The sequence below is a fragment of the Candidatus Neomarinimicrobiota bacterium genome (assembly GCA_016784545.1).
GTDB lineage: Bacteria > Fidelibacterota > UBA8477 > UBA8477 > JABMPR01 > JABMPR01.
Genome location: JADHUM010000006.1, coordinates 1 through 57671, shown reverse-complemented (window position 1 = coordinate 57671; position 57671 = coordinate 1). Strand labels below are relative to the sequence as shown.

At 43.7% G+C, this 57671-nt stretch carries 50 protein-coding genes and 1 tRNA gene (1 of these 51 running past the window's edge); 42 read left to right on the top strand and 9 right to left on the bottom strand.

The annotated features are described in order from the left end of the window. From ISR87_02655 to ISR87_02610, 10 genes are all read left to right on the top strand, one after another. Positions 1-1538, top strand: the 3' portion of a protein-coding gene (locus ISR87_02655; protein MBL7024331.1) for a tetratricopeptide repeat protein. Its footprint begins 34 nt before the window's first position; 1538 of the gene's 1572 nt are visible here — the last part of the coding sequence; its start codon lies off the left edge, out of view; it ends in the stop codon at positions 1536-1538. A 73-nt stretch (positions 1539-1611) separates the two neighbouring features. Next, a complete protein-coding gene (locus ISR87_02650; protein ID MBL7024330.1) occupies positions 1612-2550 on the top strand; it encodes a glycosyltransferase family 2 protein in 939 nt (312 codons plus the stop codon). Between the two features lie 90 nt (positions 2551-2640). Next, positions 2641-3687 carry a glycosyltransferase gene (locus ISR87_02645; protein MBL7024329.1) on the top strand — a complete coding sequence of 349 codons (1047 nt, stop codon included), beginning with the start codon at positions 2641-2643 and terminating at the stop codon, positions 3685-3687. Next, positions 3680-4543, top strand: coding sequence for a glycosyltransferase family 2 protein (locus ISR87_02640; GenBank protein MBL7024328.1), 864 nt, complete (start codon positions 3680-3682; stop codon positions 4541-4543). Before ISR87_02645 ends, ISR87_02640 begins: the two co-directional genes overlap by 8 nt. Beyond that, entirely contained in the window at positions 4530-5681 is a 1152-nt protein-coding gene (locus ISR87_02635) for a glycosyltransferase (protein ID MBL7024327.1), read from the top strand. The genes ISR87_02640 and ISR87_02635 overlap by 14 nt, the downstream gene beginning before the upstream one ends. Continuing rightward, a complete protein-coding gene (locus ISR87_02630; GenBank protein ID MBL7024326.1) occupies positions 5678-6940 on the top strand; it encodes an oligosaccharide flippase family protein in 1263 nt (420 codons plus the stop codon). Before ISR87_02635 ends, ISR87_02630 begins: the two co-directional genes overlap by 4 nt. A 128-nt stretch (positions 6941-7068) precedes the next feature. Then, positions 7069-8256, top strand: coding sequence for a Coenzyme F420 hydrogenase/dehydrogenase, beta subunit C-terminal domain (locus ISR87_02625; GenBank protein ID MBL7024325.1), 1188 nt, complete (start codon positions 7069-7071; stop codon positions 8254-8256). A 22-nt stretch (positions 8257-8278) separates the two neighbouring features. Next, positions 8279-9472 carry a polysaccharide pyruvyl transferase family protein gene (locus tag ISR87_02620; protein ID MBL7024324.1) on the top strand — a complete coding sequence of 398 codons (1194 nt, stop codon included), beginning with the start codon at positions 8279-8281 and terminating at the stop codon, positions 9470-9472. Between the two features lie 61 nt (positions 9473-9533). Next, the gene (locus ISR87_02615) at positions 9534-10526 is read left to right on the top strand and encodes a ketoacyl-ACP synthase III (GenBank protein ID MBL7024323.1); all 993 of its coding nucleotides are present in this window, start codon (positions 9534-9536) and stop codon (positions 10524-10526) included. 22 nt (positions 10527-10548) lie between these two features. After that, positions 10549-11232 (top strand): SDR family oxidoreductase, encoded by a 684-nt coding sequence (locus ISR87_02610; GenBank protein ID MBL7024322.1) that lies wholly within the window; start codon positions 10549-10551, stop codon positions 11230-11232. A 29-nt stretch (positions 11233-11261) separates the two neighbouring features. Here the strand turns inward: ISR87_02610 and ISR87_02605 are convergent, their stop codons facing one another. Further along, positions 11262-12218 (bottom strand): AAC(3) family N-acetyltransferase, encoded by a 957-nt coding sequence (locus tag ISR87_02605; protein ID MBL7024321.1) that lies wholly within the window; start codon positions 12216-12218, stop codon positions 11262-11264. Between the two features lie 6 nt (positions 12219-12224). Continuing rightward, the gene (locus tag ISR87_02600; protein MBL7024320.1) at positions 12225-13349 is read right to left on the bottom strand and encodes a hypothetical protein; all 1125 of its coding nucleotides are present in this window, start codon (positions 13347-13349) and stop codon (positions 12225-12227) included. Between the two features lie 295 nt (positions 13350-13644). Between ISR87_02600 and ISR87_02595 the strand changes: the two genes are divergently transcribed. The 9 genes from ISR87_02595 (at position 13645) to frr (ending at position 23100) form a co-directional block, all read left to right on the top strand. Continuing rightward, the gene (locus ISR87_02595) at positions 13645-15249 is read left to right on the top strand and encodes a hypothetical protein (GenBank protein MBL7024319.1); all 1605 of its coding nucleotides are present in this window, start codon (positions 13645-13647) and stop codon (positions 15247-15249) included. Positions 15250-15487: 238 nt separating this feature from the next. Next, on the top strand, positions 15488-17941 hold the full coding sequence (locus ISR87_02590; protein ID MBL7024318.1) for a hypothetical protein: 2454 nt from the start codon (positions 15488-15490) through the stop codon (positions 17939-17941). Further along, positions 17941-19467, top strand: a complete 1527-nt coding sequence (locus tag ISR87_02585; GenBank protein ID MBL7024317.1) for a HAMP domain-containing histidine kinase — start codon at positions 17941-17943, stop codon at positions 19465-19467. The genes ISR87_02590 and ISR87_02585 overlap by 1 nt, the downstream gene beginning before the upstream one ends. A gap of 117 nt (positions 19468-19584) precedes the next feature. Beyond that, complete coding sequence (gene rplM, locus ISR87_02580; protein ID MBL7024316.1) at positions 19585-20016, top strand: 50S ribosomal protein L13; 432 nt, start codon at positions 19585-19587, stop codon at positions 20014-20016. A 3-nt stretch (positions 20017-20019) separates the two neighbouring features. Continuing rightward, entirely contained in the window at positions 20020-20415 is a 396-nt protein-coding gene (rpsI, locus tag ISR87_02575) for a 30S ribosomal protein S9 (protein MBL7024315.1), read from the top strand. Positions 20416-20436: 21 nt separating this feature from the next. Next, positions 20437-21153, top strand: coding sequence for a 30S ribosomal protein S2 (rpsB, locus tag ISR87_02570; GenBank protein ID MBL7024314.1), 717 nt, complete (start codon positions 20437-20439; stop codon positions 21151-21153). Positions 21154-21186: 33 nt separating this feature from the next. Next, entirely contained in the window at positions 21187-21798 is a 612-nt protein-coding gene (gene tsf, locus ISR87_02565; protein MBL7024313.1) for a translation elongation factor Ts, read from the top strand. A gap of 23 nt (positions 21799-21821) precedes the next feature. Further along, positions 21822-22553 carry a UMP kinase gene (locus ISR87_02560; protein MBL7024312.1) on the top strand — a complete coding sequence of 244 codons (732 nt, stop codon included), beginning with the start codon at positions 21822-21824 and terminating at the stop codon, positions 22551-22553. Continuing rightward, positions 22543-23100 carry a ribosome recycling factor gene (gene frr, locus ISR87_02555; protein MBL7024311.1) on the top strand — a complete coding sequence of 186 codons (558 nt, stop codon included), beginning with the start codon at positions 22543-22545 and terminating at the stop codon, positions 23098-23100. Before ISR87_02560 ends, frr begins: the two co-directional genes overlap by 11 nt. A 427-nt stretch (positions 23101-23527) precedes the next feature. Here frr and ISR87_02550 read toward each other — a convergent pair whose 3' ends face one another. Beyond that, on the bottom strand, positions 23528-24172 hold the full coding sequence (locus ISR87_02550) for a peroxiredoxin (GenBank protein ID MBL7024310.1): 645 nt from the start codon (positions 24170-24172) through the stop codon (positions 23528-23530). A gap of 258 nt (positions 24173-24430) precedes the next feature. Here ISR87_02550 and ISR87_02545 point away from each other — a divergent pair, with 258 nt between their 5' ends. From ISR87_02545 to ISR87_02460, 18 genes are all read left to right on the top strand, one after another. After that, entirely contained in the window at positions 24431-24856 is a 426-nt protein-coding gene (locus ISR87_02545; protein ID MBL7024309.1) for a hypothetical protein, read from the top strand. A gap of 158 nt (positions 24857-25014) precedes the next feature. Next, complete coding sequence (yajC, locus tag ISR87_02540) at positions 25015-25326, top strand: preprotein translocase subunit YajC (GenBank protein ID MBL7024308.1); 312 nt, start codon at positions 25015-25017, stop codon at positions 25324-25326. A gap of 5 nt (positions 25327-25331) precedes the next feature. Continuing rightward, on the top strand, positions 25332-25871 hold the full coding sequence (def, locus tag ISR87_02535) for a peptide deformylase (protein MBL7024307.1): 540 nt from the start codon (positions 25332-25334) through the stop codon (positions 25869-25871). Between the two features lie 103 nt (positions 25872-25974). Beyond that, entirely contained in the window at positions 25975-26913 is a 939-nt protein-coding gene (locus tag ISR87_02530; GenBank protein ID MBL7024306.1) for a methionyl-tRNA formyltransferase, read from the top strand. Next, positions 26906-28234, top strand: a complete 1329-nt coding sequence (rsmB, locus tag ISR87_02525; protein ID MBL7024305.1) for a 16S rRNA (cytosine(967)-C(5))-methyltransferase RsmB — start codon at positions 26906-26908, stop codon at positions 28232-28234. The genes ISR87_02530 and rsmB overlap by 8 nt, the downstream gene beginning before the upstream one ends. Beyond that, the gene (locus tag ISR87_02520) at positions 28231-28959 is read left to right on the top strand and encodes a PASTA domain-containing protein (protein ID MBL7024304.1); all 729 of its coding nucleotides are present in this window, start codon (positions 28231-28233) and stop codon (positions 28957-28959) included. Before rsmB ends, ISR87_02520 begins: the two co-directional genes overlap by 4 nt. Before the next feature lie 11 nt (positions 28960-28970). Then, positions 28971-29633 carry a ribulose-phosphate 3-epimerase gene (gene rpe, locus ISR87_02515; GenBank protein ID MBL7024303.1) on the top strand — a complete coding sequence of 221 codons (663 nt, stop codon included), beginning with the start codon at positions 28971-28973 and terminating at the stop codon, positions 29631-29633. Then, positions 29630-30217, top strand: coding sequence for a phosphatidate cytidylyltransferase (locus ISR87_02510; protein MBL7024302.1), 588 nt, complete (start codon positions 29630-29632; stop codon positions 30215-30217). The genes rpe and ISR87_02510 overlap by 4 nt, the downstream gene beginning before the upstream one ends. A gap of 19 nt (positions 30218-30236) precedes the next feature. Further along, a complete protein-coding gene (locus ISR87_02505) occupies positions 30237-32192 on the top strand; it encodes a BatA domain-containing protein (GenBank protein MBL7024301.1) in 1956 nt (651 codons plus the stop codon). After that, positions 32185-33459, top strand: a complete 1275-nt coding sequence (gene hflX / locus ISR87_02500) for a GTPase HflX (GenBank protein ID MBL7024300.1) — start codon at positions 32185-32187, stop codon at positions 33457-33459. The genes ISR87_02505 and hflX overlap by 8 nt, the downstream gene beginning before the upstream one ends. After that, positions 33459-34409, top strand: coding sequence for a patatin-like phospholipase family protein (locus tag ISR87_02495; GenBank protein MBL7024299.1), 951 nt, complete (start codon positions 33459-33461; stop codon positions 34407-34409). Before hflX ends, ISR87_02495 begins: the two co-directional genes overlap by 1 nt. A 146-nt stretch (positions 34410-34555) precedes the next feature. Further along, the gene (locus ISR87_02490) at positions 34556-36460 is read left to right on the top strand and encodes a GNAT family N-acetyltransferase (protein MBL7024298.1); all 1905 of its coding nucleotides are present in this window, start codon (positions 34556-34558) and stop codon (positions 36458-36460) included. Then, entirely contained in the window at positions 36457-38592 is a 2136-nt protein-coding gene (locus ISR87_02485) for an acetate--CoA ligase family protein (protein ID MBL7024297.1), read from the top strand. The genes ISR87_02490 and ISR87_02485 overlap by 4 nt, the downstream gene beginning before the upstream one ends. Beyond that, positions 38589-39623 carry an AAA family ATPase gene (locus ISR87_02480; GenBank protein MBL7024296.1) on the top strand — a complete coding sequence of 345 codons (1035 nt, stop codon included), beginning with the start codon at positions 38589-38591 and terminating at the stop codon, positions 39621-39623. Before ISR87_02485 ends, ISR87_02480 begins: the two co-directional genes overlap by 4 nt. A gap of 474 nt (positions 39624-40097) precedes the next feature. Then, positions 40098-41489, top strand: coding sequence for an aspartate kinase (locus ISR87_02475; protein ID MBL7024295.1), 1392 nt, complete (start codon positions 40098-40100; stop codon positions 41487-41489). Continuing rightward, complete coding sequence (gene asd, locus ISR87_02470; protein MBL7024294.1) at positions 41486-42574, top strand: aspartate-semialdehyde dehydrogenase; 1089 nt, start codon at positions 41486-41488, stop codon at positions 42572-42574. The genes ISR87_02475 and asd overlap by 4 nt, the downstream gene beginning before the upstream one ends. A gap of 416 nt (positions 42575-42990) precedes the next feature. Continuing rightward, a complete protein-coding gene (locus ISR87_02465) occupies positions 42991-44322 on the top strand; it encodes a HAMP domain-containing histidine kinase (GenBank protein MBL7024293.1) in 1332 nt (443 codons plus the stop codon). A 402-nt stretch (positions 44323-44724) separates the two neighbouring features. Then, the gene (locus tag ISR87_02460; GenBank protein MBL7024292.1) at positions 44725-45879 is read left to right on the top strand and encodes a Fic family protein; all 1155 of its coding nucleotides are present in this window, start codon (positions 44725-44727) and stop codon (positions 45877-45879) included. A gap of 120 nt (positions 45880-45999) precedes the next feature. Here the strand turns inward: ISR87_02460 and ISR87_02455 are convergent. The 6 genes from ISR87_02455 to ISR87_02430 form a co-directional block, all read right to left on the bottom strand. Further along, a tRNA-Ser gene (locus ISR87_02455) sits at positions 46000-46086 on the bottom strand. Between the two features lie 187 nt (positions 46087-46273). After that, positions 46274-46714 (bottom strand): nucleoside deaminase, encoded by a 441-nt coding sequence (locus ISR87_02450; GenBank protein ID MBL7024291.1) that lies wholly within the window; start codon positions 46712-46714, stop codon positions 46274-46276. Between the two features lie 73 nt (positions 46715-46787). After that, entirely contained in the window at positions 46788-47420 is a 633-nt protein-coding gene (locus ISR87_02445; protein ID MBL7024290.1) for a YigZ family protein, read from the bottom strand. After that, entirely contained in the window at positions 47417-48991 is a 1575-nt protein-coding gene (locus tag ISR87_02440) for a T9SS type A sorting domain-containing protein (protein MBL7024289.1), read from the bottom strand. Before ISR87_02440 ends, ISR87_02445 begins: the two co-directional genes overlap by 4 nt. Positions 48992-48994: 3 nt before the next feature. Then, complete coding sequence (gene der, locus ISR87_02435; GenBank protein ID MBL7024288.1) at positions 48995-50314, bottom strand: ribosome biogenesis GTPase Der; 1320 nt, start codon at positions 50312-50314, stop codon at positions 48995-48997. Then, positions 50305-51588: a DUF512 domain-containing protein gene (locus ISR87_02430; protein ID MBL7024287.1), complete on the bottom strand. Its 1284-nt coding sequence runs from the start codon at positions 51586-51588 to the stop codon at positions 50305-50307. The genes der and ISR87_02430 overlap by 10 nt, the downstream gene beginning before the upstream one ends. Before the next feature lie 390 nt (positions 51589-51978). Between ISR87_02430 and ISR87_02425 the strand changes: the two genes are divergently transcribed. The 5 genes from ISR87_02425 to ISR87_02405 all read left to right on the top strand — a co-directional run bounded on the left by ISR87_02425 (position 51979) and on the right by ISR87_02405 (position 57486). Next, positions 51979-53262, top strand: coding sequence for a DUF1015 domain-containing protein (locus tag ISR87_02425; protein ID MBL7024286.1), 1284 nt, complete (start codon positions 51979-51981; stop codon positions 53260-53262). Positions 53263-53268: 6 nt separating this feature from the next. Then, the gene (locus ISR87_02420) at positions 53269-54342 is read left to right on the top strand and encodes an alanine--glyoxylate aminotransferase family protein (protein ID MBL7024285.1); all 1074 of its coding nucleotides are present in this window, start codon (positions 53269-53271) and stop codon (positions 54340-54342) included. Continuing rightward, complete coding sequence (locus ISR87_02415) at positions 54339-55913, top strand: phosphoglycerate dehydrogenase (GenBank protein MBL7024284.1); 1575 nt, start codon at positions 54339-54341, stop codon at positions 55911-55913. Before ISR87_02420 ends, ISR87_02415 begins: the two co-directional genes overlap by 4 nt. Before the next feature lie 79 nt (positions 55914-55992). Next, positions 55993-56403, top strand: a complete 411-nt coding sequence (locus ISR87_02410; protein ID MBL7024283.1) for a hypothetical protein — start codon at positions 55993-55995, stop codon at positions 56401-56403. Positions 56404-56556: 153 nt separating this feature from the next. Then, positions 56557-57486, top strand: coding sequence for a M23 family metallopeptidase (locus ISR87_02405; protein MBL7024282.1), 930 nt, complete (start codon positions 56557-56559; stop codon positions 57484-57486). The last annotated feature ends 185 nt before the right edge of the window (positions 57487-57671 follow it).

Genomic DNA, 57671 nt, shown 5'->3' with positions numbered 1-57671 from the left:
TGGGCAGAATCGTAACGATAATCGTATTTATGCTGATTTCATCTCTCTTCGGTGATGATTCTCCCAAGACCTATGATACTCGTGCCATTGATGCCTTCATGGACGGAATTGATCTGGAAGCTGCTGGAAAATATGATCAGGCTATCATGGCATATAAAAGAGCCATCAGCTATGATCCCAGAGCGGTTGATATTCATTTTTCACTGGCCAAGCTTTATCTCCAGACCAAACAGAAGGAATTAGCCCATGCCTCTCTACTTAACGTAATTAAATATGATCCTCGAAATCTTGAAGCCCTGGAATTATTGGGGGAGATATCCCAGCTGAACAAGGAGCATGATCTGGCACTGGGTTACTTTGAACGTATCCTCGACATTGAGTACAACAATGATTATGCAATTCTTCAATCAGCTCAGATTTATCATGTGCTAGGTGATTCCATCCGTGAGGCAGAATTTCTCATCCGCCTCTGGGAATTGGATACGGATCGTATTGCTGCCTTGCAACGAGCCGAATCCATTTTCCTTGCGGCTAATGACTATGGCAAAATCACTGAGTTATACAGCAAACTGATAAAACGGATGCCGACAAAAACGGATCTGGTGGGTCGACAAATCAGATTATTCCTGGGTATGAATCAATTCTTTGAGGCTGAAGCCCTCATGGATTCGCTCATAGACGTCGCTCCCTATTCAATGGACCTGCAAAGCATGAAAACCGATTTGGTTAAGGTCATGCATGGTGAAATGGCAGCCATTGATTATCTCACCGATGTCGTAGATGAGTATCCTGACGCCTGGGAATTGAAATTGAAACTGAGCCAACTATTAATCGATGCAGGGGAGTCTACAACTGCTCGTTCACTGCTTTCCGAAATTATTGAAATCAAACCTGAATTGGCAAATGCAGTGTCCATGTTGGTATGGACCTATCTGGATGTGGATGATGTTCAACAAGCTCGTGAAGTTTTGGCCAATTACCTCCCGGCTTTTCCAGAAGATTTCTTTTTGCACCGACTTATGGGAAGCATCATGCATGACATAGCAGTAACTTATGGTGATTCTGTAAACTACCAGGCTGCCCTCGATGCACAGAGAGCTGCGTTAAAGCTTAGACCTGGCGATCAGCAAACCCTCCACTTAATTGCCAATACACTTGAGCTTTTCGGTCGTCGAGAAGAGGTGCTCCAGACCTATCTTCAACTGATCGAAATCAATCCGGAGGATGATCTAGCCCTGAACAATTATGCATATTTGATAACAGAGGGGGAGGTCGGTGAAGACACCTTGAGGCATGCTGCTGAATTTGTCGAACGGGCACTCGTGCTCCAACCCGATAATGCTCCCTACCTGGATACAGCAGGCTGGATCTATTTTAAACTGGGCCACGTTCAACTTGCCCGCGAATTCATTGATCGGTCCCTCACCATCAACCCTGACAATGCAGAGGTTTTAATGCATATGGGAGACGTTTTAGAGTATCTTGGAAAGTCGAATGAGGCTTATATCTACTATATGCGTGCCGATAAGCTAAAATGAGTGAGAGTCGGGAACTTAAACACAAAAATGATGTTCCAAATATTGAAGAAATGATTACCAGAAGGAAAGCACATTGAGTTTAATCAGCCTGGTTATTCCCGTTTACAATGAAGAAGAATCACTCGTTGAACTGTATAAGCAAATCAGGGAAGCGCTGGAACCATCAACTCATGAATTTGAGATATTGTTTATTGATGATGGCAGTCAGGACAAATCGCTCCAAATCATGCACGAACTTAGCAGTCAAGACCCCAGAGTAAAAACTATTGGATTTCAGCGAAATCATGGAAAAGCCACGGCTTTAAACACGGGGTTTCAAAAATGTGAAGGTGATTATGTGATTACCATGGATGCTGACCTGCAAGACGATCCAAACGAAGTTCTGGAGCTCATCGCCATCCTCGATTCTGGTTGGGATATGGTGTCCGGTTGGAAAAAAGTCCGTCACGATCCCATTGGAAAGAGGTGGCCCTCCAAACTATATAATTTTACAGTTTCAACCCTCTCGGGTATCCCCATTCACGACTTTAATTGTGGGCTTAAGGCTTATACCCGCAAAGTGGTTAAAAATATTGAACTCTATGGAGAGATGCATCGCTACATTCCAGTTCTGGCAAAGCAAAAAGGTTTCACTTGCACAGAAAAAGTGGTTTCCCACAGGGCTAGAAAATACGGTGAATCCAAATACGGAATAAAACGGCTATTTACCGGGTATCTGGATTTGTTTACAGTCATGTTCCTGGGTACATACATGCGTAAACCCATGCATTTCTTTGGATTGGCAGGAATGTTATTGCTTGTCCTGGGAATGGCGATTCTTGCTTTCCTGAGTTTTCAGTGGTTTCGCCAGTATTTATTCGGGACTGGGCAATGGATTGGAGGTCGTCCAATTTTTTACATTGGCATGCTACTCTCCATTATCGGAGGCCAGTTTATTTCCATGGGGCTCTTGGGTGAGCTCATAACCAGCTCACTCCATAAGGAGAATCCTGTCATCCGCGGTGATGACTGATCTTAATTTTCTGTGCGACTCTCTTTAATCAGCGTTGGTCCGCCGTATCGCGGGGGTATATCCGATCTAAGTGCACTAATTTACGAGGAATTGAGTAAAGACCACCAGGTCCAGTTCATCAATTTCAAGCGTCAATATCCTTCAATTCTTTTCCCCGGGAAAACAGAATATAAAATTGGAGATCGGGCTTCAGATTTTCAGTCAAAACGAATCATCGATTCCATTAACCCGCTTACTTGGATTAAGGCAGTTAAGCAGATAAGGGAATTCGATTCTGAATGGGCGATCTTCCGCTACTGGAATCCGTTTTTTGCCCCCCTCATTGGCTACATCGCAGGAAAGTTGCGCAAAAAATCTATTAAAGTTGCCGTTCTTATCGACAATTTGGTTCCCCACGAGGAATCCTTTCTGGATTCTTGGATGGCCTGCAGAATTTTAGGCCGGGTAGACCATGTAATCACCATGTCCAAATCGGTTTCACAGGATGTCCAGACACATCATCCGGGAATGAAGACATCGACCCTCTTTCATCCCCTCTATGAAATATATCGATCCAGCCATACCAAAGCTGAAGCAAGGGCAAAACTAAACTTGCCCCAACATCCCATCGTGCTCTACTTTGGTCTCATCCGTCCCTATAAGGGCCTGGATATAATGATAAAAGCCCTGGGGGCCATTAAACACGAATTTGATGATTATACCGCTCTCATTCTAGGTGAAGCCTATGAGGATTCACAAAAATATGTGGACCTGATTAAATCTGAGGGGATTTCATCATATACCATATTTCGCAATGAATTTATTTCCGATAGTGAGCTTCCACTTTATTTCACAGCAGCTGATGTCCTGGTTTTACCATATCGTTCTGCAACCCAAAGTGGAATTGTTGGAATCGCGCTCCAGATGGATCGCCCCGTCATCGCCACAAAAGTTGGAGGGTTGGGAGAATATATACAGGAGGGAGAGACAGGATATCTGGTGGAACCAGAGAATCCTGAAGCTCTGGGCCAGACTATTTTGAGATTTTTCCTTCAGGAGGATCAGGATAGAATGACTGAAAATATCAAAGCCACAAAATCTCAATATTCTACTCAAAGTTTTTGTTCTCGGCTAATACAGGATCTACAAAATGCCTGAACCAAGGATTTGTATTCTCGTCCTGAATTGGAATGGGGCAGATGACACCATAGGGTGTGTTCAATCACTACAAAAGGTGACCTATTCCAATGCTGAAATCGTCGTTATTGACAATGGATCCACTGATGATTCAGTCCCACGCATTCAGAAGCAGTTTAGTGACGTTAAAATCATTGAGCTTGAGTCAAATTTGTTCTATGGAGGCGGAAATAATGCTGGCCTTGAATGGGCTCAAAAACATGGTTTTGAGTACGTCATCTTTTTGAATAATGACACGACGGTGGAACCCGATTTTCTTGAACCGTTGCTGGCAGGATTTGATTATTCAAAAGCAGTTGGTATGGTGGCACCGCTTATGTGCTATTCTGCGGTACCAGATATCATTTGGTATGGTGGGGGAAACATCAACTTGTGGACGGGAGTTGTAGAGCATCGATATATTAGAAAAAATGTGTCAACTCTTGAGGGTAATCCTAAGATAACAGATTACATCACGGGTTGCTGTCTGATGATGCCAACCAAATTAGCTGTTGAACTGGGTGGATTTGATCTATCATTCAAGATGTATGGGGAGGACGTGGATCTTTCACTGCGAACCAGAGCAGCCGGATATGAGCTATTGTTTGTACCTGAGAGCAAAATATATCATAAGGTTTCAGCATCTATCGGTGGTGAATTTGCATTCTCTAAATTGAAAAGAAAACTTGATGGTTTATTAAGAATTATTGCTACGCATGCAAAATGGTACCAGTGGGCTACGATCCTAGTCTCTCAAATTCTTCTCAGCTTTAAATATGCGTTCATTTATCTAAAAAATCGAACAGCTAATGGAAACAGTACCAGTGCAGAAAGTTGATGCTCCCATGAAACGCTTGATCTGGTTCTCTGAAATCAAGTGGGACTATCTGGTCACCAGGAAACAACAGATTCTAAATCGTTTCCCTGCGGATATAAAAATTCTGTTCATTGAACCCTTCGTTTTAGGGAAGCGTCAACACTGGTTTCCCAAACGACATGGAAACATTACTGTAATAACCGTACCATTTTTAAAAACCATTCCTCAACCCCTTATATCAAGTCTTTTAAATTTCAGACCTGTGCGGTGGGTATTCGGGATAGCAGGAGCTCTCTATTTTAAGTTCATCTCAGGCTTACTGGGATTCTCTGGCCGTAACCGCGTCATTGGTCTCAGTTCTGTTTTCTGGGGTAAGGTTGCAGCCAGGCAAAGAGCAACTCTGCATTTCTATGATGCCAATGATGCCCATCTTGATTTCCCAGGAAATCCAAGCTGGTTAGAAGAATATCTGAAGACCTATCTTAGTGTAGCTGATCTCTGCTTCTCTGTGAGTCCCGAAATCAGTAATAGCATTGAGAGTTTGGGAGCCCAAAATATTCACTTGCTGGGGAATGGGGTGGACTTTGAGCATTTCTCTACATTGCAACCTCGACCAGATCGCCTCAAAAGTATTACCAAACCCATTCTTGGGTATGCCGGAGCCATGGATTGGCTGGACTCGGAATTAATTCGAGAGGTTTGCAGAGCATATACCGATCATGAAATTATCCTCATTGGGCCTGAAATCCGACCGGGATGGTTTGAAAATCAGCCAGCATTTAAAGGACTGGACAACCTATCCTATCTGGGGAAGGTCAGTTATCAGGATTTACCCGCCTATGTACAGACATTTAATATTGCCCTCATCCCATTTGTGGTTGATGAATTAACCAGACCGTTGAATCCGAATAAACTTTATGAGTACAGTGCTGCTGGAAAAGCAGTGGTTTCCATGAATTATTCATCCACAATTGAGGCCTTACGTGAGATCATCTTTGTAGGGAGATCACATGCTGAATTTGTTTCGCAGATACGATCTGCCTCTGAGAACCATCAACCAGAACTATCGCTAGATTTGGCCAGGGGAAATAGTTGGGATGAGATTTCTCTGAATATGCAAAGGACCATTCAAAGAGAACTGTCGAGGAAACAGGCGTGAAATCAAGTTTTAACAAAAATGTCCTGACCCTTGCAACTGGGGTCAGTATCGGGCAAGCAATCCCACTTTTAATCAGCCCTATTTTAACCCGGATATACAGCCCTGAAGATTTCGGTATTCTGGCACTTTTCCTTTCTATTGCAACCTTGATATCTGTCATATCTAGCGGCAGATATGAGCAAGCCATAATGTTGCCCGATACAGATGAAGAGGCCATGCATCTGACTGTTATATCATGGACATTAGCGGCGATTAGTAGTGTCCTTATGCTACTGGCTATTATTCTCTTTCATCCTATAATAATGAATACCATTAACAATCAGGCATTGACTACCTATATCTATTTTACGCCACTTCTGACCTTTATTCTGGCAACATTTAATATCTTAAACATCCTGGCCACCCGACTTAATGCGTTTTCCCTTCTATCAAAAGTCTCAGTTATTAAATCAATGGTCAATGGTAGTGTTCAGCTGATTGCAGGTACCTTGAAGGGCGATGCGTTGGGCCTAATTCTTGGCCAAATACTGGGAAGCCTGACTCAAATTGTAGCGCTATTCACCAATCTCAGGGGACGCATGCTTCGGCTCTCTTTCCCAGCGCTGAGTTCAACAAAAATATTGCTAAAAAGATATAAACGATTCCCTCAGTTTTCAGTGGCCGCCGTCCTTTCAAACACGTTGACTCAAAATGTGCTGAATATTTCAATTTCATCAATATTCTCCATAGCTTTGCTTGGGTATTATTCTTTTGCCAATCGCATCCTGATCCTACCCATGAGTTTTCTGGGCAATTCAATCGGTCAGGTGTTTTTCCAGGAGGCCACTAGCGAGAAGAATGAAACAGGCAGCGCTCAAAAAACACTAAAATCAACCTTCTGGAAATTATCCTTGCTCAGTATTGTAGGATTTGGATTCCTGCATTTCATCATTCAGGATTTGTTTGTAATCGTGTTTGGCCAAAATTGGGCACAGGCTGGATTGTATGCCAGGTACCTGATTCCTATGATGGCAGCAAAATTTGTGGTTTCCCCATTAAGCGCTATCAATAATATATTCAATAAGCAGTACATATCTCTGGCCTGGCAGGTTGGATTTTTAACTTTGACCGTCATCTCTCTGGGAATGGTTGACTACTTTGACCTTGCATTTTCCACCTTTATTAATATTTATGCCCTTGTTATGGCTGTATATTATTTACTGATGCTACCCTTTATCTTCACCTTCGCGAGGGGATCAAATATCCCGAAAAGTACCTGATAATTATGCTCAGGGATCATCGTACTGTCACCACTGTAGTTAGCTCTGATTTATGCATGAGTTGCGGCATTTGCCAACCTTCCTGCCATGTGGATGCAATCACAATTGTCAACGATAAAAAAAGTGGGATGTTTATACCAATTATTGACGAGTCCATTTGTGATTTTTGCGAGGAATCAAAAGTTGGTAAATGTGTTATCGTATGCCCTGGAGTAGAGGTTAATTTTACTAAACTATCCCAGAAATTTATTGAGGGCACCAAACATTCACCCATTCTTGGGAATTATGACAAATGTTATTACTCCCATGCCATGGATCATGACGTAAGATTTACATCCAGCTCTGGCGGTGTTGTCACATCTCTGCTTATTTTTGCCCTGGAACAGAAGCTCATTGAGGGTGTGGCCGTAATTACCATGGATACTGGTTTAGAGCCACGCGGGGTTATCGCTAGAACCAGTGAAGAAGTTAGAGCGGCGGCAGGTTCTAAATATTGCCCGGCCCACCTGGGTGATGCCCTCACAGAGATCGCGAATTCAGAAGGTCGATATGCCGTAGTAGGACTACCCTGTCACCTGCACGGCGTGCGAAAACTTGAGAAAATCAACCCACGCCTCAAAAGCAAAATTCTCTATCATTTTGGCTTATACTGCGCAAATACCAATTCCTTTCATGGCACTGAATATTTCTTAAAAAAGAATGAAATAAATCCTGAGGATGTCTCCCAATTGCGTTATCGGGGCATGGGATGGCCAGGGATGTTTTCTTTGAAAATGAAAAACGGCGAGAAGAAAACCATCAAAAGAGGAACCACTGAAAAAGATAAAAAGCGACGTGCTGTATTTTCCTCTGCTTTTCACTATGATTTTCAATTACCCCGCTGCTTTACCTGTAATGATCTCACAGCCGAATTAGCAGACATTTCTTTTGCTGACCCCTGGAATAAAAAATTTATTGCCAAAGAAAAAGTGGGCAAATCCATGCTGGTGGTAAGGAATAAAATCGGGGACGAATTGTTGAAGCTTGCCGTAAAAATGGGTGCAATTGCCCTGGAAGAAGCCGATCCAGAGGAAGTCGCCAGAAGTCAGAATGTGGATTTTAAAAATGGGGCTCAATCCCGGTTAAAGGCACTCAACTTTCTCGGGAAAGCCACCCCTCACTACATCGGGAAAGAACAGACCACCCACTTTCGCTATATGTGGAACCTTGGTTTTCACATTATGAGTTTTATCCCAAAGAATAGAACGACGCTTAAATTCCTTCCACTGGTGCAGTTCAGTCGAAGGGTGTTACTTAAATTAGGAAATCTTTTATAAAAGTTTGAAAAGGGAGCGTATCGTGACTTTAAAAGTTGTGATAATGGGAGCTAGATTAAATTCCAATTTGGGTGGTCCATCACTTTATGTGAGTACTGAAAAGGCCATTCGAAACTACCGTGAGGATGTGGAATTTAAATATTTCACCCAGGCTGGAGAATATGCAAAAGACCAACAAGAACAGCACCTCTATGGGGCAGACGTACTTCCCCTGGAAGAAAACTTTCTCGCTCTTGGTGGATTGTTCTACAGAATAATTAGATTTTTCCCATTTACCGCCTATAAAAAATCCCATTTGGCCCTTAAAGATGCCGATGTCATAGTAGATGTCTGGGGAATCATGTTTACAGATTTCCTGGGAAAGAATACCTTAATCAATCGTTTCAGAGAAGGCCTGAGATTGCTCCTGGGAAAGATTTATGGCATTCCAGTGGTTAAAGCAACAGCTGCGCTGGGACCCTTTAATTTGAAGTGGAATAGACGACTTGCATACTTCTACCTGAAGCATTGTGTTAACAAAGTCATGACACGCGATGAGAAGTCCTTCAATGAACTGAAAAAGATTGGCGTTGTGACAGATGTATACCTCACAGCAGATACAGCATTTTTACTCCCTTTCGAAGAGATTCCACCACTATTCTCTGGTACATCAAAGGGCAATGTGCTGGTCTCGGTGAGTCATCAAGCTACCAGTAGAGCAACTGATGAACAATCCTACCTGGACATTATTTCAAAATTTATCAAGCAGGTAATAGACACATATGAAATCAGCGTTACCCTGTTGCCAAATGCCATTGTACCTGAAGATAATGATTTAAGGATCGCACAAAAAATTAACGATCTGGTTGCCAGTGAGAAATGCATACTTATCGATCCCACAGGTCTAACTGCCATGCAAATAAAGGGGGTTGTAGCGCAATCCAGTGTGGTGGTTGCCTCCAGATATCATACTGTCATTGCAGCACTCTCACTTGAGAAACCAACGATCTCCATTGGTTGGCATCATAAATATCGAGGTGTTCTGGGACTGTTTGGTATGGAGGAATGGGATATGCCCGTCGATAAACTTGAGCTGGACTCCCTCCAACAAAAATTTGATGAGCTCTGGAAACAACGCACTGCGCTATCCAAGACCATCGCTCTAAAGTTGCCCGAGGTCAAAAAAGATATCTATGACACTTTCAAACAGGTTTTGTCTTCAGTGCTTGAAAAATAGGCGAATTGATATGGCCGGTTTTTCACATTTTTGATATGAGTAGAGGAATATTTTTAAATAAATGAAACAATTCGTTAGAGCCGTAAAAATTACTGGTACCGGGTCATATCTCCCTGAAAAAATAATTACCAACGAGTATCTGGAATCCAAAATAGACACCAATGCTGCATGGATATATGAGAATCTGGGCATTAAAGAAAGACGGATCGCAGCAGAAAATCAGGCAACCAGTGATTTGGCCTCAAAAGCCGCCCTCAATGCCATTGAAAATGCTGGTCTTAAGGTAACGGACATAGATTTAATCATCGTTGCAACAGCGACACCAGATCGACTTGCTCCATCAACTGCAGCCATCGTGCAGGATAAGATACAGGCCTATAATGCCGTTGCATTTGATATTTCCGCAGTGTGCAGTGGTTTCTTATATGCAATGTCAGTTGCCTCCCAATATATCGCCACAAGTGTTTATGATAATGTTCTGGTTATCGGTGCAGATACCTTCTCCAGAATTACGGACTGGACCAGGCGCGATGCTGTTTTTTTTGGTGACGGTGCTGGAGCAGCAATTTTTTCTCATGGAGATGTGGATGAAGGCTTCCTGGCATTTCGACTGTATACTGATGGCAGGGGAAAATGGAACTATACGATTCCTGCAGGAGGATCAGAAATACCATCCACTCACGAAAGTGTGGAGCAAGGGCTGCATTATTTCCAGATGAACGGCCGCGAGGTATACAATACGGGCACCAAGGTTCTGCCAATTGCCATCAATCAGGTGCTTGCGGATACCGGACTTACCATTGATGATATCGACTATATGATTCCACATCAACCCTCAATTAAAATCTTGCAAAAAACTGCAGAAATTTTAAAACTTCCCTGGGAAAAGGTTTTGACCAACATGGATAAATACGCCAACACAAGTGGTGGTACGATTCCCATTCTTCTGGATGAATCAAATCGTAGTGGCAAGCTCCATGGTGGAAGTACCTTACTATTTGCTGCTGTTGGTTCTGGTTGGACCTATGGCGCTTCAATATTACGCTGGTCATAAATATAAAAACGAAAGATATCGCATGATTATTATTACCGGGGCATCAAAGGGGATAGGCAAATACTTGCTTGAGACATATCTGGACAGGGGAGATGAGCCAATTATTGGAACATACCTTAGTACTGTACCTCAACATCGTGTGGACAATTTTGTTCGAATTGATGTCTGCGATTCTACTCAGGTAGTTGAATTTGTTGAAAAAATAGCAGAGTCTGCCAATCACCTCACCCTGATTAATTGTGCAGGAATTTCATACAACGCTTACACACATAAAAGTGATCCTGATGAATGGAAAAAGGTGGTAGAGACCAATTTGTTTGGCAGCTACCACTTTATAAGGGCTTTGTTGCCCCTAATGCGTGATCAAAAATATGGTAGGGTGATTAACTTTTCATCCGTGGTGGCCGTTAAACCTACCCCTGGTATCAGTGCGTATTCTGCATCCAAATCCGCCCTTTGGGGTATGACAAAATCTTTGGCTATTGAGAATGCTTCGCTCAATGTAACCATCAATAACATAAATTTGGGTTATTCAGAACTCGGTATGATCAATACTGTCCCGGAAGAGTACAGGAAGAAAATTACTGCTCAAATACCAGCAGGCTTCTTATGTGAACCCCAGGATATTCTCTCAACGGTGGAGTATCTGAGAAATACAAAATATATAACAGGGTCATCTATAGATTTAAGCGGCGGACTGGTATAGCTCAACTCAGGGTAGGATAGTCGTCGAACCTAAGCTTGCCAGGAGTCAATAGAGGGATTCCCTCTATTCATCTCTTTCCATTGAGATTCTGTGAGATAAATCGTAATACCTTTTTTGGCTAATCTTTCTAGCTCCTTAAACACAGGAGCTGCATGCATCACCCATGAAGCTGCATTGCCAAATTTAAATTGTCGCATAAGACCAATTGCTGAAAAATGTTGGGTGAGCATTTCGTTTATCCACTCCGTATTTGGACTGCCAATACGTGTTTTAGATACCTCAGGATCAAATCGGGTAATATCACGCCTAACCGAATCCCCATTTGAGTCAATATATTTTGCTTCAAAAATAGGGGAGTGGACTTCAATTGGGAATGTCTCATCAGTATCCTCTATCACATGTGAAACTGCCATACCCACTGCAATTGTTACCCCTATACCAACAATCTGGGCATCCAATTCAACGATTCTCCCCAGGGGTGAATCTGTATGACTGATATTTGGATCTTTCCAATGATCTGAAAGCATATAGTCCATTTGCTTGCCGATTGCACATACTGAGGAAAAAGGGTGAGAGCTTCTTATGACACCTGGCCAGGTCCTGAAAACTTCAGTAATTTTTCCCATATGTGATTTCTGTGTGCGCAGGTCGATAATGCTCCCAGTTTTCATGCCTTCTTCAACGTCAGCTGCTGATCCATATGCAGGCATCAAAAGGGTGCCAGAAGGTTCAACGGTTTCCAGAAAACTTTTAATAATGGTTCCTGCACCACCATCCACATTGCCAACTTGTGACATGGCTGAGTGGACCATTAAAATATCACCTGCTCCAAATCGTGCTGCAGCAAGGTCGGATTTTAAATCGGCAAGCGATGATGCATCCATCCGGGCTCTGCGTAGATTCCGCACAATAGACCGTAAAGAACTATACAACGGGCGAATGGATTTGCGAATAGATAGAGGGATGAGCTTAGTGATCTGATTCATAACAGCTTATTTCTTTTCCTGGTTCAGATACTTCCCAGCTTCCTGGAATGTGATTGCTTTCAATTGTGAGCCATAGCGGAGTTCCATCTGCTGGTGAAATGTTTTAAATGCACTTAGTATTTTAGGATTCATTGATTTAGAATGGCAACTAATGGACACAAAGAGGTCCGAATTATTTTCTTGATATTGCTGGATGTATTGGGTAGCAACATCCACCATTAGATCGGGATCCTCTCCCAATTCCAGCAAATACCAACCATCTCTAACGATTTTAACCTCTTGCATGAGTTGCTTGGCCAGAGTGTTTTTCTTCGCGGGTGTATTACTCATCTGGATAGGATATCCCAACCGTTTACGTCTTTCGCGAAAAAGGAATGCCCCGATCACTTTTCTAAAAAACGCTTTAGCTAGATGCCATCTGGCTTCACCCTTTCTAAGGGCTAATACTGGAATCTCAAACACGCCGCTGTCTGCAGCCTCAGCTAAACCTGTGCTGGGAGAAATAAAATAATTCCCAAGTGATGGTACCTGGGTGAAGTCAATACGATTCACATCGGTCTCATAGGTCATTCCAGGAACTATTGATGAGTCAATAGTATATCCTGTTTGTTTGAGTGCGCTGAAAATATCCTCAGAATGTGGTTGGACACCATATCCACCTGCTCTATAGGCCAGACACTCATAGTTTGGGTTAATAGGGATCAATAAATCCTCTAAGTGCTTTTTTGCCTTTGTTAAGAGACCTACACAGAAATCACGTAAGCTGCTTCCATCCTCTGGAGACCAGTTCCCGATGAGAAATTTGACAGGGTCAACTTCGAAAGTTGTACTGCCATCCTTACCAAATGAAATTTCAGTTTCAAGCCAGTGGGGATGGATGTGGGTCTGAACGTCATGGCCACTCCTGATGGCCTGCACCAGTTGCTCTTCCACCAAATGCGGAAACTCAGTATAACCCAATTCACGATAGCGCCACAGGCAGGTCAGATCACAGAAGAGGGTCATGGGTACACCAAGTTCGTCACAAGATCGGAGTACATTTTCTGTTGTCTGAATCAGAACTTCGTTTTCGGGTAGGTAGTTCCCACCGAGAAACAGTTCATAGTCATTTGAATACAGAATGTATATCATTTTCTGAATCTCCACGTTGAAAATCACCGGCGTGATACTGACGAATTAAACTAAAAGGCTTGACCACTGGTAAAAGGTAAAAGGGAACAGCGGAGGATTTCCGCTTAAAAAATAATTCCTGCGTAGGTGGTGACCAGATACCCAAAATATGTGCAATCTAAAGCGAGTGGAAAAGCCCAACATTTACCACGATTTCAGGAATTATTTTTGTTATAAAAAAGAGTACTTAATTCTCTAATAATGCAGGTTAAGTTTAGACCATCGTATCAGATCAACCAAATTGCGGGGAAAATGTATGAGAACTCGGATTCCAATATGGGTATTACTAAATTTAATAACCACAGTATGGTTATTTGGTCAAAATCATGTGCTTCATCTCGATGGGGACGGGGATTATGTATCATTACCCTCAACAATTATTGAAGGGACTGAATTTACAATCGAGGGGTGGGCTTACACCAATGGAATTGGAGGTGGGCTGGACGGACAACATACTATTTTCACTCAGCGGGATTACTCAACAGGAACGGGTACATCAGCCATAATCCTGAATGCCGTAAGCCCCACTGTAGGAGATATGATACGGTTTAATATCAGAAGTACAAATGGACCAAATAATATTGTGGAGTATCCTGCCAGCGATTATGAAGAATGGCATCATTATGCAGGTGTTGTGAGCACAGATAGTGTGTTTCTGTACTTTGATGGCGAATTGGTTGATATTGTGGAAAACACTCAGTCAGGGATTTTTCATCAAAGTATTGAGCTAATTGAGATCGGCCGCCATTACCATTCATCCAGTTATCTTGCGGGTTTTTTTAATGGTTTCATTGATGATCTTCGTATCTGGGGGGGAGCACTGAATCGTCCTGACATATTAGATGCAAAACATGGCTTCATTCAATACATAGACCTTCCGCTGCTTGCACATTGGGACTTTGAATCGGAGGGGATGATCGATTTAACTCAAAATGGACATGATGGGATGCCCATGGATGATGCCCACATCATTGAGATGGAATTAAATAATATCGAATTTGGCTATAGTCTTTATCTAGATGGGCTGGATGATTATGTGAGTATCCCCAACCCGCTTATATATACAACAGAATTTACCATTGAAATCTGGGCAGCTATGTTGGGAACTGGTGGTGGTTTGGAACAACAAAATACGCTTTTTGCCCAGCGGGATTACGCAACAGAGACTGGTGCTGCATCCATAATACTCAATGCCAAAAATCCCACTGCCGGTGACATGATACGGTTTAATATCAGAAGTACCCAGGGACCAAACGATATTGTTGAATATCCTGCAAGGGATTATGCAGAATGGCATCACTATGCTGGTGTGGTAGGCCTGGATAGCCTATACCTATACCTGGATGGAGTATTGGTTTCGGCTGATGTGAATCGTCAGACGGGTGACTTTGATTATAGCATTGATCAGGTGGAGATAGGTCGGCACTTCCATTCAGTTCTTTACGAAGCCGGATATTTCTATGGGTATATCGACGAAATGAAACTATGGTCAATCCCCAGATCAGCTGAACAAATTCAAAATGATATGTTTGAGACTTTAACTGGAGATGAACCTGATTTGGCAGCTTACTATAACTTTGACAATCAAGTTGCAGAGGATCTGTCCGCGTGGGGGAATCATGGTGACCTGGTCAACGGAGCAGATATCATAGTTGCTGATGTGTCCCCAAACGCCTGCCTGACGAGAGGAGATGCCAATGGTGATGGAATTACAGACATTTCTGATTTAATCACCCTTGTCCAATACATCATTGGAAGGCCAGTCAACGATTTTAATGAAAGATGTGCGGATATATCCGGGGATGGCGTCATTAGTATTTCCGATATGATGGTTTTAATAGACTATTTGTTGGCAAATTAGCTTTGGTGTCAGAACTGTTAATCACTTTAATGATAATTGAGGTGTAATGGGGATTAAATATACAAAAATAATCTCCAGTATTAAGCGTCGACCGATTCTCAGCTGATAAATCATTTTCCATAAACCATTATGGGTTTAGCTTCGATGCAAATGAAGCTTGGTATGGACTCTTCTTGCACTGGAGTTTCCCTATCCTTCTATGAACCTTAACCATTCCGATGTATCGCAAGGACTCACTATGTTTTCAGAATTTATTCGCAAGGATATTAACAAGGCATTAGGAATATTTCTTCTCATTCTGCTTGCCTTATTCTCAACTGTTTTTTTCAAAGGATACATCTTTGGTGGAGGTGATACTACTGCAGCCTCAGGGATGACACGACAACTTAGTCTTTACCATACTGAGACGGGGGAGTATCCTCTATGGCAACCCTACATTTTTTCGGGTATGCCGGCTTTCAGCAGCATGATGTATACAAAGTGGGTCTACTTCCCCAATTTAATATTGAGTCTTTTTAATAAAATTGGCATGCCATCACTGTGGAGCATGCTGTTCCATTATCTCTTGGCCGCCATGGGTGTCTATGTATTGCTGAGGAGTCTTAAAGTGGGTTTCTTGCCAGCTCTGCTTGGCGGATTTGCCTATATGTTGACCCCATTTTTTATCGTTATGGTCTCAGCTGGTCATGGGTCGCAGATGATGACTGCTGCCTATCTACCCTGGTTGATTTACGCTACCAAAAGGATATTTGACAAACCCGACTTGAAAGGTTTGGTAATCCTGGCCATTGTGGCTGGTTTCCAGCTTCAGAGGGGACACGTTCAGGTCGCCTATTATGGATGGATGGCTATGGGCTGGTATGTCGTAATTGAAGTAATTTTCAGGGCCGTTGAGAAAAATTGGAAAAATTTTCAGCTCTCAGTCGGATATTTTCTGGGAGGTCTGATCCTGGGAATTGGTTTGGCGGCAGTCCTTTACATCCCTTCCCTGGCATATGTAGCTCACACAATTCGAGGTGGAAGCGCTAGCGGGGGACTAGAGTATGGTTATGCCACGAGTTGGTCCTTCCCACCCTATGAATTTTTAGCCCTCTTTTTCTCTGACTGGTTTGGATTTGGTGGTCAAACCTACTGGGGCGGTCGCACGTTTACCGAACATTCCGACTTCATTGGATTAACGCTCCTTATCCTTATGGTTGCAGCATTTTTTAATCGGGAAAACTTAAAGGTGAAAATATTTCTGCTCTCTACCATGCTGTTGGCCTTGCTGGTGAGCTTTGGCAGCTATTGGCCCTATCTGTTTGACGTGCTTTTCAAACTCCTCCCATTTTTTAATAAGTTCCGTGTTCCCTCAATGATTCTCATCTTAATGGAGCTAATGGTAGCCATTTTGGCCGGGGTTGGGCTATATACGCTACTCAACCTAGATGAGAAGCGACGGGCAGATTTGGTTAAGGGAATGCTTATCGCGACTGCTGTCATGGGTGGGCTCTTTGTAGTAGTACTACTTTTTAAAGGAATGATTACAGGGGCTTTTTCAAATGTCTTGGCGCAGTCACCAAAATACCATCCACAATTGAGTGTGGCCCGGATCGATATGTTTTACTCCAGCCTGATAAAAGGTCTGTTTATTGGAACTCTGGGGTTGGCTGTGATTTGGGCATATTTCGCTCAAAAAATTAAAGGCATGGTGCTTTCCCTAACCATGATTGCTCTGGTAATTGTTGAGCTGGGGCATGTTGATTTGCGTTTCACGAAAAATGCTGTGCCAAAAAAGAGAGTCCAGGCGGGAGAGCAAGAAACACCAGCAATTCGCAAGTTAAAACAGCTTACGGCAGAAAATCCTGGCAGGATTTTTCCTGTCCACATCTTGTTCGGGTCCAATGGCTGGGCCTTGCATGGCTTGGAGTCAATCGGAGGTTATAGTCCTGCAAAATTGAAAATACTCCAGGATTTTCTTAACGCGACCCAGATTGAACAAACATTCTTGCCCAAGTACTATTCACAAACTGCAAATGGCGCATCACCAAAACCCATTGGAGATGTTGATCCTGCTCTGAGGAAACGGCATCTGGATCTATTAAGAAATTTGAATGTAAAATATTTGGTTTCTCCGTATCCCATAAATGACCCGTTCTTCAAATTAATTGATCAACCCCTGCATATCGTCAGAGGACAAACCGCCCAGGTTATTATTTATGAGTTCACAGATGACTATCCCAGGGCCTGGTTCGTGCCAGAAATTGCTACGGTAAGTCATTCAACTGAGATGAGCTCAAAAATGGATACATCAATGGCGAGTCCAGATAAATTAGCCTATGTCCTTGATCCTGAGGGGAGTATAGAGAAAACCCAGTATGGGGTAGGTAACGTTGTAGTGGCGGAGCACTCCCTTCAATCACTCCAATTAAAAACAGATAATAATGAAGATGGTTTTTTAATCGTTAGTGAAGTGTACTACTCCGCCGGATGGTCAGTTTATATGGATGACAATTCCAAGTTGGAAATGTTTGCATCAAATGAATTGATTCGCGGTATTCCAGTCCCTGCAGGTCAGCACACATTGACATTTGTATATGAACCGCCTGCAGTTCGGGCTGGTTTTAGAATTACCTTCTTGTCAGCCTTTATCATTTTAGGCCTTGGTGCTTTTCTCATTTATAGAAGCAGGAAATATCCAGAGCAAGAGTAATGCGAGATTTCCGATCCACTACAAACATAAAACTGGGGCTCTTTGTCCTCAGCATTTTAATAATTATTGGATCCCTCTTATATACAAATTGGCTTGTCAGAGAACTGAAAGATGACAACCTGCGTTTCTTAAGCTACAATTCTAAATTATTGGCGAATGCGCTTTCTGCTGACCTGCAGAGTCAAGCCTATCTGGATGAGCAGCGCCGATTTTTGAGCTATAATGCGAATCTATATGCCACAGCCCTGACGGCGGATACACCCAGCATGGATTTCGCTTTTAACAAGATTATTCGCAATATCAGCTTTCCTGTTATTATCACTGTTATTGAGGATGGCCAACAAATCATATATGCTCATCGCAATGTCAGTATTCCCGATTCAATAGATGAAGCAAATTTACCCCCCTTTCTCTACCAGATCGTTGAGGCCATGGATGCTCAAAATGAGGCGATTCCTGTCAAATATCTTGATCAGGAAATCATGCGGGTTCATTTTGGAAGTATTGAGCGACCAAAATTTGAAGAAATCGTCGAAAATATCATGCGAGCAGTCAACTTTCCCATGATTTTGACCAAGATGAATGCTCAGGGGGATGTAGAAATTCAGAACCATACCATAGATCTTGGTGAAACCCTGGATTCAAAGGACAGTAAGCTGGTGCTTCAAATGGCGCTGCGGCGGATGGATTCAATAAATGACCCCGTTCCAGTTAAATTTGGCAATAAAACCGTCATGCTGATTCACTATGAGGATTCTGGTTTAATTCAGGCCCTGCGCTGGTTCCCTTTTATCGAGTTTGGGATCATGGGGGGATTTATCCTGCTGGGTTTTGCGGGTTTCCAATTTATTCGAAAGGCAGAACATCGGGGTATCTGGGTGGGGCTTTCCAAGGAAACAGCCCATCAACTGGGGACCCCTCTCTCATCGCTCATGGGGTGGATAGAACTCTTAAGACAAGAGGAGAATAGAGAGCAAACCAGCAAAATTGTAGAAGAGATGGATAGAGACCTTCAGAGACTGAATCAGGTCGCTGATCGCTTCTCAAAAATTGGTGCTGGCGTGAAACTAGAAAATCTTTCTATCAAGGAATTGGTAGAACCTGTCCTCGGTTATGTTCAGCGTCGCATCCCACAGTGGGGCAAGTCCATTGACGTGGAATTCGATTGTCCTGAAGATTATCGGGTTTTAGCTCATGCAGAATTGTTTGGATGGGCCTTTGAAAACCTGTTAAAAAATTCTGTTGATGCCATAAAAGAGGATGAGGGCATCATACAAGTCCAGGTGCTTAGACGCAGCAACTGGGTCCAGGTTCGAGTTCGTGATAACGGAGAAGGCATCCCACTGCGAGACCATAAAAACATCTTCAGGCCAGGGTGGAGCTCAAAAAAACGGGGTTGGGGTCTGGGTCTGAGTCTCGTCGAACGCATCGTCCGTGAATACCATCAGGGAGATATTTCTGTGGAGTCTGCTCCAGGGCAGGGCACCAGCTTTGAGATAAGCTTGAAAACACCGGCAAGTGCCTGAAAAATCTGGATTTTTTAACTGGGAAATTATGTTTGACATGCCACAGGGCGCCGTTTAGATTAGGTCGCTTTTTTGTGACCATAGATGGTCATAGATCCAGAATGAGAAGGAATAGAATTGAAAACGTATAATGTAAAAGCAAGTGAAATCGTAAGAGAGTGGTGGATTGTCGATGCAACTGATAAAACGCTCGGCAGACTCTCAACTACGATTGCTCAAATCCTGAGGGGAAAGCATAAACCAACATTTGTTCCCCACCTTGACAGCGGTGATTTTATCGTTGTTACAAATGCAGAAAAAATTCGTGTCACAGGAAATAAAGAAGAACAAAAAACTTATTTTCGCCATAGTGGCTATCCAGGTGGAGCTCGGTTTACATCCTTGAAGCAATTGCGCGAGAAACATCCAGAGCGGATTCTCGAACATGCAGTAAAGGGTATGCTCCCACATAACCGTCTTGGTCGTGCCCAGATCAAGAAGCTGAAAATTTATAAGGGTGATTCTCATCCTCATGAGGCACAACAACCAAAACCACTCGAGGTAGGCTAGTCCATGAGTACATCAACTACATTTTATGCCACTGGAAAACGCAAAAGCTCAATTGCTCGCGTTTATATGACCCCTGGCAAGGGCATTATTAAAGTTAACAATCGTGAGCTGGATGAATATTTCGGTCGTAAAACACTGAGGATGATTGTTCACGAGGCATTAGAGTTAACGGAGAATTCAGGTCGATATGATATCTCTATTAATGTTAATGGTGGTGGATTGTCCGGACAGGCTTATGCAATTCGGCATGGTATTTCACGTGCTCTGCAGGGTGATAATAATGAACTAAGGCCCGTGCTGAAAAAAGCCGGTCTGCTGACCCGTGATGCTCGTAAGAAAGAGCGTAAAAAATACGGTTTGGCCGGTGCTCGTAAAGCCTATCAGTTCTCAAAACGTTAAAAAGTTTTTTCAGGAGTTTTAATGCGCAATATTTCGCTAGAGGATTTACTCGCTTCCGGAGCCCATTTTGGTCATATGACCAGTAACTGGGACCCAAACATGGCTGACTATATCTTCACCAAGAAAAATGGTGTTCACATCATTGATCTGTACAAGACCATTGAACAGCTGAATAAAGCTGTTGATCTGGTAAGCTCGACAGTTAAAAAAGGTGGATCAGTTCTTTTCGTAGCCACGAAAAAAGCTGCAAAGACCGTTGTCGAAGAGGAAGCTGATCGCTGTGGTATGTTCCATGTAACTGAACGTTGGTTAGGTGGTACGCTGACAAACTTCATGACCATAAAAAAATCTATCAAACGCTTACATTTACTTGAAAAAGATGAAACCAGTGGCATTGCAGAGACCTTGACTAAAAAAGAGCTGCTGATGCGGACCCGTGAACGAAATCGTTTGCAGACACAGCATCGTGGTATCAAGGATATGCGCCGTCTTCCTGATGTAGTCATTGTTGTCGACGCAAAAAAAGAGACCATCGCTATTGCTGAGGCTCTTAGACTGGAAATTCCAATTGTAGCTGTTGTTGATACAAATACTGATCCTCGTAAAGTTGATATTCCGATTCCAGCAAATGATGACTCCATTCAGGCAGTTCGATTACTTATGGGAACCCTTGCTGATGCAATTCTTGAAGCAAAAGGCATTTCCAACGTAAAAGAAACTGAAGAAGTAACCGCTTAAGACCCGAAAATTTAAACCTGGAGAATATGTAGAATGGCTATAACAGCTGCTGCGGTAAAAGAGCTGCGTGATAAAACTGGTGTCGGCATGATGGAGTGCAAAACAGCACTTGCTGAAGCCGATGGAAATATTGAAAAGGCAATCGAACTCCTTCGTAAAAAAGGGATGGCAAAGGCTGCCAAAAAAGCCGGCCGCACCACCAAAGAAGGTCTGGTTTTCAGCTATATCCATGCTGGTGGTAAGCTTGGGGCTCTGGTTGAAATCGCCTGTGAGACTGATTTTGTTGCCAAGACTGACCAATTTTTGGAATTAGGCCATAGCATTGCCATGCATATTGCTGCTGCAGGTCCCGAGGTTGTCAAACGTGAGCAGGTTTCTACTGAAGCTTTAGATAAAGAGGCAGAAATCTTCAAAGTACAAGCCTTGAATGAAGGCAAACCTGAAGCCATTGTTGAAAAAATTGTGACTGGTCGTTTGGAAAAATACTATAAAGAAGTTGTTCTCATGGAACAGCCCTATGTAAAAGATCCAGAAAGAACCATTACTGATCTGCTAAATGAGACTATCTCATCCCTTGGTGAAAATATGTCTGTAACACGCTTTCAGCGTTTTGCAGTCGGAGAGTCCGTCGCCAGCGCAGAATAATCCTATAAAATATAGGCGGAAATATGTCAGCCGGATCGATCTACAAGCGTATACTCCTTAAACTAAGTGGTGAATCGCTTGCAGGTGATTCGGCTCTTTCTATTGATACACATGTCCTGGATCAGATGACCTCAGACCTCCAGGCTGTTGTAGACCTGGGTGTAGAGGTTGGCATCGTCATCGGGGGAGGTAACATCTTCCGTGGACTCTCTCAAAAAGCCAAAGATATGAATCGGGTTGCAGCTGACCATATGGGTATGTTAGCAACCGTGATCAATGCAGTTGCTTTGGGGGATGCCATTAAACGCAGGGGAATGAAGGCCAGTGTCCTGACAGCCATAGAAATGAATGAAATTGCTGCACCTTTCTCCCAGAGAAAAGCGATTCAGGAACTGGAATCAGGAAAAGTTGTCATATTTGCTGCAGGTACGGGCAATCCCTTCTTTACCACAGATACTGCTGCTGCCCTAAGGGGTGTCGAAATCGAAGCAGATGTTCTCCTAAAGGGAACGAGAGTAGAGGGTATTTATTCAGCCGATCCCGAAAAGGACCCAGACGCTGAATATTTACCCCATTTAAGTTATGATGAAGTAATGAATAAAAATTTGCGTGTAATGGATCAGACTGCTTTCGCGCTGTGTCGCGAAAATAATCTTGCGGTTCATGTCTTTAATATGGAAATTCCAGGAAATTTATTAAAAGTGATACAAGGCGCTGCCATTGGATCTGTAGTAGGAGGTAATCATGCTGAATGAGTTGTTTAAAGATGTCGATCATAGAATGAGTATGTCTGTGGAGCATGTCAAACATGAGTTTACTGGTTTACGTAGCGCCAGAGCCTCTGTGACCCTTGTAGAGCACATTAAAGTTCCCTACTATGGTAATCCAACCCCTCTGAATCAAGTCGCAAATTTAAGCGTTCCAGAACCGCGACTCATCGTCGTCCAGCCCTGGGATAAAAGTCTTATGGCTGAGATTGAAAAAGCAATCATGGCAGCTGATCTGGGCTTAAATCCAGCAAATGATGGGGTCAATATTCGCATTCCCATTCCTGCTCTAAATGATGAACGTCGCCAGGAGCTTATCCGGCACATGCATAAGCTGGCCGAAGAAGGTCGAGTTGGCGTTCGTAATGTTCGCCGGGATGCCAATGATCATATCAAAAAGGCTGAAAAGGATTCTGAGATTTCAGAAGACAATTCTAAAAGAGCCACAGCAAATGTTCAGGAAATGACCGACAAATATATCAAAGAAATTGATTCTGCGGTTAAGTCCAAAGAAGAAGATATCATGACTGTTTAATCGGCCACCTATTTTCCATTAAAAAGAGGCTGTCTCAAATTCTGAGACAGCCTCTTTTGGTATATAGGAATGTTTGGTTCGGAGTTCTCTAAAATGTCACGAGTAGTATCCATAGAGATTCATTTTCATTAAGGAATTGGATACAACCAAGGCAAACAGCTTAACTCCCACTTTTTTACAACGAAGTAAACGAAAAGAACGAATAGCCTTATGTAGATTCGTGTTCTTCGTCAGACTTGTCTATCAAAACCCATAGGGTGTAGATAGATTCGTTGTGAGAGTAAATTAAAGCCCTGGCGTGGTCCATATACTCAATTGGCACATCTTTGAAGTCAACTTTAGAGCGAGTTAACTCGGTTTTACCTGTATAATAAAAAAAGAGACCGCCCTTTTGGACAGCCTCTTTTTATTTTTGTGGAGCTGTGATTTAGAGCTTATCTGCGTTTTTCTCCAGATAAGATGCGACACCAGCAAAATTCTCCTGCATTGTGTCATCACCTTCCTGCCATCCAGCAGGACAAACTTCACCATGTTCCTGGTTAAAAGCAAGTGCATCAACCATACGCAGCATCTCATCAACATTTCTACCCAGGGGCAAATCATTGATTACAGCGTGACGAACAATGCCTTCCTCATCAATCAGGAAAGAAGCTCTCAAAGCAACATCGCCATTAACTGTGGTTTCTTCTTCACCATCTTCAGTTAAGACGGCTGCCGGTGTAGCTCCTTTGAGTACATCATATGATCTGGCAATTTTCTTTTCAATATCAGCAAGAATCGGATACTGAATATCACCGATACCACCTTTTTTAATCTCAGTGTTCTTCCAGCCAAAGTGGCTCCACTTTGAATCAACTGAACAGCCGATTACCTGCACACCACGCTTTTCAAAGTCTGCGAGACGGTGGTTAAAAGCTAGAATCTCAGTTGGACATACAAATGTGAAATCCAGGGGATAAAAGAATAAGACAACTTTTTTGCCTTTATAATCAGCTAAACTGATCTCTTTAAATGAATTATCGCCCATGATGGCGGTTGCTTTAAAATCTGGTGCTGGTCTTGTAACTAACATATGATTTATTTCTCCCTCTAGTTGTTTTGGGTTCACCCCATTTAATTAAGTAGTAATCATTACTGTTTAATATAGATTCAAACGATACGGCTGCAAGTGATTATTGAATGATAATCAAGGTAAAAAGGGCACTATTTCGTTTGGAATACTGCCATAGTGTTTGTCAAAATAATTATTTGATATTCATGGCTTATTGATGTAAACTCAGCCTATAATTGTACCATGCACCGCAAAAATTACCTATGAAAGGGTCGTCCATTGAATAGACACTTCAAATATTTATTTTCAATCTTGATGCTACTCCCAATCCTGCTCTCTGCCCAGATTCAGGATCGATATTTAGCCAGTACCGTAGAAAAATATTTTGCCAGGAATAGAACGGCTCCAACCATCATTTCCGCTGAGGTGGTTGATGATATTATGTACGGGAGAACGCTTAAAATCAGGATCCTGGGACATCGTAATAGTGAAAATGAAGATCTCGGATTCGCCTTCGGTGCCGCTGCTGCTGTTGCCAACCAGGCTACTAACCAACTTGATGCGTTATGGATTGAAATGGATGTGCGCTATAAAGCCGTGGAGACCACAGTTGCAGTCGCTCCAGCGCTTTGTAGCATTGAAGCCATCGTCCATAAAACACGGAGTTTTGGAGCGTGGTGGGAAGACTGCCTCGAAATATTGTAGCTTTACACATTAGTTGCAGCATTTCCTGTTGACCTTGTATTATGGGTCATCAATTATCAGGAATTAATGTGCTGCATAGTTGTTGCAGGTTGGAATGATCTTAACCCTCGTTTAGATTGTCGAGGTTTTTTTAATTATAGAGGAGTTTTAACATTATTATGATTGCAAACATTATGCTTATGGCATCCCCATCAGGCGGAGAAGCTGGAAACCCAATCTTGAGTTTCCTCCCTATTATACTGATGTTCGGTGTATTCTACTTTTTACTCATCAGACCTCAGACGAAACGTGCAAAAGAGGCTGAAAAAATGCGCACAGAACTCAAGAAGGGTGACCATATTGTCACCGCTGGCGGAATTCATGGCACCATCGAAGGTATCAAAGACAATGATATTCTTTTGGTGAAAACAGCTACTGATACCAAATTACATGTTGGAAGATCTGCCGTCACTACGGTGAAAACCAAATAGTTTCTATGGTGTACCAAATTCAAACCTACGGCAAGCAAGTCCTCAGGACAAAGACTGAGAAGATTCCTCAGATTGATGACGATTTGAGGAAAATTGTCGCCAATATGTTTGAAACCATGTATGCCGCGGAAGGAATTGGTTTGGCCGCACCACAGGTTGATAAATCCATTCGACTATTTGTTATCGATCTTTCTCCCATAGATGAGGAAGAGGGTAGACGAGTCTTTGTCAATCCCCAGATTATTGAGTTTGGCGATGAGAACGATGAGTACGAAGAAGGTTGTCTAAGCGTTCCTACCGTGCGTGAAATTGTTACCCGTCCAACCAGTATCAGAATTACCTATCAGGATATGAATGGCAAACACTTCGATGAAGAAATTGACGGTTACCTCGCCAGAGTCATTCAACATGAGTATGATCATCTAGAAAAGACACTTTTTATTGATCACTTGAGCTCATTGAAGAAATCACTTCTCAAGAAAACGCTTAAAAAGATTGCCAGCGGGGAAATAGAAGTCGAAGCATCTGAAAACTTTGAGCTCTAGAGTAGCCTGAGCACCCCATCAATAACAAGTGCTACTCATGGTTGGACTGGAACTTGAGCCAGCTGCCTGTCCTCTTAATTGAGGCAATATGGTCTGAAACATTATGAATAATTCAACACCATTAAAAGTAATCTTCATGGGAACGCCTGATTTTGCAGTACCTGCTCTCAAAGCCTTGAACGAGAGCCCCCACTCTATCCAGGCTGTTGTAACAGTTCCAGACAAGCAGCAGGGCAGAGGGCGGCGCGAGAGGCCTTCTGCTGTTAAATCAGCTGCCCTGGAATACAATCTGCCAATACTCCAGCCAGAAAAACTCACAGAGCCTGATTTTATTGAGACTCTCAAAGGATATGCCCCCGATGTGATTGTTGTGGTGGCCTTTAGAATCTTGCCCGAGGCAGTCTTCACCCTCCCCAAATATGGATCTTTCAATCTCCATGCTTCCCTGCTCCCCAAATATCGGGGAGCGGCCCCCATTTACTGGGCGCTTTTGAATGGGGATTCTGAAACGGGTCTAACCACATTTTTTCTAAAGCGAAAAGTGGATACTGGAAATATTATCATGCAGGCGACGACTCCTATCCTTCCAGAAGACAATCTGCATACTCTGTATACAAAATTATGTAATTTGGGTGCTGACCTGGTCGTGGAGACTACCAACCTTATTTCCATGGGTACCGCTCTTGCCGGTGAGCAGGACAATAGCCTGGCGAGTCCAGCTCCAAAAGTTACTTCAGAAACCCGACTTTTACACTTCGATGAAAGTGCTGAGCAGTGTCACAATCGAATCAGGGCATTTGCACCCACACCAGGTGCCTACACCTATCGAGATGGTGCTCTGCTTAAAATATTGTCATCCCGGAAGGTTGCAGGTCATGGGATTCCAGGCACTATTATTAACATATCAGACGATTCCTTTACAGTCGCTTGCCAGGAAGATGCGCTTGAGATTGTGTCCATCCAGCCCGAGAGTAAAAAAGCGATGGATGTAGCATCATATCTGCGTGGATATCCAATTGAAATTGGTGAAACGCTTGGCTAGTTCACCACGCGAATTGGCCTATAAGGCGCTTCTAGCAGCTGAGAAGGACCAATCAACAGGAATTGATGAGCTCCTCTCCACCTTTCTCCAGCAAGGTGAACTAACACAACAGGAAAAACGCTGGATTATGGAGCTGGTCTATGGTGTGACGCGGATGAAACTCCAGTTGGATGCCTGGATTGAGATGGCCTTTAAAGGTCGCTACCGCAAAGCTCAACACTCAGTTAAGAGTCTCCTCCGCATGGGAGCATTTCAGCTCAAATACATGCAGACTTCTGAACACGCAGCCATCAATGAAACGGTTGCCTTGAGCAGAAAGGTTAAACAATCTCAGGCCAGCGGGCTTGTGAATGCAGTTCTCCGTAAAATTCAATCACTGGAACTCAAAGATTTATTGAACCACTACGAAGATGAGATGGACCGATTATCCATTGAGACCTCACATCCTCAGTGGCTTCTGGAAAAATGGATATCCAGGTATCCACTTGATGAAGTGTCTGCCCTATGTAGCCATAACAATACGGCTCCCAAAACATGGATCAGACGAAATATTCAAATTGTAGGTGCTGAAGATTTTGAGTCTTTTCTGGATGGTTTGGATATAAAACATAAAAAATCAGATGTCTTAGATGTGTTCTACGAAATAGGAAGCGCCTCATCCCTGTTTAGCACAAAAGAATTTCATGGGGGATGGTTTTCATTCCAGGATCTTGCAGCTGGTCTTGTTGCATCCTTAATCGATCCTGAATCAGGGGATACCATAGTTGATGCCTGTTCAGCACCAGGTGGAAAAATGGCATTTATCTCTGAACTGTCTGGGGGACAGGCGAAAATAATCGCCTGCGATGCCAGCCACTCAAGATTGGCAAAAGTGCGGGAGAATATTTTACGGCTGGGGTTGAAACAGATTGAAGTACTTGAATTGGATGCGGCCGTTGCACCATTGCCAGCAGCCAACAAAATCCTCTTAGACGTACCTTGTTCTGGAACTGGGGTCTTAAATCGCCGTCCTGATGCCAGGTGGAAACGTCAAGCTTTGGATATCATATCTCTGACTGGTATTCAATCAAATATTCTCACAAATAGCTGGAAATATTTAGCACCTGGTGGTTTACTGGTATATGCCACCTGTACCCTGGAACCTGATGAAAATTGGGAGTTAATTGATTCGGTACTAGAACATTTAGATCAGGCCAGTGTTGAAGCTATTGAACATGAAAACCTGAAACCATACATTGATGAAAGAGGTGCGTTGTCTACATTACCGTGGCGTCATGATATGGATGGAATGTTCGCAGTAAAAATTAGAAAAGCGCTATGAAATTTATTAGAGACTATTTTTTCATTTTTATGGGTATCGGTATTGTGGCTGCACTGGCCTTCAATAATGTCATTCTACCCCTGTATGTGAACTGGAATAATGAGATTCGGGTCCCCAGTCTAACTCATACTGATCTGGATCAGGCCACCAAAATACTCAAAGAACGGACACTGGAATGGACCATTAAGGATACCATTTTCAGAAGAGATATTCCCAGCAGATTTATTATGGACCAGTATCCTGAAGCCGGTCAAATGGTGAAGGAAAACCGAAAAATTCAACTCACGATCAACCTGCCACCAGCAAAACTTGAGATGCTCGACCTTATCGCTTTTACAGAAAGACAGGCTACAATTGCAATTGATCGCCTGGGTTTGGTTCTGGTTGAAACCAGGAGAGATTCTTCAGATCTATACGAACGGACTGTTGTGATGAAGCAATCCGTGCTGGCTGGCATGCCTGTAGCTCCTGGTGATTCTATCGTAATCACAGTAAGTCTAGGGAAAAGAAATCTAAAGAAAACAATGCCTGATTTACGCAACAAAGGGCTGGACGAAGCCAGACGAATCCTGGAATCTGAAGGATTTACAGTGGGAAATGTTCAAACTACTGAAGATTCAGAATTACTGCCCAATACAGTTGTCTCACAATCAGTAGTTGCCGGAAGAGAATTTCCCCGAGAAAGAGTTATTTCAGTAGACCTTATGATTACGGACGGCTTCTAGTGGCAATCAATATGCGAGCTCAAATTTCACCCTCTGTTCTTTCAGCCGATTTTTCAAGACTGGGGGAGCAAATAAATTCTGTTGCAGCTAGTGGTGGGGAAGTATTGCATCTGGATGTCATGGATGGTCACTATGTTCCCAATTTGACCTTTGGACCTATTGTGGTCAAGGCCATCCGCAAAATGACAGACATGATTCTGGAAGCCCATCTTATGATTTCAGAGCCTGACCTTTACATTGAGAATTTTATTGAAGCCGGTGCTGATATTGTCCTGGTACATCCATCAACCTGTAACTCTGTTGAAGACACCTTGAAAAACATACGGTCGCTGGGGGCAAAAGCAGGTCTCGTTGTTAATCCTGATGAAAAGTTATCCCTGGTAGAACCCTATTTGGGTATCATGGATCAATTACTCATTATGTCAGTAGTGCCTGGTTTTGGTGGTCAGTCATTTATGCCAGAAGTTCTTAATGATCTCCCTGGATTGCGCCAGGCCCTTGAGGACCATGGAGTTTTGGTTGAAATTGATGGAGGCATCAACAAAACCACTATCGGTTCAGTATTGGATAAGGGAATACACCGTTTTGTAGCCGGTTCAGCCGTTTTTAATAAGCATGCCACTCCAGGGGAAAATTTTAATTTGCTTCAAAGCTTAGCCACTGCCAGTAAATGAGTTTATCCAAGCTTCAAAGTCATGAACTCATCCGCAAGGCTATTCATTTAAGCAGTAGCATTATCCCATTATCCTATTGGTTTCTGGGGGGCAGACATCTCACACTCCAGATAGTCATAATTCTTTCCCTGGGTTTTCTTACGGTTGATTTTTTACGATTAAAATCAGCAGAGATCGGAAAAGTGTTCATGCATATATTTGGATCTGCACTGAGACAGCATGAACAGAAAAATTTAACAGGAGCAACCTATGTCTTTACAGGTTCGGTTGTCGCTATCTTTCTATTCCCAAAAGAAATAGCTGTTCCTGCGCTTTTAATCCTATCCATATCTGATACCCTGGCAGCTCTGGTAGGAATACCATTTGGAAAGCATAAATTCTTGAAAAAATCGGTTGAGGGAAGTACTGCGTTTTTTGTCAGTACAACCACTATACTCATACTATTTTATCCTGAGGCTATTATCATTAATATTCTCATTGCAGGAATTGTTACGCTTGCTGAAGCCTACCCCATGCATCTGGACGATAATTTCCTCATACCCATTTTGTCAGGTACTTTATTAAGTTTCGCAAGTTTGTTATAGTTCGGTTCGGAATCCCAAAATGACATTTTTAAATCCTATCTTTCTCTGGTTTCTGCCACTCATTTCAGTTCCCATCATCATTCACCTTCTCGCCAAACGGAAAAGCAAGCTCATTGATTTTCCATCTCTGAAATTTTTAAAGCTATTGGAACAGGATGCACTCCGAAAATTCAATGTGAAGCAACTCATTCTACTCATCATTCGAACGCTGATGATCCTGCTGCTTATACTCGCCTTTGCCAGGCCTGGTCTTGATCGAACTGATGGGTTTAGATTGAACTCAGGTAGTATTGATCTGCTTGTTGTTGCTTTCGATAATTCAGCTTCAAATCAATCCAATTTTGAGAGGTATGATAGAACCATGCTGCAAGGATTTAGTGATGAGTTGAAAGCGAAGGGGTTTAAGGTAGTGTACTGCGGCTTGAATGATCTCGTACTCCATGAAAAAATGGATGAGATTACAGCGAAGTTTTCAGACATTTATGATGGCGACTTCATAGAGGCGTTTTCTGAGCAAATCGATTTGGAGCAGTATGAACGAAAATCTATCCTTTGGTTGGGTGATGGTCAGGATGCGCGCCTCGGAATGGAAGCCCTGGATGGGTGGAGTAAATATTTATTGCTAACCCCTGTGGTTAATGACGCTGCCATCAGCAATATTCAACTTCCTGGACAGGGAGTGCGTCTTGGTGATACATATGAAATTACCATCGATCTTGAGCGTTCACCCGAATTTCAGGAGGCGCTTAGTCTGGAACTTTTGATTAATGAGAAGAGACAGAATCAGCTTGTGGTTGAAGGCGGCAAAAATGCAACCCTCATGACAGCCCAGGTTGAAGAGGGTGGTTATCAGAGTGGCCGTTTGATCCTGACAACCGATGAATCAAGTTATAACAACGAGAGACACTTCATCCTACCTGCTGAAGGTACTATCCCGGTGCAAATACTGCGCTCAAAACAAATTCCAGATTTTTGGACGATTATTAAATCATCGGTTGAGGATCAAGAATTAAACCTGGATGTACGCGTTTTGGACTATGCCGAAATTGACAATGTGGACCTCAGTAGAGGTGGCACTGTCATTGTGGCTGATCCCAAATTGCTGGTCCAGTATAATTGGGATCGCCTGGAAACTTTCGTGAGTGGTGGTGGGCAACTTGTTCTGTTTGGAGATGGTGGCAAAGCGATGACCGAATTGCTGGGCTTCAAGTCTCAGCTGATTGAGGAAACCAATCCATATCCTCTGGGACTTTTCCTCACGGGCTCTGCAACAAAACTTTTTAACACATCTCCACTGCGTGAGATTATTAAGCAGGATAGGCTCAAGGTCTTCAAACGCTATAAAACGGATGGCGATGAATTGGGAGAAACGTGGGTTCGTTATCTGGACGATCAACCCTTCATGGGATCCAGGATGCTGAAAGAAGGAAGAATCGTGTGGTTCAACACAGACTTTGGGTTGAGTGCCAATAATCTACCGGTTCTAGGTATGTTCCCCACGCTTATTACCCAGTTAGCCCAATCTCAAGCTATCAAAACTCAAACTGAACTATACAACGCTATCATCGGTGACACCTTGAAATTTTTCCCCACGTCACAGGCTAATGACAACAGTCCTTTCAGTGTTCAGCGTCCTGATGGCACCACGGATTATCTGTCACCTGATGTGAATTATGTGCTTCACTACCCCAACACGAATATACCAGGTATCTACAAGCTGACACGGGGGAGGCAGGTATTGCAGCCCAGAGCAGTGAACATCTCAAGCCATGAAGCCCAGGCACATGGACCTGTTTATACATTTGGGGATACGGATATATTCGTAAGTTCTGTTGCTCCAGAGGTAACTGAGGAGATATTGGATCAAGGGTCTAACCTGGCTCTGTGGCCATTCCTTTTTTTACTGACATTCCTACTATGGCTGGCAGAAACCTATCTATCTAGAATTAAAGCGAATTGGCGGCAAAATGTTTGAAACCACTATAGAAAAAGAAAAAGCTCTGCTTGTAGGAGTTGTTCACGGTCAGCAATCAGTCTCTGATGTTGAAGAAAATCTGGCTGAGTTGGGACTTTTGGCAAAGACTGCTGGAGCCATCGTGAGTGGCGAGATCATTCAAAAACGCAATCAGGTTCATGCAGCGCTATATGTTGGGAAGGGCAAGGTAGAAGAAATTGTCGCCAAGGTGGAGATGCTCAAAGTTGATTTGATCATTTTTGACGATGAACTCTCTCCCGCCCAAACGAAAAATTTGCAAAAGCTGTTTGACAAAGCCCGTGTCATAGACCGAAGTGCTTTGATTCTTGACATATTTGTTCACCACGCCAGCAGCAAGGAATCAAAAACCCAGGTTGAATTGGCCCAACTTCAATATTTGTTGCCCAGGCTTACAAGGGCCTGGACTCACCTGGAAAGGCAACGTGGGGCTACTTCAACTCGTGGCGGTATGGGAGAGACACAGATTGAAATAGATCGCCGTCTTGTTCGGAATCGCATCTCCATGCTCAAGAAGGATTTGAAGAAAATTGAAACCCAGCGAGACACCCGACGCAAGCAACGCGAAGATATGTTTAAAGTTGCCCTCGTCGGATATACCAATGCTGGAAAATCTTCATTGATGAATCTTTTTTCAGATGCAGGAGTCCTGGTCGAAGACAAATTATTTGCCACCCTGGACACAACGGTACGGAAAATCACCATCCTTGACAATGAAATTCTGTTAAGTGATACCGTGGGATTTATACATAAGCTACCCCATCATCTAGTAGCCTCATTTAAAAGTACCCTGCAAGAGGTCCGCCTGGCGGATTTGATACTGATTGTTATTGATCTCAGTGATACCCAGTATGAGAAGCATTTGCGCACAGTTAACGAAGTATTGATGGACTTGGGTGTGTCAGAGAGTCAGACCTTGACGGTCTTTAATAAGATCGATCTCATCACAGCTCAGGAGACCCTTTCAGGCGCGCTTAAGGAGCACAGCGATGCGGTTCCAGTTTCGGCCCTGCGACAGGTCAATATTAAGCAGCTCGAAGAGAAAATTATTGAAATCAGGCAAAGTGGCTATGTGATAGAGACTCTGAAATTAGATCATTCACAGCAAAAATTCCTGGCTTCTCTACATCGAACAGCAGAGGTCCTCAACATTGAATATGAGGAGGATTATATCCTTGTAGAAGTCCGGGTAAGAGCCAGCGCACTTGATCAGATCAGAATAGAAACTCAAAACAGGTCCGCTCAATAGTGAAAGCACCAAAAATAGGCCTCGTTCTTGGGAGCGGCGCCTCCAGGGGCTGGGCACATATCGGTGTTATTGAAGCTCTGGAAAAACACGGTGTGCAGGTGGGTGTCATTACTGGAGCCAGTGCAGGTTCTTTTATTGGGGCTGCCTATGCTGGTGGAGGTTTGGATCAGGTCAAAAAGTTTGCCCTGGATATGGATTGGAAAGCGGTTCTGTCCTACCTCGATCTGGCTTTTCCTCGGTCAGGTTTTATTGAAGGTCATAAAGTGGCTAAACTCATCGAACTTTTTACCAAAATTGATAAATTTGAAGACTTGAAGATTCCCCTGATCATGGTTGCCACAAATATGTTCACCGGGAAACAAGTCACCCTCTCCAAAGGGAGTATCAATCAAGCACTTCGGGCCAGCATGGCAGTACCAGGCTTACTGACTCCAAAATTAATTAATAATGAATGGCTGGTTGATGGAGGCGTTGTTAACCCTCTGCCGATTGATGTTTGCAGGGATGCCGGTGCTGATATCGTGATTGCTGTAGATATAAATTCTGAACGGACGGCCAACAGAAAGCATCTTCCCCAGGATGCAGACTGGGTCAAAAACGCAGCAGAGATGGAGAAAAAGAGGTTAGAGGTTATCAAGTCCTGGACGGACAAATTTGGATCAACGGGCAAATCCTTAGGCTCAAAAATTGATCAGTGGTTTACCAGGGAAGCACCCTCACCTCACATTTTTGAAGTGCTTGGATCATCCTTAAATATCATGCAAAAGAAAATTGAAGCCATGAATCTTCAGACCCATAAACCAGATATCCTATTGGCTCCACGATTGGGCGATATGCATTTTTTTGACTTTGACCATGCCGAACGAGCCATCAATGAGGGCTATAAGTGCTGCGAGAAGTCAATTCCGGATATTTTTGAGAAAATAGACGATTATTACCGAAAAAATTGAAATACACCTTCTAAAATTACCCTTCAAAAAAAATATTTTTTTAAATCCAGCATTTAACTGAATAATCTTTTGCTATTCGAACAGCAAGGCACTTTATTTGCACTTCTCTTCATTGGAGAATGAACGTAAGAAAGTGAGCTTGATAAATGGCAAATGAAGTAAATAGTAAAAAGGCTCTTGAGGTCCTGAAGGAGCAATATGCTGATAAATTTGTTTCCATAAATCGAGCGCTTAAGGCCATTCACAGGGGTGACAGAATATTTGTCCATACTGCCTGTGCTGAACCCCAATATCTTATCAGATCTCTGGTTGAATATATTGAAAGTGAACCCAAAGCAGTTTTTGATGCTGAGGTTGTCCAGGTCTGGTCTCTGGGGTTAGCGCCTTACACCCAGGAGAAATACAAACACAATTTCAGGCACAACTCTTTCTTCATCGGTAGTAGCACCAGAGCCGCTGTGAATAGCGGGCTGGCCGATTACACACCCATATTTCTCTCAGAGATTCCCAAACTTTTCCAGAGAGGACATGTCCCAGTAGATGTGGCTCTTATTCAAACCTCATGTCCAGACCCCCATGGATACATGAGTCTGGGGATCAGTGTAGATATCGTCAAAGCTGCTACGGAGAAGGCTCAGACCATTATCGTTCAAGTAAATCCCAGAATGCCTCGGGTTCATGGTGATGGATTTATTCACATATCAGATGTTGATTATGTTGTTTACCATGAAGAACCCCTGCTGGAATATGAAGATGAGCTTGATGACGAGGTGGCAGACAAAATTGGAAAATACGTCGCAACTTTAATAGAAGATGGTAATACTATTCAAGTTGGCTATGGGTCTCTGCCCAATGCTATTCTGGCAAATCTTGGTGAGAAAAAACACTTAGGTGTGCATACGGAGCTCCTGGGGGATGGACTGGTTAAATTGATGAAGTCAGGGGTGATTGATAACTCCCAAAAGACTATTAACCGGGGTAAAACCATCGCCACCTTTAGCATGGGGTCAGCCGAAACTTATGAGTATCTCCATGACAATCCCTTTATTGAGTTTAAAACAGTTGATTATACCAATGATCCCAGGGTGATTGCTCAGCATGAAAACATGACTGCCATAAACTCTGCCCTGGAAATTGATCTCACTGGTCAGGCAACAGCAGAGTCGTTGGGAAAAGTGTTTTATAGTGGCATTGGTGGTCAGGCGGATTTTATGCGAGGGGCAATACTAGCCAAAAAAGGAAAAACCATTCTCACCATACCCTCTACTGCAGATCATGGAGAGGTATCTCGTATTGCTCCATTTCTCAAGGCGGGAGCAGGGGTAACCCTCAATCGGGGTGATGTTCACTATGTGGTCACTGAATATGGCATAGCATATCTGCATGGGAAAAATATTCGAGAACGCGCCATGGAATTGATTTCCATTGCCCATCCAAAGTTCAGGGCAGAGTTGATTCGTAAGGCCAAGAAACGGAATCTGATTTATCAGGATCAGGCTTTTATTGCTGGTAAAGCAGGGGAATATCCTGAAAAAGTTGAAACTTACAGAACCACTTCAAGTGGATTAGAGGTTTTTATTCGTCCTGTTAAAATCAGCGATGAACCTCTTTTGAAAGAATTTTTCTACTCGCTTTCAGATGCCAGCCTGCAACGAAGATTTATTTCTGAACGAAAAGATATGCCCCATGAGAGATTGCAGGATTTCGTGGTGATAGACTATACCAGTGAGATCATCCTCCTGACTTTTACTCAAAAAGATGGTGTGGAGCAATTGGTTGGTCTGGGACAATATGCCATCGTTGGCTCAACTCACACTGCTGATGTTGCTTTTGTGATCAGAGATGATCATCAGGAGTTGGGGATTGGCAAGGAGTTGTTGAAATACCTGACTCTGTTAGCCAAGAAACAAGGTTTACTTGGATTTACAGCAGACGTAATAATTAGTAACGCGCGAATGATGGGCTTGTTTGAAAGCATGGGCTTTGACGTGCAAAAACATATTTCAGATGGAATGTATGAAATGAAAATGACATTCCTGGAGAGTAAGTGACAGTGGGAAAACCTGATATAAAATATTTGTTCGAACCAGAATCCGTAGCGGTGATTGGTGTCAGCCAGGAACCGGGCAAAATCGGCTACAAAATTCTGGAGAATATGCTTTACGTTGGTTACAAGGGAGATATATATCCTGTAAATCCAAAGGGCGGGCACGCTCTGGGATATGATATTCTCAAGAGTATTGAAGAGGTTGAAGGTGATGTTGATGTGGCGGTTATCGCTATTCCAGCACGCTTTGTCTACGACGCCGTGGTGAGTTGTGCCAGGAAGCATGTAAAAATGCTGGCAATCATCTCTTCTGGATTTTCAGAAATTGGGAATCTTGAGGAAGAGCAGCGTGTGGTGGAGTATGCACGAGCCCATAATATGCGGATATTGGGTCCCAATATCTTTGGGCATTATTCTTCAAAGGTGGCCCTGAATGCTACTTTTGGTCCCCGAGATATTCGCGAGGGAAATGTGGCCATTATCACCCAGAGTGGTGCCCTGGGGATTGCCATGATCGGCAAAACAGCCGTCCAGAATATTGGTTTATCATCGATTATTTCGGTGGGGAATAAAACCGATATCAATGAAGCAGACCTGCTTGAGTATCTCATCACTCAGAAAGAGACCAAAATCATCCTGATGTATATCGAAGGTATACAGGAGGGTGAGCGTCTGGTTGAGATATTAAAACGCGCAACCAAGATGAAGCCCGTTATTGTGATCAAATCAGGTCGCTCCAAGCGAGGTGCCGTTGCAGCTGCCAGTCATACCGGTTCACTGGCTGGCTCAGATAAGGTTTTTGATGCGATTATGCGTCAGTGCGGTGTTCTTCGAGCCGAGAGTATCCAGGAGGCACTTGAATGGAGTAAATTTCTTTCACATTCAGCAGTACCCCTGGGTCCCAATGGCATCATCATTACCAATGGTGGCGGCGTGGGTGTTATGGCCACTGATGCCTGTGAAAAGTATGATATCAAGCTCTATGATGATCAGGATAAGTTGAAGGAAACCTTCGAAAGTGTAGCCCACGGTTTTGGGTCAACAAAAAATCCAGTGGATATCACTGGAGAAGCATCCAAAGCTGATTATGTGAAAGCACTCCAAGAGGCTCTGGTTGACGATTCCATTCACTGCGTCATGGCACTCTATTGCGAAACAGCCATGATGAATTCTCAGGAATTGACTGAGATGATTGATGAAATGTATGAGCAGTATCAAGCCAAGGGCAAACCTATCACCTTCTCCGTTTTTGGTGGTGAGCTCACAGAAATTGCTATTACTGCCTTACACAAAAACAACGTTCCTGTTTATCGTGATGTCTATGATGGTGTGTCCTGTATGGGCGCCATTCAGTCCATACGGAAAGTTCAGTCCATGGAAGCAGAAGAACCGGTTACAGCTGAGATAGACGTAGAGGCCATCAATACACTCATAGATGGTGCCCTGGCAGATGGAAGATCATTCCTCCTGGCAGAAGAAGGGCAAGGCTTATTAAATGCTGCTCAACTCCCCGGTCCTCGTGGTGGTGTCGTCCAATCTGTTCAAGCCGCTGTCAAGCTTGCTGATGAAATCGGATATCCAGTTGTTATGAAAGTGGTATCCAGAAACATCCTCCATAAAAGCGATGCTGGAGGTGTGCTTCTCGATCTGGATAATCCGGAAGAAGTCATCGATGGATATCAGACCATTATTCACACCTGTAAGGCCAACGTGCCCGATGCCATTATTGATGGTATTGAAGTTGTTGAACAACTCACTGCGGGTACAGAAGTTATTCTTGGCGCTCGCAGGGATGCTAATTTTGGAACCACGCTCATGTTTGGTTTGGGTGGGATATATGTTGAGGTGATGAAAGATGTCGCTTTCAGAGCCGTTCCACTTTCGAACAGGGAAATTAGATCAATGATTAAAGAGATTCGCTCATATCCACTCCTCTTGGGAGTAAGGGGTGAAGCTCGCAAAGATATTGAAAGTATTATTACAGCCCTGGAAAAGGTTGCCAGCCTCATCAGCAAGGTACCCAGGATTACTGATATTGAAATCAATCCCATGGTCGTCTATGAACAAGGTTCAGGCGCCCGGGCTGTGGACATTCGTGTATTATTGTCTGATGATAAAAAGGATTCACCCCAATGAAAAATATAATTGTAACATCCATTCGGAAAGATGCCGGAAAAACAAGTGTCATTGTTGGCTTGGCCAAAAACTCCTCTAAGAAAATGGGATATTTGAAGCCCTTCGGTGACAGGCTTCTGTATCGCAAAAAACGTCTTTGGGATTTTGATGCCGCCGTATGTACCACTGCTATGAAAGCAGAAGAATCACCTGAAGAAATGAGTATCGGTTTTGACCATTCCAAGCTGAGATTCATGTACGATGAAAAAACTACTGCCGCCAAGGTGCGCGAAATTGCTGCCCGCAATTCTCAAGGCAAAGATATTATGCTCGTCGAGAGTGGCAGTGAACTCACCCGAGGATTATCAGTGCATCTTGATGCCATCTCCCTGTGCAATTATTTAGACGGCGAGCTATTGGTTGTATTAAGTGGAACCAATGATCAAATCGTGGATGATGCGTGTGCACTCAGAAAGACCATTGATCTGGGAGGGGTAAAGCTGGCAGGTGTCATCATCAACAAGGTTCATGATGTGGAAGATTTCAAGGCTGTTTACAGCGATCACTTTAAGGCTTTGGAACTGCCGGTATTGGGCGTGATGCCCTATGCAGAGAATCTCACCAAACCTTCCATGCGTTTTCTGGCCGATCTTTTCTTTGCCAAGGTATTGGCAGGAGAAAAAGGGCTGAAAAACACCATCAAGGATGTTTTTGTAGGTGCGATGTCTGCTGATGCTGTCCTGCGGATGCAGCGATTCAACAAGGAGTCAAAACTGGTCATCACCAGTGGTGACAGGAGCGATATGATCCTGGCTGCCCTGGATACGCATGCTGCTGGTATTATTCTCACCAATAACATCCTTCCTCCTCCAAATATTCTGGCCAGGGCATCCGGGACAAATGTGCCGCTCTTGCTGGTAGCCCAGGACACCTTCCAGGCTGCCAAAAAAGTGGACAATCTGGTTTCCCTGCTTTCCAAGGAAGATGATGAGAAGATGGAACAGTTGAGGTCCATGATCAAAGATCATGTTAAAGCTGTGACCATTAGCTAAGCTTTTTGAAGATGTGAACTAAAAGGCAATCCTCAGAGGTTGACTTTTTTTTGGGTACCAACCGACCCAGCGCATGCTTCGAGTTCCGCTCACGCTGTTCGCGCCTCAGCAAGACGCACTGGCACTGAATGCGGATTAATCCTGAAGATCGTGATAAATAATTCTGTCATCCTGAGGTGCCTGAAGGGCAGTCTCGAAGGATTAGGGTACAATTGTAAGAATCATTTCCGCCAGCGCATGCTTCGAGTTCCGCTCACGCTGTTCGCGTCTCAGCAAGATGCACTGGCTTGTCGACATGGGTGCTGGAGATCGCCGTGGTCGTTTCACTCCCTCGCGAAAACTGTAGAGGAAATACTCCATTTTATTATGTGCTTCTACAGACCAAACACATCACTTTTTTAGCAGAATATCCTTTGCCACTCCCCATGACCGATTATTATTGGGACTGTCAATTCAAAGCGTGAGAGAACAGAAATGAAGAAAATACTAAAATTTGGGGGGTCATCCGTTGCCGATGCAGCCTGCATCCAACGCGTTGCTCAAATTATTGCCAATGCTCACACCCCCGGTAGTGAAATTTATATCGTCCTATCCGCCATGCAAGGGGTCACCGATGCCCTGATAAAACTAGCCGGGGATGTCCGGGACGGTAAATTTTTAGCCCCTGCCTTGCAATCTCTCCTGGATAAACATGAGGGCGTCATGTTGCAGTTGGGTCTGGACACCGATATGGAACTGGTGTCCTCCTTCAGACAACTCTCTACTGACATGAAGGAACACCTCCCACGCTGCCCGGGAGCCAGTGTTGATTTTAATATGTGGAAGGATGTTCTCCTGGGATTTGGCGAGTTATTATCAGCCAGGATTATGAGTGCCTACCTGCGGAGCAAACTCATCGATGCAGAACTGCTAGATGCTCGCAAGGTTGTCATTACAGACAGCAATTATGGCAATGCCTATGTCCACTACCAAAGGTCCTATGATCGTATCAGAGAGTATGTGTCCAATCATGGTCGTCTCCAGGTGATTACCGGGTTTCTCGGTGCCAATGAATATGGGAACGCCACCACACTGGGCCGCAGTGGCTCTGATTATTCTGCCAGTATTTTTGGGGCGGCCCTCAATGTGGATCAAATTGAAATCTGGACAGACGTAGATGGTATCCTCACGGCCAATCCCAAGATTGTTGATAAGACCGTCCCCATCCCAGAATTAACCTATGAAGAGGCCATGGAGCTGGCTCATGCTGGCGCAAAGGTCATTTTTCCTCCCACCATGATACCTGCCATGTATAAAAGGATTCCCATCGTTGTCAAAAACACGTTTCGTCCTGACCAGCCGGGAACCCGCATCTCACCAGATCGGTCACTGCTGGGGAAAATTACGGTGGGGCTTTCATCTGTTTCCAATGTCTCATTGCTCCGCATGCAGGGAGCAGGTATGGTTGGGGTGAAGGGGATTAATGCCCGTCTGTTTACCTGTCTGGCCGACAAGGGGATCAGTGTCATGCTGGTGTCCCAGGCCTTTAGCGAGCACTCCACCTGTTTTGCTGTAAAGCCGGAGGAAACGGATCTGGCTTTGATGTGTATCGATGATGAATTCGAGAAGGAGCTCAAGGCCAAATACATTGATTCTGTAAAAGTGCAAAACGATATGTCATTGGTGGCTGTGGTAGGTGAAGGCATGCAGCACACACCGGGGATTGCAGGTCTGGTGTTTCAGGTCCTGGGCCAGGAGAAAATCAATGTGGAGGCCATAGCTCAGGGGTCATCCAAACGGAATATTTCCTTTATTGTCCATGATAGCGAAGCCCAAAGGGCCATACAGAGGCTCCATCAGGTTCTTTTTGAGAGGGCAGAGGCATGATTAAAATCGCAGTGGGAGTTTTGGGTGCTACTGGTGTCGTGGGACAAAATTATGTGCGTCTTCTAACCAATCACCCCTGGTTTGAAATCAAGGATCTGGCGGCGTCACCACGCTCAGCTGGAAAAACCTATGGGGAAGCAGTGGGGGAGCGCTGGTTGATGGAAACCCCTATGCCTGAGGGACTTAAGAACATGCCGGTGAGAGATGTTACTGATTATGGAACCATTCCCGGGGACATAAAATTATTCTTTTCCGCCACAGAGCTGGAGGACAAGCAGGCCACCCGTGATTTTGAATTCGCTTATGCTTCAAAGGGATATCCTGTGGTAAGCAATAGCTCCGCAAATCGGTGGACACCGGATGTCCCCATGATCATTCCTGAAATTAATGGTGATCATCTTGAGATTCTTCCTATACAGCAAAAAAATAGAAATTTTCCCAGAACTGGATTTGTGGCAGTAAAGCCCAACTGTTCGGTTCAATCCTATCTGGTAGCCATTCATGCCCTTCGTGAAGCTGGCTATCCTGTTGAGGAGGTGCTGGTGAACACGCTTCAAGCGCTTTCAGGAGCTGGATACAAGGGTCTTACAGAACCAGAGCGCAGAATCACTGTCAACCCCCTCATACCAGGGGAGGAAGAGAAGACTGAAAAGGAACCCTCGAAGATTTTAGGATTGTTTGAAGACAATCAAATAATTCCAGATTATTCAATGGATATGTCCGCTTTATGTACCCGGGTACCCGTCGTTGATGGGCACACCGCCCTGGTTTATCTGAATTTCGCTGAAGAAATACCTGCTTTGGAGACTATTAAGAAAATTTGGTCAGAGTTCACAGCAGAACCACAGTCATTGGGTTTACCATCTGCTCCTATGCCTCCAATTCTAGTTATGGAGGAAGAAGATCGTCCTCAAGTTCATCTGGATGTTAACAATGGAGATGGGATGGCTGTGACCATTGGTCGTTTGGCTGAAGATAAATTTTTTGATATCCGTTTTGTGGCCCTTTCGCATAACACCATCCGCGGGGCTGCTGGTGGGGCCATTCTTACTGCTGAGCTGTTGGTAGAGAAGGGATTTGTTTAGCATTTTAAAACCATCCAGGCAGTGATTCGAATCCCCGCCTAGATCAGTCCATAGATAGTATCAATTTTTATCGAGTCAGGTATTGACTTCATTCCACGATGGACAAGCTCAGGGTTGTTAGTCTACTCCCGTCGCTAAAGCTCGTTTCGATTCAAACCCTGATTCAGAAGGATATATGCATTGAGGGCTCCAGTAAATGGTCGGGGCAAGCTCGAGAATATCAAAATGCTATGACATACATTTCTATGACCTTATCGTCCGATTAATCTGATCATCTCGCGGGGAGTCACAATTATAGATCTAATTTAAAGGAAAATAGTCCTTAGAAATCAGACTTTCCATAAGCAATAACCACAATTGTCAATTACATTGACTTCGATTCATGATGTACAAGCCATACTATCGAGGGAAAGAACATGATTGTTAATACAGCCGGCAGCCCAGGCGAGTATGACGTTCAGAGGGCTCAACGATTAAGAATGCGTAGATTTCTCATGGCAGTGGGAACATATATAGTCGCCTTCATGGCCACCTTTCTGGTCACTCGCCTGGGAATAGGTCAATTAAGCATGACCCAATGGCTTATACTCTTTGGGCTGGGGCTATGTGGTCCAGGTCTGATTTTCCTCATGTTTTATACCGGGGCTAATTTGCGTTTTTCAGAACCATCCCTGACCAGGGAACAAATCATATTCTCCGCAATATTTGCAGCTGTGCTTATGTACTGGATACCAGCAGCTCGGCCATTCGTGCTTCTGTTTATGCTACCCCCTTTCAGCTTTGGAATGTTGAGCCTGAACCTTCCACAGTATCTCGTTGTTGTCGGCTGGATCCTGGGGATATATGCAGGACTCCTGGGTTTGGAGTTTTACCAGGAACGTCCTGGATTCGATATTAATTACGAGTTGGTCCTGTTTTTTCTGTTCAGTCTTTTGCTGCTCTGGTTTGCCTTTTTCGGGGGATTTATATACAAGATAAAGCGACGACTCCGCTCACAAAAGGTGGAAACCCAAAAAGCCCTTGATCTGATAAAAATCGAAATTGCAGAACGGCGACGCACTGAAAAAGCTTTGGCCGAATCAGATAGTTTGCGAGAATTGCTCCTGGATATCATTACACATGATCTAAAAAATCCAGCAGGGGTAATCTTAAGTCTGGCAGATCACGCACGAACCAACCTACCGAATAACAAACTGATTAATGAGATTTATGCCAGCAGTGATCGCCTGCTAAAAATCCTGGAAAATACGACAATTCTCAGCCAGGCTACCTTCGGTGAAAAGATTCCGCTTGAAAAATTGAATATCAGTAAAATTCTGGAAGAGGTTGCCAGTGAGTTTAACGCCAGCCTACATGATGCCGGTATGATTCTCACAATAGATGTTCCCCAGGACGTGCTTATATCAGCGAATCCGATAATTGCTGAAGTTTTAAAAAATTATGTCAGCAACGCCATCAAATACGCCCGCGATGGTAGCAAAATAATCATTGAAGCCCATTTCGAAGAAAATGCAGTGGTGATTGCTGTGAAGGATTTTGGGAGCAGCATCCCTGAGGATTTACGTGAGTTTGTGTTTGAACGTCAAGCCCAACTCGCTGAGGGCGAAAAACAGGGCAGGGGATTGGGTCTCGCCATTGTTAAACGTATTGCCCAGGCGCATCATGGGGAATGTTGGGTGGAGCCAAACAGACCTCGGGGAAATAGCTTTTGTTTGCGATTACCCCTTCATGAAAAAAAGCAAACGTAATGCTTCTCACCATGGCGACACTTTGACTCATTAAATGTGGGAGTCCTGTCTACGATGAAACAGGTGTCAAATGGTCTGCTGATAGCTGCTTCAATGCAGAGGGTGTTGGTAGCCGTTGACTCACCTTCTTTCTGCTAGATGAATCTTCGCTTTAAATTACTAGTGGATCCAACATACAAATAAATCAAAACTCATTTTTTTTCGAGACCTTGCCGACGAATATCCAAATCATGTACCATGCTTCGTTAGTTATCCACATGACTCATCCCTCTGAGAGAAAATCATTTTATCCTTTAATATACTGAGAGAATCATTCTATATTAAAGGCAGGCTATAATATGGATAGAAAGAGTGTATATATTAAAGGTAAGGTGAACGTTGAGTAATATATCAAATAGTGAGATCGAATCCACACGGACCGGTAGGTATATTCAACAGGATAGTGGATATAAAGCCTTCATCCCTGCACCGTTATCGCCAAACCCACAAATAGACATCTCTGATGATCTTCAAGCTAAATTATCTGAAGCTGAGAATGTGTTAAGCAGATTAGACGCTTCTATCCAGACTTTGCCGAATCCGGATTTATTCGTTTTTATGTATGTACGGAAGGAGGCAGTGCTCTCTAGTCAGATCGAGGGAACTCAAAGCTCTCTTCACGATGTCTTAGCTGCTGAAGCTCAAATCTTGGATCCTTATCGACCGCGAGATGTTGCGGAGGTCATCAATTACATAGATGCTATGAATTACGGAATAGATCGACTTGCCGAGCTTCCTGTCTCCGTCCGTCTCATTCGAGAGATCCACGCTCGACTTCTTGCGGGCGTGAGGGGCTCTAACCTTACTCCCGGTGAATTGCGTCGCAGCCAAAACTGGATTGGACCAGCTGGGAGTACCCTTGCACAGGCAAGTTTCATACCTCCACCACCCCAAGAGCTTGTGCAAGCCTTAAGCGACCTTGAGCACTTTTTACATGCGGAGGATGAAATACCAACCCTGATAAAGATAGGGTTGGCTCACGCCCAGTTTGAAACTATTCACCCTTATCTTGATGGGAATGGGAGGATTGGGAGATTATTGATAACCTTTCTGCTGTGCGAGCAAGGTTTGTTAAAGAAGCCAGTTCTCTACCTGTCATATTACTTCAAGTATCATCGTCAGGCCTATTATGATCATTTGCAGGCCATTCGTCAGCAGGGGGATTGGGAAGGATGGCTGGTCTTTTTTCTGGATGGCCTGGCACAAGTAAGTGTTCAGGCAGCGGAGACGGCGAGAAAAATTACAGAACTGCGGGAAATGCAGCGATTTAAGATTATGGAAAACTTTGGACGCGTAGTTGGAAACGGTTTAAAAGTGTTTGATTATCTATTTCAGCATCCATTGGTTTCGGTTGAACAGGTCAAAACGGTAACAAATACCTCTTTCCCTGCTGCAAATGAGCTTATCAAGAAATTTGTTGAAAGTGAGATACTTTCAGAAATTACCGGGAATAAACGTCATCGCCGATATCAATACACTGCATATCTAAGGCTGTTCGATGAGGTCGAGCTTAGCTAAGAAATTCTACCAAGATAATTGAAAGATTGGACGCATATTTTTTCAACGGCACATATATGACACAATTATGTATTTAATGCGCCGTAAATATAATATAAACAATTAGAAAAAAAGCTATAGCGGAGAGGGAGGGATTCGAACCCCCGGTACCCTAAGGTACGCTGCATTTCGAGTGCAGTGCATTCAGCCGGACTCTGCCACCTCTCCGAGCAAAAGTTCATACTGCGTATGAACTTTTGCGAGTCCCGCCGAAGCCTTTAGGCGAAGGCGGACAAGTAGTACGTTATAAAGAACGAATCTTCCACCCTAAAGGGCAGAGACGAAAAACTACAATTAAAAGAACGACTCAATATAAATGCACTGTTGTTGCCAACAACGCCTTAAGCCCGCCACACTATCTTTTTAGCTGACGACTCGCTGCAAAAAAACTATCAAGAATGCCCTTGCATTTGTTCTCAAGAATGCCACCAATAATGTCAACCTTGTGATTCAGGTATTTCCCTGAACACAACTGAACCGCTCCACCGCATCCACCATGCTCAAAGTCATCAGCTCCAAAGACCACCCGCTGAATCCTTGCATTTAGAATGGCACCAGCACACATGGGACAGGGCTCAAGGGTCACGTAGATGGTTGCATCCTTCAAACGCCAATCCCCAATGTGATTGGCTGCTGCCGTAATAGCCAGAATTTCAGCATGGGCAGTCGGATCATTCAAGGATTCGCGTTGGTTGTAGCCTTTGCCGATGATCTGATTATTCAAAACCACAATAGCTCCAACTGGGACTTCCTTGCGGGCAAATGCTTTTTCTGCTTCTCTGAACGCCTGTTCCATCCAATATGTATGGGAGTCGTTGTTCAACAGGGAAATACCTCTGGTACTTTGATCCATATCTACATCAAATTGATTATTTATTATTCAGTGCCGGATTGAAGGGGTGGGCTTTGATCTGTCCTTGTGAAAGTTCATGAAGATCCCATGAGAATGCATCAGCCTTATCTTTCTTAATCCTCAATCGAATTTTAACGCTATCAGCATAATCCTGGTCAAGTAGTCTGGCTTCGTAAGTTTCAATCAGTCGATACACCAGATTGGCACGTTCAAAATCACATTCACACTCCAGCGAGACTCTAGGTACAAAAGTTCTTTTCTTCAACAGTGGAAGCGCTTCATGAACAACGCCACTATAGGCCCGCATCAAACCACCCTTGCCCAACTTGGTGCCGCCAAAATATCGAGTTACCACGGCCAGAACGTTGGTCAGATTCGCTCCAACCAGCGTTTGATAAATAGGTTTCCCAGCAGTTCCAGCTGGCTCACCATCATCACTGACACGCCATACTTCCTCGTCACCAACGCCCATGCGCCATGCAAAACAATGATGATTGGCAGTATACTCGCGTTTTGTAACCTCAGTTAATAATATTTGAACTTCCTCTTCAGTTTTGAGAGGGAATATATCGGCAATAAATCTGGAAGCCTTTATTTTGGTTTGGTGCTGACAAACTTCTATGGGTTGGACCCAACTTACTTCGCTCATCTCAATACCGTAAATTTTCTGGTCATCACCGCATTATCTGTCACGATCTGGACAAAATAGAGACCTGCAGGGCTGCTTGCAGGGACCTGTAGCTCAACCACTTTCAACCCCTCGGAACGTTGCTGTCGGTCAGTTGATACGAGTTGTCCAAAGATATTGAATATTTTTAGCTCAACCCAACCTGGTTCGGCGATCATGTAACTCAATTTCGGTTGTACCAAACTGGGGATACTCGGGTTGGGCCACAGGAGTTGAATAATATTTTTTAAGGGCAAGGTACTCCCCTCAAACCTGAGGGTAAATGTAGTGCCGGCATCCCTATTACCATTGACGATTGGTAGAACGATATAATCTTGACTGCTTACATTGGTAAAAGCCACCCAATAGTCACCAAGTGCGCTCTTTAGGGAAGAACCATCCTCAAATCCATGATAGGTGAGATAAGCTATTTGCTTGCTGCCCATATCGCTACTTCGAATATGAAAATCAGAATACGTTGGGATGCTAAATTTTTTATAGGCGATCTCAAAGGGCTGCAAAACCACCCCCATGGTATCCGGAAAAATCTGTGGAAGTTCATATTCATGCATGCTCACTTCGGGCAAATCAAGCGCGTCAGGATAATACTCGTTTGTGACCGATCTGGAGCCCGTGAATACATTATACAGGGCGTATTTCCCAAGGGCCTGTGTCAAACTTGAACCCCATGCAGGTGAGCTCAATACCTGATCCAGGTTATCAGTGGCTTCCCTGCCCGATAATTCTTCCCAGATATCCAGCATGATATGCTTTCCACCTGATTTACCATATTCCAGGTCAAGTATTTGACCGAAAAGACCATGGCCATAGGAGAATGCAAATCCGTATCTATCATCATTGAGATTTGGGAAACTTGACTGCCTGAAATTGTCAGCCACATAAGCATGATAATCATCCACTTCGGGATAGCACTTTTCCTCCATCCAGGTACTGGAAATTTCATACCAGTAGGCATTGGAAGATACTGGTTCAAAGGGGTAAGCATATCTCAACTGAACCATGTGGAAAAATTCATGGGCAATGGTAACACGCAAGGCAGCAAGTCCACTTGTGGCATAACTGCTCTCCGTGTAATCGTTGTCAATGACAAGATATGTCATGGATGGTGCTGAATTTCCAAAGTAGGTCATTCCATAAAAGGTCCCATTCCAATCCCGAATATACACATCCAACTCGTCGCCATCTATGCCGTTATCAGGGAGAGGAGGGAGGAAACCCAGGTTGTTCACCAGAACCGTATAGGCCGAGTCCGCTGCCAGGGCTGCTTCCAGGACATAATTGGGTGTACCCGACATGCCTTCATTTGCCACGGCGTTTTCGCCCGTCCTCGTAAAATGTACTCGAAAGTGACCCGCAGGGCTGACAATGGACTCATCCAGGAGGGATTCATCAAATTGAGGGATATCCCTGTCACCGCTCCTGGTGACATGGGTTTCAGCGTGAGGTATAGATGCAAATCCGCATTTATATGCTAGCTCTGCTTGTCCCAATGCGCTGGACAGCAAGAGGATGATAGTTAAAAGATACCGCATTGACTATTTTTTCCGGAATGCGATCCGAATGGGGACACCTTCAAACCCAAACTGCTCACGGAAGCGATTTTCAATATACCGTTTGTAGGCTGTTTTGATCAAATCCGGGTAATTTGTAAAAATAACGATCACAGGTGGTTCAACTGCGACCTGGGAGCAATAGTTCAATTTTATTTCTTTCCCGTGAGGAGAAGCCGGTTGCAGCCTTGCCACGGCATCCTCGAGGAACAGGTTTAATTGTCTGGTTTGAATACGCTTTTGCTGCTCTTCGTGAATTTTTTTGACCAGATCAACCAATTTGAATATCCGTTTTCTTTCCAGGGTGGAAATAAACTGGATGGGGTAGTGCCTTAATTCAAACATATCATCAATGAGACCTTGCTTGAAATCACGCATGGTATTGGTTTCTTTTTCAATGAGATCCCACTTGTTGACCCCTACGATGAGACCTTTCCCGGCAGCGAGAACTTCTTCCATAACCCTGGCGTCATGGGATACGAACCCTTTCTCAGCATCGATTAAAACAATAACGACATGAGAGCTCTTGATGGCTTGCTGGGTTCTGATCGTACTATAATACTCGATTGAATCAGTGACCTTGGCCTTCCGACGCAAACCTGCCGTGTCAATCATTTCATAGGATTGTCCAAAATAATTAAAGGTGGTATTGATTGAATCTCGGGTCGTACCAGGTATATCGGTGACGATTTGTCGGTCCACACCCAGGAGTGCATTTGTCAGGCTGGATTTTCCTGCATTGGGCATCCCAACGATAGCGAAACGAATCACATTCTCATCAACGGTATCTTCAATTCGAATCTCACCAAAGGTGGAAACGACTTTATCCAGCGCATCACCAATACTTCTACCATTCAGAGCACTCACAGGAAAGACTTCACCAATTCCTAATTGGTAAAAGATATGAGCCTGAGTTTCGATGAATGCGTTATCAGCTTTATTGGCAAGAAGAACCAATGGTTTCTTGGATCTTTTTGCTTTTTTGACAATTTCTTCATCTTCCCAGGTGATGCCTACGACGCTATCAACCATGAGCATGATGACATCAGCTTCCTCTATGGCCATAATGGCTTGCTTACGAACTTCTTTATCAATGATATTTTCGCTACTGGGAATATATCCACCAGTATCTACCAGAAAGAAGGAGTGTCCTGCCCAGTCCGTTTCCACAGCAACCCGGTCACGTGTGACCCCTTCCTGCTCATGAACGATTGATAAACGTTTTCCAACAATCCTGTTGAAAAGTGTGGACTTGCCCACATTGGGTCGTCCGACAATGGCAACAACGGGTAATCTTAGCTCCATGGGCTCAGTATCTCCAGCATATCTTCATGGTGGATATACACAGGTACACCCAGTTTCTTTTCAATATCTTCACGTGTGTGGTCATCCAGTGTGATTCCATCTTCGCTAAACATGCGATAGGAGAGATAGACAGCATCTGCATCCACTTTATCCATCAACTGGGTGACCAGATCTCTAGCTGGAACCAAGCCTGTCACTGTGACAGTATCAGCTCCCAGCCATTCATTCAGAATGGGGACTATTTCATAGTCCAGATTTTCGATGGTATCAAGGGTCGGGGTAATCGTTCCCTTAAGAAAGGGATAGCCGAGAATACCCGTTGCAAAAACCAGGCGCGTTGGCTTTTTCAAAGTTGGTGGCAACATGGGAATACTGGCATTAAATCGGTTTGCGAAATCTCGGCATTGACCCACACCATTCTCCACCATGGAAAAGTCACCATAGTAACTATCATCTGGGATGGGCAAGCCAGCGAGGATAAAAAACTCATCACTGAGGAGTACAAAGTTATGGAATCCTGGAACATCGAATTTTTTCTGCTCAATTTCAAACCATTCAATGAAGGCTTTTGCTGTTTCTGGCGTATACGAAGTCAGATCAGGTTCATTGTCCCGGTATTTTGTCAAGCCCACAGGAACAATTGAAATGGATTGTACACCTGGTGCCATTTTGATGAGATCATTTATGGTCTGGAGGAGTATGTCACCATCATTCCAGCCTGGACAAAGTACGATTTGAGTATGTAGCTGAATCCGGTTGGCTGTGAGGTATTCAAGTTTTTCCGTGAGTTTATCATCTTTGCCATAGAGCAGCATTTTGCGCCGTGTCTCAGGGTCAGTTACGTGGACACTTATATAAAGGGGACTAAGTTGTTGCTCAATGACCCGTTCAAGCTGTTTGGGACCCATGTTGGTCATGGTAATATAATGTCCATGTAAAAAGCTGAATCGGAAATCACCATCCTTGAAATTCAAAGCTTCTCTGACGCCAGGAGGATTTTGATGTGCAAAGCAGAACACACAATTGTTAGCACAGGACCTGATTTTCATCGGTTCAACTATGATTCCGAGTTCCTCATCCAGGCTTTTTCTAATATTTATTTCTTGAGAGATCCCAGCCCTAAGAATTTTTATTTTGAGATCTTCATCAGCTGAATAAAACGCATAATCTATCTCATCAGATATGTTGCGATCATTTATGGATAACAAATTATCACCCACCTGAATACCCATGGCTTCAGCAGGTGTTTTCGGAGTAATAGCTACAATATTCATCGCGTGAATATATTCAGTACCCTATGGCGATGAAACGTTTTGATGGCTCGGCTCTGCCTAATAAATCAAGGGACTGCAGCTAAAAATTTCATGCGTTTATCTTGTTTCGGTTAAATATTTTAATAATTGCCCATTCCTTGGTTGTGAACTGTTGAGGAGCGTCTAAATTTTCCGCCATGTTGTCGGTATTTATCCGCCTTCGCAGAATATCCCCAGGTTTTTCAGGGATAAGCAAGTCTGAATATACTGACTCGACGCGATTTTTAGATAGCGGTTCGCGGATAATCGCGACGGAGCTCGAAAAGAGCGAAGTCGGATTATTGGAAGCCAAGTGTACGCAACTTTTTTTAGTTGGTACGCATATAGACTGATTCTTATAGAGGTGATAATATGTCTATCCTTCCCTTTTGCGGGACGATTTATAACCCTGAAAAATTTCCGAATCTATCTGATGTAATAGCCCCCCCTTATGATGTAATCTCACCTCAAGAAAGACGATTTTTCCTGTCCAGGTCACGGTTCAACTGTGCTCGTCTCATCTTGGGTGATGAAAAAAAAGGTGACTATTTTGAAGATGAATTCTATGAAGGAACTCGGGATCTGATGAAGCAGTGGCATGACGATGCCACTTTGTGCAAACGCGAGCAACCTGGACTGTTCTTTCTGCACCAGTTTTTCACGGGTCCAGACGGTGAGCAGCATCTCCGGAAAGGCTTCATTGCACTCATGCCACTGGCTCCCTATGGGGCTGATACGGTGAGAGCGCATGAAAAAACTCATGCTGGTGCTATTAAAGACAGACTCAGATTAACCACGGTTACAAAAACCAATTTTTCTCAGATTTTTTTCACCTACCAGGATGAAGATAATAAAATCATTAAGCTGCTGGATGAATCACTGCCTAAAGCAGTACTTAAGCTGGATGGCCGGAACGAAGCCACCGGTGTGGAAAATATCTGTTATTTGATTGAAGATGAGGATGTCATAGCAGAAGTCCAGGAAATGATGGATAACAAGCCCGTCTTCATTGCAGATGGACATCATCGATATGAAACACTTCGACAATATCAGAAACAGCGCCTGGATGAAACTGGTTTTTCAGAGATAGATGCGAATTATATCATGGGGTATTTCTCATGTTCGCAAGATAAGGGATTAAAAGTTTATCCTACCCACCGCACCTTAAGAGGCTTGCCAGATTTCTCATATCAGATCCTTATGGACAAATTGTTCGATTACTTTGAGATTCTTAAGATGGATATGGAAGATATTGAATTAGGCCACGACCATCGTACTCTCATTATGGCCAATGATGAGGGGAACCCCATTGCCCTCAGACTAAAAGATGAAGCCTATAACGATCTTCGCCATCGCCTGGAAGACCCTATCCTGGCAGAGATGGATACAGTAATCCTGGAAGAAATCGTTCTAAAGGGCATCCTCCATCTGACAGATGAGGATCTTGAACTTCATCGTTATATCGAATACCACAGGGATATTGATAGCTATTGGGAAGCCCTGCGCTCCGGGAGTCAGGTCGGCTGGATTATGAATTATCCTGACAACAATATTTTATTTGAGATAGGGGGACGAGGTCTTCGACTTCCACAGAAAAGTACCTATTTCTTTCCAAAACTACCAACGGGCATTGTTTTTAGAGAATTGGAGGACTAGAGAGGCATGAAACCAAAATTGTTTATTCCGGGACCAACCCATGTGGAACAGGATGTGCTTGATTCAATGGCGCAATATCCCATTGGCCACAGGACATCTGACTATCGAGAGTTACAGTCCAAGGTCGTATCAGGAATTAAGGAGTGTTTATACACCAATCAGTCCGTTTTAGTTTCCACCAGTTCAGCAACTGGTTTGATGGAAGCCGGTGTCCGTAATCTAAGCAATCGTAAGGTTGCTAACTTTGTTTGTGGCGCTTTTTCAAAGAAACAGGCAGATATCACTAAAATCTGTGGTCTGGATCAGGATGTATTTGAAGTGGACTGGGGTCAAGCAATCACTGCAGATTTTGTTGATAGGGTTCTCGCAAAAGGTAACTATGATCTGGTCACAGTGGTTTTCAATGAGACCTCTACTGGTGTAATGAATCCCCTGCAGGAAATTGGTGAAGTCGTTAAAAAATATCCAGATGTCCTGCTCATGGTTGATGCAGTAAGTGGAATGATGGGGTCTCCTATAAAAGTTGACGAGTGGGGTATTGATATGGCACTGGCAAGTGTTCAAAAAGCCTGGGCATTGCCACCTGGTTTTGCAGTTACTTCCCTTTCTGACAGGGCGCTTGAGCGTAGTCGTTCGATCGCTGACTCTCAAAAGGGTTATTATTTTGATTTTGTAAGAATGCACAAAGCTGGTGAAAAGTCAGAGACCATGGTTACACCCAGTATCCCACATTTGTACGGCCTCTCCAAACAATTAGACAGAATTATAGCTGAAGGATTGGAGAATAGGTTCGCACGACATAAAGAAATGGCCGAAAGAGTACGTGAGTGGGGTATAGATCGGTTTGGACTCTTTGCCCAGCCAGGTTATGAATCTGATACCCTAACCTGTTTTGGCAATAACGCAGGGATCGACTTGATTGCACTTGCTACTGAAATGAAATCAAGGAATTATCTCATCTCAGGTGGATATGGTGATTTGAAGGGGAAAACCTTCAGGCTGGCCCACATGGGAGATCTGCGAATGGAAGATATTAACGATGTACTCGGTGTACTGGATGAGGTTATAGAAGCACTATGACAAAAAAAATTCTGATTACTGACCCCCTTTCACCTGCTGGTATCGAAGTCCTGAAAAATGCAGGGCTTGAAGTGATAGAAATCCTGGACCAGGATGCAGAAAAAATGAAGGTCGCTCTACCAGAAGTAGAGGGCTGGATTATCCGTAGCGGTACAAAAATTGGTGCTGAAGCGCTCAGCAAAGCCAGCTCTCTCAAGGCAATTGGCCGGGCTGGTGTGGGAGTGGACAATATTGATATTGCTGCAGCGACTTCCCATGGGGTTGTTGTTATGAATACCCCGGGAGGCAATACTGTCTCCGCAGCAGAACATACAATAGCTTTGATGATGTCACTGGCCAGAAACATCCCAGCTGGAGATAGTTCGATGAAAGCTGGTAGATGGGATCGTAAAACGCTGGTTGGTACCGAGTTAAAGGGGAAAACGCTGGGATTGATAGGTCTGGGCCGAATCGGTCAGGAAGTCGCTCGCCGGGCACTGGGTCTGCAAATGAAGGTGATCGGTTATGATCCCTATGTCGCTCAGGATCAGCTGGTTGTCAAAGATATTGAGGTGAAGAGCCTTGAAGATGTCCTGGTGGGTTCTGATGTGATTTCACTTCACTTGCCTCGTACCGAGGATACTCTAAATTTGATCAGCACACCTGAGCTGAAGAAAATGAAATCATCAGCAACCATAATCAATTGTGCCCGTGGAGGCCTGGTAAACGAGGGTGATCTGGCAGCCGCACTAAATGAAGGCATCATTGCCGGTGCCGCCGTCGATGTCTACACAAGTGAGCCTGCTGTGGATAACCCACTTGTAACTGCCAACAATATTGTTCTGACTCCCCACCTGGGGGCAAGTACCCGTGAAGCTGGAGAGAATGTTGCAGTTCAAGTAGCCACCCAACTCAAAGATTACCTCATTAGTGGTCAGTTAAGCAATACCATTAACTTACCCATATCCGATATGAGTATTTTGAAAACCATAGGTGGCTCGCTGGAATTGGCATATAAATTGGGCAGTTTACAGCACCCATTGCACAAGGCCGGGATAAAATCTATTAGACTCAGTTACAATGGTGACTCTAAGCACATCAAACCTTTGCTGTATTCTGCTTTTGAAGGGATCATGCACGATCGTTTTGACGGTGTTATCAATCTCATCAATGCTAAATCAGTGGCTGAATCACGAGGAATCGCATTGAGTACACTATCGGATTCCAAGCTGAGTCAGGTGCAAAATGTTATTGCAGTCAAAGTAGAATCTGACGGTGGGGCTGACTGGGAGTTGCAGGGTTATCTGGATCAACATGGTGGGAGAAGGCTAATTCGTGTAAATGAATTTCATGTTGATGTCCTTTTAGATGGTCCCTTACTCCTGATTTTGAACCATGACGTCCCTGGTGTTGTTGGCGTGGTAGGAACCCTGCTTGGTAACAATGCAGTGAATATTGCTGAATATTCATTAAGTCGTTTGGAAGGTGATACAGCACTATCATTGATTAAGTGTGATTCAGCTCCGACTGATGATATTATTGAGAAATTAAAGAGTATTTCTTCCATAAAGATGTGCTATTTTCTCGGGTGACAGTTGTAGACATTTTTTTGCATTCAGGGGAAGGAGAGGCTGTCCATCTGTCCCATGAAAAAACATTAGAGGTATCGAGATGACTGAAGAAGAAAAACAACCAGAGCAAGAACAAAAGGAAGTTAAGTCAGATCGTAGATCGAAATTAATGGGCGATATGATGAAGGGTTTGCGCGATTTTGGTTCAGCCGCCATGGACAAAGCTGAAGAATATGGAAAAATTGCCAGCGATAAAGCTGAAGAACTCACTAAACTTGGTAAAATCAAGTTAGATATACACCAGCTAAATCGGAGTCGTACAAAAAATCTTTCTGAATTAGGCGAACTGGTTTTCAATTTAAGCGAGGAAAAAAAGCTGAAAGATTTAGCCAAGCATGAGAACTTTGCTGCGCTGATCAAATCAATTAAAGCACTCGATATTGAGATCAAACAGAAAGAAGCTCACGCTGAGACTGTTGAGATCGAAGAGATTAAAGAGGATAAGGGATAAAGAGGATTATTCTTAGAATGAACCCTCTCTCTAAAATACCTTTTATAAGGTCCAAAAATCCTTGTTATCAATTACGCTTCGGAGTATACTTCGCAGTCAAACAAGGTAGGTATAGAAATCGGTAATATGATCGGAAGGAAAAGTAGTATAAAAATGAACACCCCTGATGGTTTTCGATTTTTCCTGATTAACGATAAAAAGAATCGTGTGAGAGAGATGTTTTTCTCAAAACCCACGGTTTTATCTGTGAGCATTACTGTGACCTTGACTGTCATGGGACTAGGCGCATTTCTTTTCTCAAGTCTTTCCACCACACAGTATGATCTAAAAGTTCAGAGCCTCAAAGGTCAAAACAAGGAACTGGTTCGTGTCATGGAAGACATGAAAATTCGTCTGGATGATGCTGAAGACAAATTGACAGAGCTTGTGGATCGGGATGAAGCCCTGCGCGTTTATGCTGATCTTCCTTCAGTTGATGATGATGTCCGCGCTCTGGGAACTGGTGGTACCGTCAATGATTACGCAGCAGATTATCATGATCTCATGCCATATACTGATTTAAATCTCAATTCGCTGGAAAGCAATTTATCCAGCCTGGGTCGTGAAATCACACTTCAACTCAATAGCTATGAGCAGATATATTCAAAACTTTCTAAGGATGTAGAAAGATTGCGCAAAACGCCATCAATCCAACCCGTGAATCTTGGATATATGACATCCCCATTCGGCTCACGGCCTGATCCATGGACTGGTAAGCGAAGAATGCATCACGGTCAGGATTTCGGTGTTCTCAGTGGAACACCTGTCTATGCACCTGCAGATGGAGTTGTGAAATCGCGAAACGGTAAGACAGGTTATGGAAATACTATTATTATTGATCATGGCTATAGTATAAAGACAATTTATGCTCATTTAAGCAGATATGTCGTTAAACCCGGGGATGAAGTAAAACGTGGAGATTTAATTGCTTATTCAGGAAATACCGGAAGAAGTACTGGACCTCACCTGCATTATGAAGTCCGTGTTAAAAATGTTCCTGTTAACCCCAGACATTACTTCTTGACTGATAAAATCGAACTATAGAATTATAGTATAACAATAGTTAAAACGTCCGGAAATTTCCGGACGTTTTTTTTATCGTGTGCCGTGCATGGTTAATAACTAGGTGGTGCAAGTCCACTGTGGAGGATTGTAGTTTCCAACCACTAGTCGAGAGCAAGGGTGTCGTGGGTGACTGCGAATCTGAAGGAAGCTTAAGACAAATTTCC

Excerpts from the sequence above, each read along its gene's own strand:
- tsf (MBL7024313.1), top strand. The coding sequence starts at position 21,187 with ATGGCTATAACAGCTGCTGCGGTAAAAGAGCTGCGTGATAAAACTGGT.
- ISR87_02430 (MBL7024287.1), bottom strand. The coding sequence starts at position 51,588 with ATGAATATTGTAGCTATTACTCCGAAAACACCTGCTGAAGCCATGGGT.
- ISR87_02640 (MBL7024328.1), top strand. The coding sequence starts at position 3,680 with ATGCCTGAACCAAGGATTTGTATTCTCGTCCTGAATTGGAATGGGGCA.
- ISR87_02520 (MBL7024304.1), top strand. The coding sequence starts at position 28,231 with ATGAAATTTATTAGAGACTATTTTTTCATTTTTATGGGTATCGGTATT.
- ISR87_02490 (MBL7024298.1), top strand. The coding sequence starts at position 34,556 with ATGGCAAATGAAGTAAATAGTAAAAAGGCTCTTGAGGTCCTGAAGGAG.
- ISR87_02625 (MBL7024325.1), top strand. The coding sequence starts at position 7,069 with ATGTTTATACCAATTATTGACGAGTCCATTTGTGATTTTTGCGAGGAA.
- ISR87_02420 (MBL7024285.1), top strand. The coding sequence starts at position 53,269 with ATGAAACCAAAATTGTTTATTCCGGGACCAACCCATGTGGAACAGGAT.
- ISR87_02415 (MBL7024284.1), top strand. The coding sequence starts at position 54,339 with ATGACAAAAAAAATTCTGATTACTGACCCCCTTTCACCTGCTGGTATC.
- ISR87_02425 (MBL7024286.1), top strand. The coding sequence starts at position 51,979 with ATGTCTATCCTTCCCTTTTGCGGGACGATTTATAACCCTGAAAAATTT.
- asd (MBL7024294.1), top strand. The coding sequence starts at position 41,486 with ATGATTAAAATCGCAGTGGGAGTTTTGGGTGCTACTGGTGTCGTGGGA.
- frr (MBL7024311.1), top strand. The coding sequence starts at position 22,543 with ATGCTGAATGAGTTGTTTAAAGATGTCGATCATAGAATGAGTATGTCT.
- ISR87_02615 (MBL7024323.1), top strand. The coding sequence starts at position 9,534 with ATGAAACAATTCGTTAGAGCCGTAAAAATTACTGGTACCGGGTCATAT.
- ISR87_02405 (MBL7024282.1), top strand. The coding sequence starts at position 56,557 with ATGAACACCCCTGATGGTTTTCGATTTTTCCTGATTAACGATAAAAAG.
- ISR87_02445 (MBL7024290.1), bottom strand. The coding sequence starts at position 47,420 with ATGAGCGAAGTAAGTTGGGTCCAACCCATAGAAGTTTGTCAGCACCAA.
- ISR87_02560 (MBL7024312.1), top strand. The coding sequence starts at position 21,822 with ATGTCAGCCGGATCGATCTACAAGCGTATACTCCTTAAACTAAGTGGT.
- rpe (MBL7024303.1), top strand. The coding sequence starts at position 28,971 with ATGCGAGCTCAAATTTCACCCTCTGTTCTTTCAGCCGATTTTTCAAGA.
- yajC (MBL7024308.1), top strand. The coding sequence starts at position 25,015 with ATGATTGCAAACATTATGCTTATGGCATCCCCATCAGGCGGAGAAGCT.
- ISR87_02610 (MBL7024322.1), top strand. The coding sequence starts at position 10,549 with ATGATTATTATTACCGGGGCATCAAAGGGGATAGGCAAATACTTGCTT.
- ISR87_02440 (MBL7024289.1), bottom strand. The coding sequence starts at position 48,991 with ATGCGGTATCTTTTAACTATCATCCTCTTGCTGTCCAGCGCATTGGGA.
- ISR87_02505 (MBL7024301.1), top strand. The coding sequence starts at position 30,237 with ATGACATTTTTAAATCCTATCTTTCTCTGGTTTCTGCCACTCATTTCA.
- ISR87_02465 (MBL7024293.1), top strand. The coding sequence starts at position 42,991 with ATGATTGTTAATACAGCCGGCAGCCCAGGCGAGTATGACGTTCAGAGG.
- ISR87_02595 (MBL7024319.1), top strand. The coding sequence starts at position 13,645 with ATGAGAACTCGGATTCCAATATGGGTATTACTAAATTTAATAACCACA.
- rpsI (MBL7024315.1), top strand. The coding sequence starts at position 20,020 with ATGAGTACATCAACTACATTTTATGCCACTGGAAAACGCAAAAGCTCA.
- ISR87_02605 (MBL7024321.1), bottom strand. The coding sequence starts at position 12,218 with ATGAATCAGATCACTAAGCTCATCCCTCTATCTATTCGCAAATCCATT.
- ISR87_02480 (MBL7024296.1), top strand. The coding sequence starts at position 38,589 with ATGAAAAATATAATTGTAACATCCATTCGGAAAGATGCCGGAAAAACA.
- def (MBL7024307.1), top strand. The coding sequence starts at position 25,332 with ATGGTGTACCAAATTCAAACCTACGGCAAGCAAGTCCTCAGGACAAAG.
- ISR87_02550 (MBL7024310.1), bottom strand. The coding sequence starts at position 24,172 with ATGTTAGTTACAAGACCAGCACCAGATTTTAAAGCAACCGCCATCATG.
- ISR87_02450 (MBL7024291.1), bottom strand. The coding sequence starts at position 46,714 with ATGGAACAGGCGTTCAGAGAAGCAGAAAAAGCATTTGCCCGCAAGGAA.
- ISR87_02475 (MBL7024295.1), top strand. The coding sequence starts at position 40,098 with ATGAAGAAAATACTAAAATTTGGGGGGTCATCCGTTGCCGATGCAGCC.
- ISR87_02590 (MBL7024318.1), top strand. The coding sequence starts at position 15,488 with ATGTTTTCAGAATTTATTCGCAAGGATATTAACAAGGCATTAGGAATA.
- ISR87_02530 (MBL7024306.1), top strand. The coding sequence starts at position 25,975 with ATGAATAATTCAACACCATTAAAAGTAATCTTCATGGGAACGCCTGAT.
- ISR87_02510 (MBL7024302.1), top strand. The coding sequence starts at position 29,630 with ATGAGTTTATCCAAGCTTCAAAGTCATGAACTCATCCGCAAGGCTATT.
- hflX (MBL7024300.1), top strand. The coding sequence starts at position 32,185 with ATGTTTGAAACCACTATAGAAAAAGAAAAAGCTCTGCTTGTAGGAGTT.
- der (MBL7024288.1), bottom strand. The coding sequence starts at position 50,314 with ATGGAGCTAAGATTACCCGTTGTTGCCATTGTCGGACGACCCAATGTG.
- ISR87_02585 (MBL7024317.1), top strand. The coding sequence starts at position 17,941 with ATGCGAGATTTCCGATCCACTACAAACATAAAACTGGGGCTCTTTGTC.
- ISR87_02600 (MBL7024320.1), bottom strand. The coding sequence starts at position 13,349 with ATGATATACATTCTGTATTCAAATGACTATGAACTGTTTCTCGGTGGG.
- ISR87_02410 (MBL7024283.1), top strand. The coding sequence starts at position 55,993 with ATGACTGAAGAAGAAAAACAACCAGAGCAAGAACAAAAGGAAGTTAAG.
- rpsB (MBL7024314.1), top strand. The coding sequence starts at position 20,437 with ATGCGCAATATTTCGCTAGAGGATTTACTCGCTTCCGGAGCCCATTTT.